The 57,671-nt window shown below is 59.3% G+C and carries 47 protein-coding genes and 1 pseudogene (2 of these 48 cut by a window edge); 23 read left to right on the forward strand and 25 right to left on the reverse strand.

The window, feature by feature from the left end; translation table 11 throughout:
- Positions 1-508 carry the 3' portion of a DMT family transporter gene (locus tag PMI18_RS16315; protein ID WP_007900059.1) on the forward strand. 440 nt of this gene lie to the left of the window's left edge, so 508 of the gene's 948 nt are visible here — the last part of the coding sequence; its start codon lies off the left edge, out of view; the stop codon is at positions 506-508.
- A 246-nt stretch (positions 509-754) separates the two neighbouring features.
- Entirely contained in the window at positions 755-1,831 is a 1,077-nt protein-coding gene (gene hppD, locus PMI18_RS16310; RefSeq protein ID WP_007900065.1) for a 4-hydroxyphenylpyruvate dioxygenase, read from the forward strand.
- A 169-nt stretch (positions 1,832-2,000) separates the two neighbouring features.
- Here hppD and rarD read toward each other — a convergent pair whose 3' ends face one another.
- The 3 genes from rarD to PMI18_RS16295 form a co-directional block, all read right to left on the reverse strand.
- Complete coding sequence (gene rarD, locus PMI18_RS16305; protein ID WP_007900067.1) at positions 2,001-2,888, reverse strand: EamA family transporter RarD; 888 nt, start codon at positions 2,886-2,888, stop codon at positions 2,001-2,003.
- Between the two features lie 347 nt (positions 2,889-3,235).
- Complete coding sequence (locus tag PMI18_RS16300; protein WP_007900071.1) at positions 3,236-4,249, reverse strand: aldo/keto reductase; 1,014 nt, start codon at positions 4,247-4,249, stop codon at positions 3,236-3,238.
- 232 nt (positions 4,250-4,481) lie between these two features.
- Positions 4,482-5,798, reverse strand: a complete 1,317-nt coding sequence (locus PMI18_RS16295; protein ID WP_007900074.1) for an MFS transporter — start codon at positions 5,796-5,798, stop codon at positions 4,482-4,484.
- Between the two features lie 169 nt (positions 5,799-5,967).
- On the opposite strand from PMI18_RS16295, the gene PMI18_RS16290 reads away from it, so the two are divergent.
- The 4 genes from PMI18_RS16290 to PMI18_RS16275 all read left to right on the forward strand — a co-directional run bounded on the left by PMI18_RS16290 (position 5,968) and on the right by PMI18_RS16275 (position 11,593).
- A complete protein-coding gene (locus PMI18_RS16290) occupies positions 5,968-7,098 on the forward strand; it encodes a sugar diacid recognition domain-containing protein (protein ID WP_007900077.1) in 1,131 nt (376 codons plus the stop codon).
- Positions 7,099-7,237: 139 nt separating this feature from the next.
- Complete coding sequence (locus tag PMI18_RS16285) at positions 7,238-8,380, forward strand: glycerate kinase (protein WP_007900081.1); 1,143 nt, start codon at positions 7,238-7,240, stop codon at positions 8,378-8,380.
- A gap of 359 nt (positions 8,381-8,739) precedes the next feature.
- Positions 8,740-10,365, forward strand: coding sequence for a methyl-accepting chemotaxis protein (locus PMI18_RS16280; RefSeq protein WP_007900084.1), 1,626 nt, complete (start codon positions 8,740-8,742; stop codon positions 10,363-10,365).
- Positions 10,366-10,405: 40 nt separating this feature from the next.
- On the forward strand, positions 10,406-11,593 hold the full coding sequence (locus PMI18_RS16275; protein WP_007900086.1) for a pyridoxal phosphate-dependent aminotransferase: 1,188 nt from the start codon (positions 10,406-10,408) through the stop codon (positions 11,591-11,593).
- 124 nt (positions 11,594-11,717) lie between these two features.
- On the opposite strand, the gene PMI18_RS16270 is transcribed toward PMI18_RS16275, so the two are convergent.
- The 5 genes from PMI18_RS16270 to PMI18_RS16250 form a co-directional block, all read right to left on the reverse strand.
- Positions 11,718-12,695 carry a bifunctional glyoxylate/hydroxypyruvate reductase B gene (locus tag PMI18_RS16270; protein WP_007900088.1) on the reverse strand — a complete coding sequence of 326 codons (978 nt, stop codon included), beginning with the start codon at positions 12,693-12,695 and terminating at the stop codon, positions 11,718-11,720.
- A 21-nt stretch (positions 12,696-12,716) separates the two neighbouring features.
- Positions 12,717-14,003, reverse strand: a complete 1,287-nt coding sequence (locus PMI18_RS16265; RefSeq protein ID WP_007900090.1) for an MFS transporter — start codon at positions 14,001-14,003, stop codon at positions 12,717-12,719.
- A gap of 101 nt (positions 14,004-14,104) precedes the next feature.
- Positions 14,105-15,091, reverse strand: coding sequence for a sugar kinase (locus PMI18_RS16260; protein ID WP_007900093.1), 987 nt, complete (start codon positions 15,089-15,091; stop codon positions 14,105-14,107).
- Complete coding sequence (locus PMI18_RS16255; RefSeq protein WP_007900095.1) at positions 15,084-15,866, reverse strand: sugar phosphate isomerase/epimerase family protein; 783 nt, start codon at positions 15,864-15,866, stop codon at positions 15,084-15,086. The genes PMI18_RS16260 and PMI18_RS16255 overlap by 8 nt, the downstream gene beginning before the upstream one ends.
- 166 nt (positions 15,867-16,032) lie before the next feature.
- Complete coding sequence (locus PMI18_RS16250; RefSeq protein WP_007900097.1) at positions 16,033-17,058, reverse strand: LacI family DNA-binding transcriptional regulator; 1,026 nt, start codon at positions 17,056-17,058, stop codon at positions 16,033-16,035.
- A gap of 271 nt (positions 17,059-17,329) precedes the next feature.
- On the opposite strand from PMI18_RS16250, the gene PMI18_RS16245 reads away from it, so the two are divergent.
- From PMI18_RS16245 to PMI18_RS16235, 3 genes are all read left to right on the forward strand, one after another.
- Positions 17,330-18,151 carry a hypothetical protein gene (locus tag PMI18_RS16245; protein ID WP_007900102.1) on the forward strand — a complete coding sequence of 274 codons (822 nt, stop codon included), beginning with the start codon at positions 17,330-17,332 and terminating at the stop codon, positions 18,149-18,151.
- Between the two features lie 212 nt (positions 18,152-18,363).
- On the forward strand, positions 18,364-20,418 hold the full coding sequence (locus PMI18_RS16240; RefSeq protein WP_007900104.1) for a hypothetical protein: 2,055 nt from the start codon (positions 18,364-18,366) through the stop codon (positions 20,416-20,418).
- 254 nt (positions 20,419-20,672) lie between these two features.
- Positions 20,673-23,213, forward strand: a complete 2,541-nt coding sequence (locus PMI18_RS16235; RefSeq protein WP_007900106.1) for an autotransporter outer membrane beta-barrel domain-containing protein — start codon at positions 20,673-20,675, stop codon at positions 23,211-23,213.
- 297 nt (positions 23,214-23,510) lie between these two features.
- Here PMI18_RS16235 and PMI18_RS16230 read toward each other — a convergent pair whose 3' ends face one another.
- From PMI18_RS16230 to PMI18_RS16210, 6 genes and pseudogenes are all read right to left on the reverse strand, one after another.
- Positions 23,511-23,939, reverse strand: a complete 429-nt coding sequence (locus PMI18_RS16230) for a hypothetical protein (protein ID WP_007900109.1) — start codon at positions 23,937-23,939, stop codon at positions 23,511-23,513.
- 242 nt (positions 23,940-24,181) lie between these two features.
- Positions 24,182-24,352, reverse strand: a pseudogene (locus PMI18_RS31535) (AraC family transcriptional regulator); the annotation flags it as partial.
- Between the two features lie 160 nt (positions 24,353-24,512).
- Entirely contained in the window at positions 24,513-25,004 is a 492-nt protein-coding gene (locus tag PMI18_RS16225; protein WP_007900111.1) for a hypothetical protein, read from the reverse strand.
- Positions 25,005-25,142: 138 nt separating this feature from the next.
- On the reverse strand, positions 25,143-25,784 hold the full coding sequence (locus PMI18_RS16220; protein WP_007900112.1) for a DUF1345 domain-containing protein: 642 nt from the start codon (positions 25,782-25,784) through the stop codon (positions 25,143-25,145).
- A gap of 173 nt (positions 25,785-25,957) precedes the next feature.
- Complete coding sequence (locus PMI18_RS16215; protein WP_007900113.1) at positions 25,958-29,056, reverse strand: efflux RND transporter permease subunit; 3,099 nt, start codon at positions 29,054-29,056, stop codon at positions 25,958-25,960.
- A 15-nt stretch (positions 29,057-29,071) separates the two neighbouring features.
- Positions 29,072-30,229 carry an efflux RND transporter periplasmic adaptor subunit gene (locus tag PMI18_RS16210; RefSeq protein ID WP_007900114.1) on the reverse strand — a complete coding sequence of 386 codons (1,158 nt, stop codon included), beginning with the start codon at positions 30,227-30,229 and terminating at the stop codon, positions 29,072-29,074.
- 276 nt (positions 30,230-30,505) lie between these two features.
- Between PMI18_RS16210 and PMI18_RS16205 the strand changes: the two genes are divergently transcribed.
- Positions 30,506-31,207 carry a response regulator transcription factor gene (locus PMI18_RS16205; protein ID WP_007900125.1) on the forward strand — a complete coding sequence of 234 codons (702 nt, stop codon included), beginning with the start codon at positions 30,506-30,508 and terminating at the stop codon, positions 31,205-31,207.
- Positions 31,208-31,211: 4 nt separating this feature from the next.
- Positions 31,212-32,513 carry an ATP-binding protein gene (locus PMI18_RS16200; RefSeq protein ID WP_007900127.1) on the forward strand — a complete coding sequence of 434 codons (1,302 nt, stop codon included), beginning with the start codon at positions 31,212-31,214 and terminating at the stop codon, positions 32,511-32,513.
- 183 nt (positions 32,514-32,696) lie between these two features.
- Here the strand turns inward: PMI18_RS16200 and pncA are convergent, their stop codons facing one another.
- Positions 32,697-33,326, reverse strand: a complete 630-nt coding sequence (gene pncA / locus PMI18_RS16195) for a bifunctional nicotinamidase/pyrazinamidase (protein ID WP_007900129.1) — start codon at positions 33,324-33,326, stop codon at positions 32,697-32,699.
- A 327-nt stretch (positions 33,327-33,653) separates the two neighbouring features.
- Between pncA and PMI18_RS16190 the strand changes: the two genes are divergently transcribed.
- Both PMI18_RS16190 and nudC read left to right on the forward strand, forming a co-directional pair.
- Positions 33,654-34,466, forward strand: a complete 813-nt coding sequence (locus tag PMI18_RS16190; protein ID WP_007900132.1) for a crotonase/enoyl-CoA hydratase family protein — start codon at positions 33,654-33,656, stop codon at positions 34,464-34,466.
- A 6-nt stretch (positions 34,467-34,472) separates the two neighbouring features.
- Positions 34,473-35,303 carry an NAD(+) diphosphatase gene (gene nudC, locus PMI18_RS16185; protein ID WP_007900138.1) on the forward strand — a complete coding sequence of 277 codons (831 nt, stop codon included), beginning with the start codon at positions 34,473-34,475 and terminating at the stop codon, positions 35,301-35,303.
- Here nudC and PMI18_RS16180 read toward each other — a convergent pair.
- Entirely contained in the window at positions 35,271-36,050 is a 780-nt protein-coding gene (locus tag PMI18_RS16180) for a TSUP family transporter (RefSeq protein ID WP_007900140.1), read from the reverse strand. The genes nudC and PMI18_RS16180 overlap by 33 nt on opposite strands.
- 193 nt (positions 36,051-36,243) lie before the next feature.
- Complete coding sequence (locus PMI18_RS16175) at positions 36,244-37,482, reverse strand: acyl-CoA dehydrogenase family protein (RefSeq protein WP_007900142.1); 1,239 nt, start codon at positions 37,480-37,482, stop codon at positions 36,244-36,246.
- 332 nt (positions 37,483-37,814) lie between these two features.
- On the opposite strand from PMI18_RS16175, the gene sfnG reads away from it, so the two are divergent.
- Positions 37,815-38,909: a dimethylsulfone monooxygenase SfnG gene (gene sfnG / locus PMI18_RS16170; protein WP_007900146.1), complete on the forward strand. Its 1,095-nt coding sequence runs from the start codon at positions 37,815-37,817 to the stop codon at positions 38,907-38,909.
- A 120-nt stretch (positions 38,910-39,029) separates the two neighbouring features.
- On the opposite strand, the gene PMI18_RS16165 is transcribed toward sfnG, so the two are convergent.
- Both PMI18_RS16165 and PMI18_RS16160 read right to left on the reverse strand, forming a co-directional pair.
- Complete coding sequence (locus tag PMI18_RS16165) at positions 39,030-39,506, reverse strand: nuclear transport factor 2 family protein (protein WP_007900152.1); 477 nt, start codon at positions 39,504-39,506, stop codon at positions 39,030-39,032.
- Between the two features lie 55 nt (positions 39,507-39,561).
- On the reverse strand, positions 39,562-40,125 hold the full coding sequence (locus PMI18_RS16160; protein WP_033036363.1) for a TetR/AcrR family transcriptional regulator: 564 nt from the start codon (positions 40,123-40,125) through the stop codon (positions 39,562-39,564).
- 234 nt (positions 40,126-40,359) lie between these two features.
- Between PMI18_RS16160 and pssA the strand changes: the two genes are divergently transcribed.
- Positions 40,360-41,703: a CDP-diacylglycerol--serine O-phosphatidyltransferase gene (gene pssA / locus PMI18_RS16155; protein ID WP_007900156.1), complete on the forward strand. Its 1,344-nt coding sequence runs from the start codon at positions 40,360-40,362 to the stop codon at positions 41,701-41,703.
- 135 nt (positions 41,704-41,838) lie between these two features.
- Here pssA and efeO (PMI18_RS16150) read toward each other — a convergent pair whose 3' ends face one another.
- The 4 genes from efeO (PMI18_RS16150) to efeU are packed head-to-tail and all read right to left on the reverse strand — an operon-like array spanning position 41,839 to position 46,047.
- Positions 41,839-42,663 (reverse strand): iron uptake system protein EfeO, encoded by an 825-nt coding sequence (gene efeO, locus PMI18_RS16150; RefSeq protein ID WP_007900157.1) that lies wholly within the window; start codon positions 42,661-42,663, stop codon positions 41,839-41,841.
- A 19-nt stretch (positions 42,664-42,682) separates the two neighbouring features.
- Complete coding sequence (efeB, locus tag PMI18_RS16145; protein WP_007900158.1) at positions 42,683-43,981, reverse strand: iron uptake transporter deferrochelatase/peroxidase subunit; 1,299 nt, start codon at positions 43,979-43,981, stop codon at positions 42,683-42,685.
- A gap of 18 nt (positions 43,982-43,999) precedes the next feature.
- On the reverse strand, positions 44,000-45,199 hold the full coding sequence (efeO, locus tag PMI18_RS16140) for an iron uptake system protein EfeO (RefSeq protein ID WP_007900159.1): 1,200 nt from the start codon (positions 45,197-45,199) through the stop codon (positions 44,000-44,002).
- A gap of 8 nt (positions 45,200-45,207) precedes the next feature.
- Positions 45,208-46,047, reverse strand: a complete 840-nt coding sequence (gene efeU, locus PMI18_RS16135; RefSeq protein ID WP_007900164.1) for an iron uptake transporter permease EfeU — start codon at positions 46,045-46,047, stop codon at positions 45,208-45,210.
- A gap of 266 nt (positions 46,048-46,313) precedes the next feature.
- Between efeU and PMI18_RS16130 the strand changes: the two genes are divergently transcribed.
- The 6 genes from PMI18_RS16130 (at position 46,314) to PMI18_RS16105 (ending at position 53,303) form a co-directional block, all read left to right on the forward strand.
- Positions 46,314-47,330, forward strand: a complete 1,017-nt coding sequence (locus PMI18_RS16130; protein WP_007900168.1) for an AraC family transcriptional regulator — start codon at positions 46,314-46,316, stop codon at positions 47,328-47,330.
- Positions 47,331-47,595: 265 nt separating this feature from the next.
- Positions 47,596-49,260 (forward strand): AMP-binding protein, encoded by a 1,665-nt coding sequence (locus tag PMI18_RS16125; protein WP_007900171.1) that lies wholly within the window; start codon positions 47,596-47,598, stop codon positions 49,258-49,260.
- Positions 49,261-49,276: 16 nt separating this feature from the next.
- A complete protein-coding gene (locus PMI18_RS16120) occupies positions 49,277-50,038 on the forward strand; it encodes an SDR family NAD(P)-dependent oxidoreductase (RefSeq protein WP_007900174.1) in 762 nt (253 codons plus the stop codon).
- Positions 50,039-50,050: 12 nt separating this feature from the next.
- Positions 50,051-51,244 (forward strand): acetyl-CoA C-acyltransferase, encoded by a 1,194-nt coding sequence (locus PMI18_RS16115; RefSeq protein WP_007900177.1) that lies wholly within the window; start codon positions 50,051-50,053, stop codon positions 51,242-51,244.
- 143 nt (positions 51,245-51,387) lie between these two features.
- The gene (locus PMI18_RS16110) at positions 51,388-52,515 is read left to right on the forward strand and encodes an acyl-CoA dehydrogenase (protein ID WP_007900180.1); all 1,128 of its coding nucleotides are present in this window, start codon (positions 51,388-51,390) and stop codon (positions 52,513-52,515) included.
- Positions 52,516-52,529: 14 nt separating this feature from the next.
- Positions 52,530-53,303, forward strand: coding sequence for an enoyl-CoA hydratase (locus PMI18_RS16105; protein WP_007900183.1), 774 nt, complete (start codon positions 52,530-52,532; stop codon positions 53,301-53,303).
- Between the two features lie 71 nt (positions 53,304-53,374).
- On the opposite strand, the gene PMI18_RS16100 is transcribed toward PMI18_RS16105, so the two are convergent.
- Both PMI18_RS16100 and PMI18_RS16095 read right to left on the reverse strand, forming a co-directional pair.
- Positions 53,375-54,526, reverse strand: a complete 1,152-nt coding sequence (locus PMI18_RS16100; RefSeq protein WP_007900187.1) for an acyl-CoA dehydrogenase family protein — start codon at positions 54,524-54,526, stop codon at positions 53,375-53,377.
- Between the two features lie 3 nt (positions 54,527-54,529).
- Positions 54,530-55,636 (reverse strand): enoyl-CoA hydratase/isomerase family protein, encoded by a 1,107-nt coding sequence (locus PMI18_RS16095; protein WP_007900189.1) that lies wholly within the window; start codon positions 55,634-55,636, stop codon positions 54,530-54,532.
- Positions 55,637-56,199: 563 nt separating this feature from the next.
- On the opposite strand from PMI18_RS16095, the gene PMI18_RS16090 reads away from it, so the two are divergent.
- Positions 56,200-56,979: a transporter substrate-binding domain-containing protein gene (locus PMI18_RS16090; RefSeq protein ID WP_007900190.1), complete on the forward strand. Its 780-nt coding sequence runs from the start codon at positions 56,200-56,202 to the stop codon at positions 56,977-56,979.
- A 76-nt stretch (positions 56,980-57,055) separates the two neighbouring features.
- Positions 57,056-57,671, forward strand: the 5' portion of a protein-coding gene (locus tag PMI18_RS16085; RefSeq protein WP_007900191.1) for an ABC transporter permease. Its footprint extends 110 nt past the window's final position; only the first 616 of its 726 coding nucleotides appear in the window; it begins with the start codon at positions 57,056-57,058; its stop codon lies beyond the right edge, outside the window.

Consider the following 57,671-nt stretch of genomic DNA (forward strand, 5'->3'; position numbering starts at 1 on the left):
GGTGATTGTCAGTCGCAATCCGCAGTTACTGGCCGGCAACGCCGATGCTTGGATTGGCGATCTGTTGATCTTCGGTTGCGTACTCGGGTGGGGCATTTATTCGCTGTTCTCCAAAGGCCTGAATCAAACGCTGGGGCCGGTGCAGACAGTCACGTACTCGATTCTGCTGGGCACGCTGATGCTCTGGGTGACTAGCGCCGTGCGTGGTGAGCTGAGTGTCGCGGCGCTGGCCGAACTTGGTACGCAACAATGGTTGAGCCTGATGTACCTGGGCGTGCTGGGTTCGGCATTGGCCTATATTGGTTATTACGACGGTATCCGCAAAATCGGTGCAACGCGTTCGGGTGTGTTTATCGCCTTGAACCCGCTGACTGCCGTTCTGTTTGGCGCATTGTTGCTGGGTGAGCAATTGACACTGGTGATGTGCCTGGGCGGCGGGCTGATCCTGGCGGGGATTTTTCTGTGCAACAAACCGCTTGCGCACGCTACAAAAAGGGGGATTTTATAAGAAGGCGGACAAACTGATTTACGCTGTGTAGAATCGGTTTACGCATATAAGAATAATCGTCTTCTGGCAGCAGAAGCCTCGCCCGCAAGAGCCTTGGGTCGACAATGAAGAGTTTTGGGTTTCAATTGATCTACGGTGACTTCCTCGCCCGCAGCGTGCGGGGCATCTCCTGCGCGCCGCCCGCCGGTCTCAGCATTGCTAGCAACTAACGATCCGTTAATTGATAAGAAATGATGAGGCGCAAAAATGGCAGATTTATACGAAAACCCAATGGGCCTGTTGGGCTTTGAGTTCATCGAGTTCGCATCGCCGACACCTAACACCCTGGAGCCGATCTTCCAGATCATGGGCTTCACCAAGGTTGCGACCCACCGTTCCAAAGACGTGCACCTGTATCGCCAGGGCGCGATCAACCTGATCCTCAACAACGAACCCAACAGCGTGGCGTCGTACTTCGCGGCCGAGCACGGTCCGTCGGTGTGCGGCATGGCGTTCCGGGTCAAGGATTCGCAAAAGGCCTACAAGCGTGCCCTGGAACTCGGCGCCCAGCCGATCCACATCGAAACCGGTCCGATGGAGCTGCACCTGCCGGCGATCAAAGGCATTGGCGGCGCGCCGCTGTACCTGATCGACCGTTTCGGTGAAGGCAGCTCGATCTACGACATCGACTTCGTGTTCATCGAAGGCGTGGACCGCAATCCGGTCGGGGCCGGCCTGAAGATCATCGATCACCTGACCCACAACGTGTATCGCGGTCGCATGGCTTACTGGGCCAACTTCTACGAGAAACTGTTCAACTTCCGTGAAATCCGCTATTTCGACATCAAAGGCGAATACACCGGCCTGACCTCCAAAGCCATGACGGCGCCGGACGGCATGATCCGCATCCCGCTGAACGAAGAGTCGTCCAAGGGCGCCGGGCAGATCGAAGAGTTCCTGATGCAGTTCAACGGTGAGGGCATCCAGCACGTGGCCTTCCTCAGCGATGACCTGATCAAGACCTGGGATCACCTGAAAAGTATCGGCATGCGCTTCATGACGCCGCCGCCGGACACCTACTACGAAATGCTCGAAGGCCGTCTGCCGAACCACGGCGAGCCGGTCAACGAATTGCAAGCGCGGGGCATTTTGCTGGACGGTTCGTCCGAGTCGGGCGACAAGCGTCTGCTGTTGCAGATATTCTCGGAAACCCTGATGGGCCCGGTGTTCTTCGAATTCATCCAGCGTAAAGGCGACGATGGTTTCGGTGAAGGCAACTTCAAGGCGCTGTTCGAATCCATCGAACGTGATCAGGTTCGTCGGGGTGTGCTCTCCACCGATTAACCCGGTTCAGGCGTGAAAAAGCCCGGTCAGCAGCAATGCTCGCCGGGCTTTTTTTGGATCATGCAAAACCATTTTTGGATCATGCAAAAACCATTGTAGGAGCGAGGCTTGCCCGCGAAGGGGACCTTGAAGACGCTAAAAGCTTCGCGGGCAAGCCTCGCTCCTACCATTACATCGGCCGGCGCCGTTGCCGGACAAGGTGCTTGAACCCTTCAAACACCAACACCACCACCGCCAACCAGATCGGAATATAGGTCAGCCATTCACCGGCCTTGATACTTTCCCCCAGCAGCAACGCAACGCCGAGCAGTAGCACCGGCTCGACGTAACTCAACAACCCGAACAGGCTGAACGGCAGCAGCCGACTGGCAATGATGTAGACCACCAGCGCCGAAGCACTGATCACCCCGAGTATCGGGATCAACAGCGACAGCCACGGATGTTGATCAAACACGCCGAAACCTTGTTCGCCGCCCTGCACGAACCAGAACGCCACCGGCAGCATCAACGCCATGTCCAGCCAGAGCCCGCCGAGGTTGTCGGTGGCCAGGCGCTTGCGCACGATGAAATAAATCGGATAACCGACCACCACCAGCAAGGTCGCCCAGGAAAAACCGCCGACCTGATACAACTCGTTGAGCACGCCGAGGCTGGCGAAGAACACGGCTATTTTCTGCAGATAGGAAAGACGCTCGCCATAGGCGATTCGTCCGGTCAGGACCATGGACAGCGGCAACAGGAAATACCCCAGCGACACGTCGAGGCTATAGCCGTTGAGCGGCGCCCACATGAACAACCAGAGCTGCAGGCCCAGCAGCACTGCAGAGCCGATCAGTCCGACAAGCAATTTCGGCTTGCTGACCAGCCGTCGCACAATCTCGACCACGCGTTTCCATTCGCCGGACACCACCATGAACACTGTCATGCACGGCGCGGTCAGCAGCATCCGCCAACCGAAAATCTCTACGCCGCTCAAGGGGGAGAGCAACGAAGTGTAGTAATACATGACGGCAAACAGCACCGAGGCTGTGACCGATAAAGCGATACCTTTAGACAAACTGTCCTCGCGGGTTGAAGGTCAAACGGGGCGCGCAGGATACGTGGTTTTTGTGCTGAATATTGGGCGAGTGATCAATATTTACAACATCCTGGCTGATCCTCAACCAAAGCATAGTCAGCAGATCGACACTCAACCTGTGGGAGCAGGGTCATACACAATATTTGCGGTCGACGCAGAACCCTATGGGAGCGGGCTTGCTCGCGAAAGCGGCCTAACCGGCCAACATCAATGCTGAATGTGAAACCGTCTTCGTGAGCAAGCCCACTCCCACAATGACCGTGATCGCCAACAGATCTTGTGATCAACACAAAACCCTGTGGGAGCTGGCTTGCCTGCGATAAATCTCAAGCCGTATGCGGTTTACGCCCCGGCACAAAATGGCTCACGTCATTGAACCCCGGCGTCGACGCGTGCCCCGGTGTCACCAGCGAATCGATAAAGGCTTCATCTTCCGCTGTGATCTTCACCGCCTGCGCCTTGGTGTACGCGTCCCACTGTTCTTCGGTACGCGGGCCGACGATGGCTGAGGTGATGGCGCGATTGTTTAGCACCCAGGCAATCGCAAACTCGACGATGCCCACGCCACGGCCCTGAGTGTATTCCTGGATCTGCTGGGCAATGCGCAGGGACTCGACCCGCCATTCGGTTTCCAGAATTCGTTTGTCCTGACGGCCCGCACGGCTGTTGGCATCCGGTGTCACGTCGGGGGCGTACTTGCCGCTGAGCACACCACGCGCTAGCGGACTGTAGGGCACCACACCGAGGCCATAGTTTTGTGCAGCAGTGATCTGCTCGGTTTCCGCCTGACGATTGACGATGTTGTACAGCGGCTGGCTGATGACCGGTCTATCGACACCGAGTTTGTCAGCCACACGAATCACTTCAGCGATGCGCCAGCCACGGTAGTTCGACAGGCCCCAATAGCGGATCTTGCCCTGGCGGATCAAATCGCCAATGGCCGACACCGTGACCTCCAACGGCGTGTTGTGGTCTTCGCGGTGCAGGTAATAGATGTCCAGATAATCGGTGCCCAACCGCGTCAGGCTGGCGTCGATGCCGTTGAACAGATGCTTGCGGCTCAGGCCACTGCGGTTCGGCACGCCATCCACCGGGCCGAAACCGACTTTGGTCGCCAGCACCCATTCGTGGCGGTTGCTGGCAATCGCTTCACCGACGATCTCTTCGGAGCGGCCGTTGGTGTAGACGTCCGCGGTGTCGATGAAATTGATGCCCTGGTCCCAAGCCTTGTCGATGATCCGCAGGGAATCTTCGGTGCTGGTCTGTTCGCCGAACATCATGGTGCCCAATGTGAGGGTCGACACCTGTAAACCCGAATGACCCAGCGTGCGATAGCTCATGACGAAATCCTTTTACCGGTCAGAAAGCCCTAATCAAATACCAGAACCGTGACTGGGAGCAATCGGAATTATCAGGCCTGACTACCTGTGGCGAGGGGGCTTGCCCCCGTTGGGGCGCGAAGCGGCCCCGGTATTTCAGATTTAAACCGCATGTGACGGGTTTACGACTGCTTCGCAGCCGAACGGGGGCAAGCCCCCTCGCCACAAAAGTATCTGTGCATGCGCGTGAGCGTTAAACCTTACCCCGCAACGTGCGCGTCATGCGCAGCGCCAGCAAACTCCCACACACAATCACACCCGCCAGCAGATACAGCGCCGCATCGGTCGACCCGGTGCTGTCCTTGACCCAACCCACCAGGTACGGGCTAAGGAAACCCGCCATCTGCCCCATGGAGTTGATCAACGCCAACCCACCGGCGGCCGCCCCCGCGCTAAGCATGGCAGTCGGCACAGGCCAGAACATTGGCAGGCCGGTGAGGGCGCCCATGGTGGCGAGGGTCAGGCCGAGGATGGCGATGGCCGGGTGGGTGGCGAAGTTCACCGCGATCAGCAAGCCCACCGCGCCCATCAGCATCGGCACCACCAAGTGCCAGCGACGTTCTTTGCGCAGGTCCGCCGAGCGACCGACCATCAACATGAACACCGCCGCCAGCAGGTACGGAATCGCACTGAGCCAACCAATCACCAGGTTATCGCTGAAACCGAGGTTCTTGATGATCGACGGCAACCAGAAGTTGATCGCGTAGACGCCGCTCTGAATGCAGAAATAAATCAGGCCGAAGGCCCAGATCGCCGGGTTCTTGAACACCGCCAACAGGGAATCAGTGGCGGTTTTCGGTTTGCTGGCCAGGTCTTGCGCGTGATCGGCCTCAAGCACCGAACGCTCGTAAGGGGTCAGCCACTTGGCGTTGGCGTAACTGTCGCTGAGCAGGAAGTAGGCGAGGGCGCCGAGAATAACGGTCGGAATGCCTTGCAGCAGGAACATCCACTGCCAGCCGGCCAAACCAGCCTGGCCTGCGCCGAAGTGGTTGAGGATCCAGCCGGAAAACGGGCTGCCGAGCAGGCCGGACACCGGGATCGCCGACATGAACAGCGCCATGATGCGGCCACGACGGAACGTCGGGAACCATTGCGAGAGGTAAAGCACCACGCCCGGGAAGAACCCGGCTTCGGCGGCACCGGTAAACAGGCGCAACGTGTAGAACTCGGTCGGGGTGGTGACGAACAACAGGCAGGTCGAGAGCGTGCCCCAAGTGATCATCATCAGCGCGATCCAGCGTCGCGGGCCGAATTTGGTCAGGGCCAGGTTGCTCGGTACGCCGCAGAGTACATAGCCGATGAAGAAGATCCCGGCACCGAGGCCATACACGGTTTCGCTGAATTTCAGTGCGTCGAGCATCTGCAGTTTGGCAAACCCCACGTTCACCCGGTCGAGGTAGTTGAACAGGTAGCAGATGAAAATGAAGGGGATCAAACGCAGGGTAATGCGTTTGTAGACGGCATTTTTGTCGTCAGCGTTGGCCAGGGTAGCTGTGGCGCTCTGTGACATGGCGGGCTCTCTCTTTATTATGATTTTTTGCGGCGCAAGGGTAACGTTGGTCGCCCGGTGAGTCTCGGCCACCCCTTGGGTGATTGTCTTTGTGCTTGAGCACAGGGTTTGCAACCAAGGCCTGTGCGGGTGAACAACCCGTTCCATCACGTTTTCAAGGAATCGCGCTATGTTCGAACTCGATCACGACCTGGCCCAGGACATCGTCGACCGGGCGATGGCCATCCTGCCGTACAACGTCAACGTCATGGACAGTCAGGGGCTGATTCTCGGCAGCGGCGAGCCGGAGCGTATCAACACCCGCCACGAAGGCGCGCAACTGGTGCTGGCCAACGGGCGCGTGGTGGAGATCGACGCGCAAACGGCGATTCACCTCAAAGGCGTACAACCGGGGATCAACCTGCCGCTGTTGCTCGATCAGCGTTTGATTGGGGTGCTGGGCATCACCGGCGAACCCGAGCAATTGCGCACTTACGCCGAACTGGTGCGAATGACCGCCGAGATGCTGGTGGGCCAGCGCAATCAGCAGGCCGAGCAGCAATGGCGGCGCCAGCGTTGCGACGACCTGCTGGCGCTGCTACTCAGCGAGGCGGGGGATTCGCCGCGGTTGCTGGACGAAGCGCAGCAACTGGGACTCAAACCGCAGTTGACGCGGGTGCCGTACCTGTTCGAATTGGGCATGGAACACGGCCCGGGCCAGACCGTCGAAGCGCTCAGCGCCTGGCTGATGTCACGTTATCCGGACAGTTGGTGCGTAAGCTCGGCCAAGTCTTCGTTGCTGTGGTGCCGACCGGCGACGCCTGCGATCGAGAACGATCGGTTGCTGGAAAAGCTCGATGGTCTCGGCTGGAACATTTTGCGCATTGCCGTGGGTGGGCAGGCCGATGGATTGTCGGGGCTGCGCCGTTGCTATCGTCGAGTCGGTGATTTGCTGGCCTATGGACGCGATGTGTTGCCGCATTCGCGCCTGCTGACGCTGAATCGTTATCGGTTGCCGGTGATGCTCTGGCGGCACCGCAACGATGATGCGCTGGATGAACTGCTGCGGCCGCTGCGCAAAGTCATCGCCAAGGATGGCAACGGCCAACTGTTGGCGACCCTGCGCAGTTGGTGCGAACACGACGGCCAGAGCCAGGCCTGCGCCGAGGCGTTGGGTATTCATCGCAACAGTCTGCGTTACCGCATGGAAAGGATTGCCGAACTCAGCGGCGTCGACCCGCTGAAGCTGGATGGAATGCTCGCGCTGTACCTTGGCGTTCAGCTCCTGCCCCAAACCGAACTCCCAACCGCAATCCCGTAGCACCGTAGCAGCTGCCGAGAGGTGTGTGCTGAGGGTTTTGTGAGAATGAACAATAATCCTCTTGACCGCTTGTGCAGCGGACCGGCGTTATTGTTGATGGCGGCTGGCAGCATGGACGCATCGGAACTGGAGAATTCGCATGAAAATCGTCATTGCCCCCGATTCATTCAAGGACAGCCTGAGTGCCCAAGGTGTGGCCGAGGCCATTGCGCTGGGGTTGGCGGACGTCTGGCCGGATGCACACTTGATCAAGTGCCCGATGGCTGATGGCGGGGAAGGCACGGTCGAATCGATTCTGGCCGCCTGCGACGGCGAACTGTGCCGTACCCATGTTCGCGGGCCGCTGGGTGCCACGGTCGAGGCCGCGTGGGGCTGGTTGCCACAGAGCCACACCGCGATCATCGAAATGGCCGAAGCCAGTGGCCTGCAACTGGTTGCGCCGAACCTGCGCGATGCCTGCACCAGCAGCACCTACGGCACCGGTGAGTTGATCCGCGCTGCACTGGATGCCGGTGCACAACGGGTGATCCTGGCGATTGGCGGCAGCGCCACCAACGACGGCGGCGCCGGGGCGATGCAGGCTTTGGGGGTGAAACTGCTGGACGCTCGGGACCAAATCCTGGTGCCGGGTGGTCTGGCCTTGGCGCAATTGGCCCGCCTCGATCTGAGTGAGATCGATCCGCGTCTGGCCAAGGTGCGCTTCGACATCGCCGCCGACGTCAATAACCCGCTGTGCGGCCCTCATGGCGCCTCAGCGATTTTCGGCCCGCAGAAAGGTGCATCGCCCGAACAAGTCGAGCAACTGGACCAGGCCCTGGGGCGCTTTGCCGAACTCTGCGCGCAAGCCCTGGACAAAGACGTGCGCGACGAACCGGGCAGCGGCGCGGCGGGCGGCCTGGGGTTTGCTGCCAAGGCGTTTCTCGGTGCGCAATTTCAGGCCGGGGTGGAAGTGGTCGCTGAACTGGTCGGGCTGGCCGAGGCGGTCAAGGGCGCCGATCTGGTGATCACGGGCGAAGGTCGTTTCGATGCCCAGACCCTGCGCGGCAAAACCCCGTTTGGCGTGGCGCGCATCGCACGCCAGCACGGCGTGCCGGTCATCGTCATCGCCGGCACCTTGGGCGAGGGGTATCAGGCGCTGTACGAGCATGGCATCGATGCCGCCTTTGCGTTGGCAAGCGGCCCGATGACACTGGAGCAGGCCTGCGCCGAGGCGCCGCGTTTGTTGCGCGAGCGCGCCCGTGATATTGCGCGGGTGTGGCGGGTGGCGGCCCGTAAGGCCTGACTCAATCCCCAGTAGAAAAAATCCCTGTGGCGAGGGAGCTTGCTCCCGTTCGGTTGCGCAGCAGCCGTAAATTCTCTGGGGCCGCTACGCAGCCCAGCGGGAGCAAGCTCCCTCGCCACAAAAGCTATTGCGCAAAGCCGATCTCCGCGCAGCATCTGTTTCACCGCTGAAACACTCCTGCCGCCCTCGAAAAATATTTCTCCAACCCCTGCAAAAAACCTCAACCCCGGCCGATACAGCTAACAGGCGCACACAAACCAATTACAACAGTGGCGCCAAACTGAAAGGTGCGCGCCATCGCCCACCCGAACAGTGATCCCCGCAAGGATGCTCGCCGCCTCAATTACCGAGATCATCCTATGTCACTGCGTAATCTGAAAATCGCGCCTCGAGCTTTCCTGGGTTTCGCCTTCATAGCCTTGCTGGTCATTGTGCTGGGTGTGTTTGCCGTGAACCGCATGTCGATCATTCGCCAAGCCTCTGTCGATATGGAAATGACACAGTTACCCAGTATCGGGTTTCTGGGTAACGTGACAGAAAACGTCCTGCGGCTGCGGATTCTCTCCTTCCGCGTACTGGTCAACCGTGATCCGGCGGCGTTGCAGGAAGCCCAGACCCGCATCGGCGTGCTCGTCGACAAGGTGCGCAGCGCCCAAGCCAGTTATGCCGCTTTGCCGGCCAGCCCTGAAGAAGCCGCGCTGTACAAAACTTTCGCGACAACCCTCGACAACTACATGCAGGCCCAGAGCCAAATGCTGGAGCTGTCGCGACAGAACAAACTGGATGAGATGCGTGCCCTGATCAACACGCGGATCAAGGAGGGCACCGATCAGATGGGCGAGCAGCTGAACAAACTGGTAGCGCTCAACGCCGCCGATGCCAAAGCCGCGTCGGCCAAGGCGGGCGAGCACTACAGCGAAGCCTTTATCGGCATCGTGACGGTGGCGGTGATGGCTTCGTTGCTGACCGTGCTGCTGGCCTGGCTGTTGACCCGCAGCATCCTCACACCGCTGAACCGTGCGGTGCTCGCGGCCGAAACCATTGCCGGCGGCAACCTGAGCAAGGTCATCGAAGTCGACGGCAACGACGAACCGGCGCGTTTGCTTGGCGCCTTGTCCGCCATGCAGACCAACCTGCGCAAAACCATCGAACAGATCGCCGGCTCCGCGACGCAACTGGGCGCCGCCGCTGAAGAGCTCAGCACTGTGACGCAAGAAGCGTCCCGTGGCCTGCAACAGCAAAACAACGAAATCGAACAGGCCGCCACCGCCGTCAACGAAATGACCGCCGCCGTGGAAGAAGTGGCGCGCAATGCGGTATCGACCTCCGAAGCGTCGAACCAGTCGACTCAGGCCGCTCGTGAAGGTCGTGATCGAGTGGTGGAAACCGTCGACGCGATCCAGACCATGACCCATGACGTGCAGAACACGGCGTTGATGATCGAGGGCCTGGCCGCTCAGGGCCGTGACATCGGCAAAGTGCTGGACGTGATTCGTGCCATTGCCGAGCAGACCAACCTGCTGGCCCTCAACGCCGCGATTGAAGCGGCCCGTGCCGGTGAGGCCGGACGTGGCTTTGCGGTGGTGGCGGACGAGGTCCGGGCGTTGGCCCATCGCACTGCGCAGTCGACCCAGGAAATCGAGAAAATGGTCGCCGGTATCCAGAACGGCACCGGCGAAGCGGTCTCGTCGATGCAGCAAAGCAATCAGCGCACCCAAAGCACCCTGGAAATGGCCCGTGCGGCGGGTGTCGCCCTGGAGCAGATCACTTCATCGATTCACCTGATCAACGAGCGCAACCTGGTGATCGCCAGCGCCTCGGAAGAACAGGCTCAGGTGTCCCGTGAAGTCGACCGCAATCTGGTGAACATTCGCGACTTGGCCACCCAGTCTGCCGCCGGTGCTAACCAGACCAGCGCCGCCACCCATGAATTGTCGCGATTGGCGGTTGATTTGAACGCGATGGTGGCGCGTTTCGTGATTTGAGATAGGGTTGAAACTGGAACTCGCGCGTTAGGAGAAGTACATGCGCTATTCAGCCTTGACCCAACGAATCGATGGTGACGGAGCGGCAGCCTGGAAGATTCATGATCGAGCGCTGGAATTGCGCGAGCAGGGCGTCGACGTGCTGCTGCTGTCGGTCGGCGACCCGGACTTCGACACGCCGCTGCCGATCGTCCACGCCGCTATCGATAGCCTGTTGGCCGGCGACACCCATTACTCGGATGTACGCGGCACCCGCACACTGCGCAGCAGCATCGCCAGTCGGCATCAGCGGCGCAGCGGTCAGGAGGTGGATGCCGACCATGTGATCGTGCTGCCCGGTGCGCAGTGCGCGGTGTATTCGGTTGCCCAATGCCTGCTCGACCCTGGCGACGAAGTGATCGTTGCCGAACCGATGTACGTGACCTATGAAGGTGTGTTCGGCGCCTGCGGGGCCAGCGTGGTGCCGGTGGCGGTGCGTCCGGAAAATGGCTTTCGGGTTGAACCGGCGGATGTCGCGGCGCTGATCACCCCGAAAACCCGCGTCATCCTGCTCAACAGCCCGAACAACCCCTCCGGTGCCAGTCTGTCGTTGAAGAGCTGGCAGGCGCTGTCGGCGCTGTGCGTGCGGCATGACCTCTGGCTGATCAGCGACGAGGTCTACAGCGACCTGTTGTATGAGGGCGAGCACATCAGCCCGGCCAGTCTGCCGGGTATGGCCGAGCGCACGGCGACCCTCAACAGTTTGTCCAAATCCCATGCCATGAGTGGCTGGCGGGTGGGCTGGATGATCGGCCCCAAAGCATTGGCTGAACACTTGATGCATCTGTCGCTGTGCATGCTGTTCGGGATTCCGGATTTCGTCCAGAAAGCCGCGCAAGTGGCGCTTGATAAAGATTTGCCGGAAGTGGCGCTGATGCGTGAGGAATATCGCCAGCGTCGCGATCTGGTGTGCGCGAGGCTGAGCGGTTGCCCGGGTATCCAGCCGATCAAACCCGATGGCGGGATGTTCGTGATGGTCGATGTGCGCCAGACCGGGCTCGGCGCGCAAGATTTTGCCGAGCGACTGCTTGAAGTGTATGGCGTGTCGGTGCTGGCCGGCGAAGCCTTCGGGCCTAGCGCGGCGGGGCATATTCGCATTGGCCTGGTGGTGGATCAGGCGAGGCTGGCGGATGCCTGTCAGCGGATTGCGTCGTGTGCGGCGGAGTTGCTGCAGGTGCGGCGGGCCTGATTGAGTCCGATCGTTCCCACGCTCCGCGTGGGAATGCTGCCATGGACGCTCTGCGTCCGGTTCGGATGTGACGCGGAGCGTCACGGGATGCATTCCCACGCGGAGCGTGGGAACGATCAATCCCTTAACCCTTCCAGGCCCGCCCATTCACCAAATTAGCCGGTCGTTCCCCAGCCAAAGCCGCCAACATATTCTCCACCGCACACCGGGCCATCGCCTCCCGCGTCTCATGCGTCGCCGACCCAATATGAGGCGTCGCCACCACGTTATTCAACTGCAACAACGGCGAGTCATGTCCCAATGGCTCACGCTCGAACACATCCAGCCCCGCCGCGCGAATCCGCTTCTGCTGCAACGCCTCGATCAGCGCTGGCTCATTCACCACCTTACCCCGGGAAATGTTGATGAAAATCGTGTCGGGACGCATCAGGGCGAACTGTTCGGCGCCGATCAACCCTTCGGTTTCAGCGGTCAGCGGCAACGTCAGGCAAACGAAATCGGCCTGCTGCAGCAATTCGCTCAGGCTGCAATATTGCGCGTTGAATCGCTGCTCCACCGCCGGTTTCGGTGAATGGCTGTGATACAGAACCGGCATGCCAAAACCGAAATGCCCGCGCTGCGCCAACGCTTCGCCGATTCGCCCCATGCCAATGATACCCAGCGTCTTGCCGTGCACATCGCTGCCGAAATGCGCCGGGCCGATGTTGCGGTTCCACTGGCCGGCACGCACCATGTTCGCCAGTTCCACCACCCGCCGCGCGGTGGCCAGGATTAGCGCGAAACCGGTGTCGGCGGTGGTTTCGGTCAACACGTCCGGTGTGTTGCTGAGCAGAATCCGCCGTTCGGTCAGGTAGTCGATGTCATAGTTGTCGACGCCGACGGACACGCTGGCAATGGCTTCCAGGTTCGGGGCCAGATCCAGTAACCCGGCGTCCAGTTTGAGACTGGCGCCGAGCAACCCTTGGGCACGGGGCAGGGCCCGGCGCAGTTGCGCCAGGCCCTCGGCGTCGAGGCTGTCGATCAGCGTCACCTCGGTGTGCTCATGCAAGCGAGCCATCAGCAGCGGCGAGAGTTTCTTGTACAGCACAACCTGCTTTTTCATCGTCGTCATCTCTACATCAAATCAAGAATGAGCCGCCACCGCCCGGCTCACAGCGACCCGGTCACTGGCGCCGGGCTTGAGGAAAATCGTCAGCACCACCGACAGCAGCAACGCGCCGCTCATCAGCAAATACGAGGCACCGGGCGATCCGGTGGAGCTGTTCAGGTAACCGACCAGATAAGAGCCGCCAAACGAACCGAGCGCGCCCATGCTGTTGATCAACGCCATGGCGCCGCCGGCAACGTTGGCTGGGAGGATTTCCGGGACGATGGCGAAAAACGGCCCGTACGGCGCGTACATGCAGGCGCCGGCAATCACCAATAGCGTGTAGGACCACCAGAAGTGTTCCGCGCCCAAGGCATAGGAGCCATAGAACGCAATCGAGGCGATCAGCAGCGGCGGCCAGACGAAGCGTTTGCGCTTTTGCAGTTTGTCCGAGCCCCAGGACACCAGCAGCATCGCGATCACTGCGGCCAGGTAGGGCAACGCCGACAGCCAACCGGCTTCGATCATGTCCATTTTCGCCCCAGCCTTGAGGATCGACGGCAGCCACAGCACGAAACCGTAGACGCCGATGCTCCAGCAGAAAAACTGCAAGGCGAGGATGATCACTTTTGGCGAGCGGAAGGCTTCGGCGTAGTTTTTCACCGCTTTGATGCCGACCTGTTCGGCGGCCAGGGCGCTTTCCAGGTCGTGCTTTTCCTGGTCGCTCAGCCACTTGGCCTGAGCCGGACGATCATCGGCCAGACGCCACCAGATAAACGCCCACAGCACCGCCGGCAGGCCTTCGATGATGAACATCCAGCGCCAGCTGAAATGCTCGATCAGGTAGCCCGACACTACCGACATCCAGAGCATGGTCACCGGGTTGCCGAGGATCAGGAAAGTGTTGGCGCGCGAGCGTTCGGCGCGGGTGAACCAATGGCACAGGTACACCAGCATCGCCGGCATCACCGCGGCTTCGACCACCCCGAGCATGAAGCGAATCACGATCAGCCAGTAGGCGTTGGAGACGATCCCGGTCAAGGTTGCCAGGCCACCCCAGAGGATAAGGCTGACGAAAATCAGCTTCTTGACGCTGTGCTTCTGGGCGTAGATCGCGCCCGGAATCTGGAAGAAGAAATAGCCGAGGAAGAACAGCGCGCCGAGCAGGGACGACAGCCCGGGGGTAATCATCAGGTCCGCCGCCATTCCGGAGGCGGCGGCGAACCCATAGTTGGCGCGGTCCAGATACGCCAGGCTGTAGGTGATGAACACGATCGGCATGATGTACCACCAGCGGCGGGTGGCCAGTGTTGCGGTTTTCATAGTGATGCTCCTGAGCTTGTTGTTTTTGTCGCAGCAGGTAACGGTTTTGAATCAGTTTTTTGCGGTGACTGTTATGGCCTCTTCGCGGGCAAGCCTCGCTCCTACGGGATTGCGCAAGACCTGTAGGAGCGAGGCTTGCCCGCGAAGGCGGCCTCAAATTCAGCATCCATTTCGGCTCGGTCGGGCAACCCCTCCATATCCCCACGGCTCTGCACCGCGCGGCTACCAATCCAGTTGGCACGCTGCACCGCTTGGGCAACGCTGTGGTTTTCCAGCAGGGCGCTGATCAGGCCGACGGCAAACCCGTCACCGGCACCGACCGTATCGACCACCGTTTCCACCGGCACGCCTGCAACGAAACCTTCATCCAGATGGGTTCGGTAATACGCACCGGCCGGCCCGAGCTTGATCGCTACGGCTTCAGCGCCCTGGTCGAGATAAAACGCCGCGATGTCGGCGGGGTCTTCGAAACTGGTCAGCAAACGCCCTTCGCTCAAACCCGGCAGCACCCAATGGGCGAGGGCGGCCAGACGGTTGATCTCGCGGATCATCTGTTGCTCGCTGGTCCACAGACTCGGGCGCAGGTTGGGGTCAAACGACACGCTGCGCCCGGCATTACGCATGCGGGTCATCAGCTCGAAAGACATTTCCCGGACCGCTTCCGACAGCGCCGGGGGAATGCCCGTGGCGTGCAAGTGCCGAGCCTCGAGCAGTTGCGGGGCAATGGATTGCACGGACAAATGACTGGCGGCCGAGCCACGGCGGAAATACTCGACAGCCGGATCGCTGCCATCGTCAGTGCGGGACTTGAGTTGAAACCCGGTGGGGTGCGCCGGGTCGATGTCGACATGGCTGCAATCCAGGCCTTGTTTTTCCAGCGTATCGATCACGAACCGACCCAAAGAGTCAGCACCCACCCGGCTCAGCCAGGCGACGTTAAAACCCAACCGCGACAAGCCAATGGCGACATTACTGTCGGCCCCGGCAATGCGCTTGTGGAAGTGGTCGACGTCAGCCAGTTCACCGTTCTGCTCAGCGACGAACATCGCCATGGTTTCGCCGAACGACAGAATATCGATCTCAGACATGAGCAGGCTCCTGGCGGGGTTGACCGAGGCGGGCGAGGACGGCGACATGCTCGGAGGTCAACTCCACCAGGTCATCGCCTTGCAGTGGATACTCCGCCGCGCGCATCACGCCCTGGGGCATGTGCCGCAGCAGTTGCCCCCATAGATGCAGGTCGCTGGCGGCCGGTGGCACCGCCACCAACTTGCCGTCGGCCCGGCGCGCCACCGCTTTGCAGTGCACGTAACCGACGTGTCGGCCGAGCAACCGCGCGGCACTGGCGGCGGACTGGTCCTGCCATTGCCAGTTGCCGATATCGAAGGTCATTTTGATCGGCAGGTTGTGCTGCTCCACTTCGGCGAAGAAACGCTGGAAGGGTTCGATTCGGCCGCCGTGCAAGGTCTGGTCGTTTTCCACCAGCAGCTGCACCGGGCTCTGTTGCAACTGCAGCGCCAGTGTTTGCAGATCGTTGTTGTCGGTGAAATAGCCCAGGGAGACTTTCAACCATTTGGCGCCGAATGCCTCGGCGCGCTTCAGGGTCGGGAGCAGTTCAGGATTGGGGGCCGACTGCCCGGCCAACCATAATTCCATCGGTGAGGAATAGATGCTTTCGAGCCCCAGGGCTTGGCTGGCGTCGGCCAGTTGCGTGGGGTTTTCAAGGGTCAGCAACTCTTCGCGCCATTCGATGCGCGTGGCACCGGCGGCGGCCAACACGCCGATAAACGAGCCCTGACCGCGTTCACGAACAAGGTCGGCGCCGTAGCTGGAAAGGCTGATGGAAACGGGTGGTTTATTCATTGTTCTACACCTCTGAAACCGGTTTCATTTTTGGTCAAAAAAATATTGATGTGAGTTGTGGGGTGGTCTTTGGGGCCTCTTCGCGGGCAAGCCTCGCTCCTACGGGTTTTGTGAACGCCACAGACCCCTGTAGGAGCGAGGCTTGCCCGCGATGGGGCTCGAACATTCACCGAAGATTCCCCAGGGTTGACCCCCGAACAATCAACCGCGCCGGAAAATCCAACGTCCGCACCGGCCCATCATCCCCACGCAGTCGCTTGAGCAAACATTCAAACGCACTCGCACCAATCTGCGCCGTCGGCTGGGCCAGCGCGGTAATCCCGCTCCCTACCAACGGATACCAATCCAGATCATCCAGGGCAATCAGCCCGACATCCCCGAACAGATTGCACTTCAACTCACGCAACGCATGAGTGCTGGCCAGCGCGGCAATACCGTTGGCGCAAAACAGCGCCTTCGGGCCAGGGCCGGGAGTTTGCAGAAAGGTTTTCAAACGAGCGGTCAGATCGCCGCCAGTTTCAACCACCGCCCCCGAGAGCGCCGGACGCTGCTCGATCTGCGCCTTGAAACTGCTGACCCGCTCGATCCGCGAACTGGTGCCGTCATACGGCTCGGTCACCAACAGCACATCGCGATAACCGCGTTCTTCAAGGTGGGCAACCGCCATCTCGACAGCGGCCGGATTGTCCAATCCCACCAGATCGCTATCGAGCTGCTCGACCTTGCGATCCACCAGCACCATGGGCATTTCCTGATGCAACTCGCGCAGCTCATCGCGGTGATGGCCGAGGGTGTTCACGATCAAACCTTCGATGTTGTATGAGCGCAGCAACGCCAGGTGCTGGCGCTCCTGCTCATCATCGCGATCGGTGTTGCACACCACCAGGCTGTAACCGTGCTGACGGCAGGCGGTTTCCACCCCGTGCATCACGGCAATCGAATAAGGGTTACGGATATCGGCCACCAGCATGCCGATCAGACGCGTGCGCCCACGTTTCAGCCCGCGGGCCATCTGGTTCGGGCGATAGCCCAATTCGCTGATCGCCTGCTCGATGCGCAAGGCAATGGCATCGGAGAGCAGGGCGCGGTCGTCGCCAATGAAGCGCGAGACGCTGGCCTTGGAGACGCCCGCGTGTTCGGCGACGTCGAGCATGGTCACGCGGCTGCGTTGGGCGGCGGAGAAGTCGTTCATGTTGGGCGACCTTGTTATTGGAATTATCAGGAGTCCAGTAATGTAAGCCTGAAACCGGTTTCATGAAGCACCAAATGCAAGGCCTGCGTCAAGTCGTCGCAGGATGATGCCAACCTGAACTGCCGTCGCAATCCGACGAACGGCATTTATACCTGTCAGATCTGACAGTAGCCAATAAGAACACCCTCGGCGCCTAATCGATATCAAAGGACTGTGTGTTTTCAAGAGCGTGGGCATTAGCAACTTGTGCCATTCACTGAGGAATTTCCAGATGTCTATGGGCACTCAATCGACTGAAGAAAAATTTTCGCCCACGGCAAGCGAAGCATTGGCGGTTGAGATCACCGTGGATGGCGTTCCAGATCCTGACGGCCTCATCCCTCTGCCGATTCTGACTAGCGGCACCATTGCCCGAATACGACGCTGGGCTGAAACGTCGTTTGATGACCATCTCGAAGTGTTTTGGCTTCAGGATGGCAGGGAGGAACTCCTGTTTGAGGACCGGTACCCGACGGGAATCGTTCCGCTGGAGATTGAAGTACCGATCCCGGCATCACGGATGGCCATGAATGGCATTGCATTGCTTTATTACATTGTGACTGCGTTCGGGATGCCCGATCCATCGCCGCGCAAACAATTGATTATCGATCACACCCAAGGACCTGAAGAGATACTTGTGAAGGCCATTTTTACCAATTTGACGGGAAATGGGTACTACAATTGCTCAACTTTTCCACCCTTGACATCGGGCATTGTAATAATTATTCCAGCGCAGCCATTATCTCGTCCAGATGATCAATTTTCCCTTCGCTTACAAGGTTATCGAACACTTAACGGGTCCCCTGGGGAAGATGGAAAAGACATAGTGTCAGAGGCAGTGGATACATTTGCCAGAGACTTGAATGCTAAGGAAATTGCAGAAGGGTTTACTGAACTTGTGCCTTTTTTTCCGTGCATAGCGCCATTGCTCTATGACGACTCAATTACGGCGATCTATACCATTGCCAGGGGAGGGCGAATAATTGGAAGGTCTCAAACCGCTCTGGCAAGGATAGATAGAGGTATTCCTGGCGACTCACCTTGTTACTCGTAAACAGTTTGTAGATGTTTCATTAGTGTGTCTGTTGCCAAGATTTAATGAGTATATAGCAAAGCACCATGAGCAATAAGCAAAGGGAAGATTTTCATATTTGCTGATTCAGTCTGTGTTTTAACATTGCTTTCGCAGGAGAGCGGGCAAGTAGCTGTCGGGCTGATGGAGCAGGTCAAGCCATTTGGCTTAATGCGTAAAAGGAGAGCGTTAAAATGACTGCTAAAGAAAATACGGAAAATGATGATGAACGCAAAACGACTCGAACTGGGCTTTTTGCCGATCCGCCGGAAATTGTCGGCCAGATTGCCGGCGACGGCAGAATCCTGTTGGCAGAGTTGAATAAGCCCGCTATCAAAGTGACGTTAACTGAACTCAAAGACGGATTGTTTGGCGGCGGCATAGCAATGGTCATGGGGAATAAAGCTGGGCAACCTGAAAAAGAACTCGGAAAGATCAATATACCAGACGACTTTACAGACTTCTTTCCCGTTGATATCAATGTGCTAAATAGTCTGATTCCAGATGACCCGGATATTCCGGGTCCAACGGAATATTACTGTCGCTTCCATATCATCGATGGGCTTGGCATTGAAGACTCCTCGCCCCCTATTACATTCTTTGTCGACAAGAATGCACCCTATTATGTAAAGAAACCCTTCAGCAGAACGCCGCCGCCTTTCGCGATTTTTTTCAATCTGAATGTGGCTGGAGGGGAGGTGATTAATGAAGCCTGGGCCACTGCCAACCCTGGGGGGCTAGTGGTTCGCGTTGCAATAAACTACCCCAACCGTCAGGCCAATGATGAAATTACTTTTTGTATCGCTAATAGATCGGGCACGACCACAACCATGCCCGTCTTTTACCGCGGTCAGGTTACAGCTTCGGCGGATCCGCTTTTTGGAGAGTTCACTATTCCCCTCGTTGAGCTGAGGAAGCTTCCAAACGGAGGCTTGTTCCATCGCTATATGTGGCATGACGCGCCGAAAAACCCATCGCAGGACTCTGTTATCGCTGGCGCCCCCACGTTGCCGATCGCATTTCTGCCTCCCCCGGTGCTTAAGCCGCTCAGAGTTCCGGCGGCCGGCCCGGGTCATACGGAGGCCATCAGTCTTGGTACCTTTTTGCCTATTGGCACAGAGATCTTTGTCGAGATCGACTATCCAGATAACGGGGATCCGAAAGACCTTATAACCGTGACAGTCAAGGGAGACAAAGAGGTAGTGCTAGGTAGTGAAGAATTAGGCACTCTTCCCGGTCCGTTCAAAATGAAACTTACCTACGACATTCTGGATGAAGTGACGCAAGGTGCTACGGGGGAGAAGACCGTAGAAATCGCTTACACGTTGAAACGTGGCGCAGATGCTGCAATCCCATATCCAGCAACGACAATATTTGTCAATTTTGTATTTCCGGGGATACCTCCTGATCTGTTGCCCGAACTGGACAACGATAATCTGCTCCCGGTCGAAGTTCGCGGACGCGCGGGTGGTGGCGACCCGAACCATCTGACAACGCTGGACATTAATCAGCCAATACGCTTCACCGCTACAAGGTGGGCAGGTGCGCCGAATCTAATAATGGATGCACTAATCACTTTCTACTGGGACGACAAGCCAGTAGGAACGAAGGAAATGAAAAATGCTGATGCAGCAGTCTTTATAGATGTTGAATACTCATTGATCTCGCCTACGGTGGGAAGCACCGAGTCTTATTACACCATTGAATACCCTGGTAATCCCAACATCATGCGGCAGTTGCCCAGGACCGACGTACTGGTCGAGACATTCGAGATCGCTCTGGATCCGCATAAAGGTCCATTTATTGTGCTGGGTGCCAAGCGGTATATCACCTGCAAAACAATGGTGCCTCGAACTGAAGACGCAGGGGTTACGACTGTACCTCCGCTCAAAGTGTCGGCGCCTGGCGGCCATCGCGATCTTCCGCCAGGAAGACAGGTCACCATGAGAATGCTGGGCTGGAAAGAGGAAACGGCCGCAACCCCGATCACCGGCGCGACTTTCACCGACGCTAAAAACATGCCAGTAGGAGGAGCCGATCTTGACTTCGATTTGCCTTACAGCCTTTTCAAGCTGATTCAGCAGGAGACACCAGAAGGTTCTCCAGTCACCTTCTATTTTGCGCAGATTTGGTACGAGATAGTGCTGGGTGGAACAACGTTCACATCACCTGAAGAGATGCATCCTGTAAGGGTGCGTAATAGCAGTCTTGAGTACTGTGACGACTTGGGGGCGGGCAGTGACGGTTAATTAGCGGTTGGGCACCCAATCAATATGACTGACAAGGTTTATGTTGGTTGGGTGTGATTTTGCCTACGGATTTTTGCGATGAAGGCCACCAGAGATGAGTGTTCTGGAGACTTGTCCGTCGATATATGAAGATTAGTCCTACAGAGAAGTAACGGTTTCGCCTGTAGTCTTCGGCGCGCTTTCCATATTTATTGTCCGACGCTGGATTCGAGCTATTTCTTCTTTGGCGCTGGATATTACTAAGGGCTACTCGCATGCGTACCACGCCATCTTTCAAATTCGACATCTTGGGTAATAAATGGGGGATTCCTTCCTTCACGCTGCTGATGTTGTCTGTCTCTGCCACTCACGCCGGTGTTCTGAATCCAGGGCAAAGCCAGACGATTGATAGCACCACTCCGTTTGAATCCTGGACGTTGAACCCAGGCTCCGAGCTGATTGCCAATGATGCACTCACTGGTGATATCGGAGCGGTAGGGGCGACGCTCGTGGTCAATGGGGGAAGCAATCAACAGATTGGTCTTGAACGACTGTCGGTCATGAACATGGTCGGGGGGACTGTTGAAAATACGTCGGGTTCCGGCGCGGCGATCCGCCTTGCCAGTAGCAGTGCGCAGATCACCAACAGCACAGTGACGAGCAATGCTACAGGCCTGTTATTGACACGTAACATTCAGGATCAATCCGGCTCCAGCGTGAAGTTGGTTAACAGCACCGTGACGGCTTCCAGTGTGGGTGCGCAGGTCAACGGTCTTGGTGTGCTCGATTTGATTGACAGTACCATCAACGCTACTGGTGCGACGTCGGACGGTGTCAGACTCCTGAATGGATCACTCTCGGCGATAAATAGCTCTATCAGCGGAGGAGACGCTGGTTTGCGCATCGGGAGCGAACCCGCTCGCGGGGAAGTTTCAACGGTAGTCCTGGATAACTCACGGATTGAAGGTCGAACTGGCCCTGCGATCTCTACCAGCTTGTTGAATTTGCAAGGCGCAAAGGCCAGCATTTATGTACTGAACGGTTCCACGTTGGTGGCAGGTAACGGCAACATATTTGAGATTAACAATGGGGCAACGGTCGGGCTCACCGTTGATCGCAGTTCACTTGTGGGTAATGTGGTGGTCGACTCCGGCAGCACAGCCAGCACCCGTTTTCAAAATGGCGCCTCACTGACCGGTAATTTGCAAAACGTCGTTCAGGTCACACTCGATACTCAAAGCATTATGACCGGTGATGTACTAGCACAAGCCGGCAGTGGTGCTGCGGTAATGATCGACAATGGCGCTGTACTCAAAGGTAATGTGAACAAGGTCCTCAGTCTTTCGCTGGATCATGGTGGCAGCATGACTGGTGATGTCATGACTGATATCGCTGGCACGGTCGTGCTGGACAATGGATCCACGCTAACTGGCCGAATTGATAATTCAACGGCTGTTCAAATCAGCAATGCTGGCCAGTGGGTGACCACAGGTAACAGCTCGGTGCAAAACCTGGCGCTTGAAGCCGGCGTTGTTCGCCTGGGGGATAAAGATGCTTTCCACCAACTTGATGTGGAGAATCTGTCGGGCAAGGGCATCTTCATCATGCACGCCGACGTGGATATCGACCGTACCGATTTCCTGAATGTCACGAAGAGTGCCAGTGGTGAGCACACCCTTCAGGTGACGGCGAGTGGCACCAATCCGGCGAGTCCCGATGTGGTGAAGATCGGTAACATCGCTGGCGGCGATGCGAGCTTTGCCTTGAGTGGTCTGGTCGATGCAGGCTCACGCACTTATGGCTTGTTGAGGGAGGGTGAGGGATTGTTCCTTCAACCCAATCAGACTGTCAGTACGTCCACCAATGCGGTGCTGGCTATTGCAGGCAGCGCGCCGAGCATCTTGTATGGGGAAATGACCACACTCAACAGTCGCCTGGGTGATCGCCGTCTTGGTAGTGGTGGTGAAGATACATCGACCATGGCACGAAGCGATGCCTCGGTGAAAAACCTGAGCAACAGCGTATGGATGCGTACCTACGGCAACCAGTACAACGTTGCCAACGCCTACGGTGGCGGTTACACCCAGAACCAACAAGGTTTCGCGCTGGGTGCCGATACTCAAGCGCAACTCGGTGGTCAGCAATGGCTAATCGGGGCGTTCGTGGGATCGGGGCGTACCGACATAGACCTCAAAAACGGTTCCACGGCAACGGTGGACAGCCTCAATGCGGGTATCTATGGCACGTTGCTCGACATAGCCAGTGGCATGTATGTGGACGTGGTGGGCAAGGTCAACCAGTTTGACAACAAGGCCAAGGTCACGATGAGTGACGGCACCCGCAGCAAAGGTAACTATAAAAATCTGGGAGTCAGTGCAACGGTGGAAGTGGGCAAACACATTCGTTTTGATAACGGTAACTTTATTGAACCGTTTGCTCAGGTGGGTCTTGCGGCAGTCGAGGGCAAACAATACCGGATGGATAATGACCTGGAGGTTGATGCGGATGCGGCGCGCTCACTGTTGGGTAAAGTGGGGATGACCGTGGGCCGTGAGATCGCTCTGGATAACGGCAGCAAGCTACAACCAAGAGTGCGAATGGCAATAGGACACGAATTTGTAAAAAGTAATGATGTGCAGGTTAATGATGATGACTTTAACAGTGACCCTTCCAGTACCAGCCTTGAATATACAGTGGGAATGAACTGGATCCCGGCGCAGAAAAACTGGCAGGTCTATGGCGAATTGGGGGGTAGTAAAGGTAATACTATCGATCAGAACTGGAGCGGTAGTGTGGGCTTAAGCTATAACTTTTAATCGCGGCTTTCAGCTGCCGAAACTAAAACACCCCGACTAATCTCAGGGTGGTTTTTTGTGGTGCGCCCAGCATGGGCGCAATCTTGTTGGTGAAAGTCCCGCCGTGAGCAGACCGAAGCGAACGAAGTGAAGCGCAACTGCATGAGGGTGACCGAGTGTGGGGAGCAAGCGTGAATCGAAGCCGTGATGGGACTGGTGCGGCTCTAATAACCTCAATCTCTCGAACCGCCCGGTGCGGACCCGCATGCCAGGGGAGCGGCCTATGAAGGCCGCCCCTATGCCGATTGTTGTGGTGAGTCATGGAAGCAACATGTCGAAGCTGCCATCAACCTCTAGTTTTGTATCGTGATTGTCATCCTCGACTGTGACGTCGAACGTAGCGGCCACGGAGGTGGGCTCGCTAGATTCGAAGAGCGTGATAGAACCTGAAATCCCTACATAGACGACGTTGTTTTCGCTACGGGCATCGATGTACTCGAAATGCACCTGAAAGTTAGTATCGGCCAATGAGTAAGTTTTGTATTCCAAAGCTTTCGGAAGAACTATCCGAATTTCCCTATAACTTAAATCCACTTCGCGCTGAGTGGCTGAAAAAACAAGATGTTTATCAAATGGTGGTGGGAAGTCAGCGTCCTTTACTTCCCTTTGATTAGCTTCGAAGAAGGCTTCATTAATGGTGCCGATAAAATACGGTGCCACGGGCTTTAGTTGGGCATTTGTTCTCATAATATAATCCTCTATGCAAGTGTGAGGTATCCAAAGGCCTGATCGGGACCCTGCTTATGGATAAGCTATCAGAGCTGATTACATTGTGGCTGTAAACTGTCATACCTGATAGTTTACAGCCACCTTGAAGTGTGATCCTTTTACGCTATTTTGATGGGGTGTTAACAAACAGCTTGCCGACCCGATTTCATATGGCAGAGAGTTCGGTGATCAGTGCCCCAGCCCATGTCGACCCTAATAACAGCCAGTTGAGCGAGACCGATGCCCTGTTGAGCGTGAGCATGCAGATAATCGCGGGCTTTTTGCGCTACCCGCGGCAGATGTGAGTCTACGCCATACCGGGCGCGCCAGTGCAGATGACAGGTCAGGCGTTTGAGCAGATCGTCGAGCGCAGTTTGGCGGATGATCTTTAGGACCGCTACAGGTTAACTTCGCAGAAGGGGGGGATGTCTAGAAGGCCTGTGCCAGGCGTAGAGGACATTGTCGCAAAGGAGCGAGTGCACGTTATTAGGCCTCGACGACCTGTGAGGCCTGATAACAAGGTCTTGCCCCTAGTTGATAGGGGCTTCGGGTTCAACGGATGACAACATCAAATCCCGAGACATCAAATTCGCCCTTCAGATCAAACCGTACGGCCGGTTGTCCTGCACGTTGAATCGTGCAGTCGATCATCTTGCCTTGGAGAGAGCCTGACTGAATGTCGAATTCGAGTTTCACTTTACCTGCGATGGCGTTGTAACTTTCCGCAATGCCGCCGCCTTCACTGGTTCGGATTAATCGTGTGTATGACAGCCGAACTTTGGCGGTGTCACCACCCAGGTCATATTCGCCTCCAGACAAGTGTTCATCGAACGTCAGGGCCATCAGCGTTCTGACCTTATTCTCTTCTGCAGTACTTCCATTCAGAATCCATCGGTTTGGGTAGATCTCTTCACCTGGAGCGTCGAGCCACAGTCTCACTGTTATGGCTTTAAAGTGGGTGAATTCACTGTTGGTTAGCGTTGCGGAAAACGTGCCGGTGGTTTCTTTCGGTTGATTGTTCGGAGGCAGGGTAAGCTTTTTCATGATCGATCCTTCGGTGACATCGAGAGGGCCGGCAATAGCGTGTCGGCGACATGTCGGATCATTTATCACGGGGAATGCAAAATCTACTGTCATAAATGACAGGTATAAAGGCCCGATTTGTTATCGCGAGTCAGAAAATCAGCCGAAAAGCCCCGCCGCAATATTGATCGAAAACCCCAGAATCGCCGTATTGAACACAAACCCGATCAACGACTGCGCCAGTACGATCTTGCGCAGATCCCGCGTCGCCACGCCGACGTCGGCCGTTTGTACCGCCACACCGATGGTGAATGAGAAATACAAAAAGTCCCAGTAATTAGGCGTTGTCAGCCCCTCGGCAAATCGCAGCGCCGGTTCCTTGCCGTTCCAGGTGTAATACAACCTTGCGTAGTGCACGCTGAAAATCACCCCGATCAGCAGCCATGAACCGATTACCGTCAATGCCGTGAAACCGTAGCGCAGCAGTTTGCGGGTGGTTTCCAGGTCCCGGCTGCCGGCGAGTTCGAAGGTGATGGTGGCGAGGCTGGCCAGCGCCGCTATGCTCACCAGCAGCAACACCAGACCGGCGTTTTCGTCCTCGACCTCGGCAATGCGTTTAACGTCCGGGGCCTTGGCCCGCATGGTGAGCCAGAGCATCAGCACCAGATAGGTCCAGACCCCGGCGTTCCAGCCGATGAGGATTTTGCTGATGATTGAGTCTGCGGGGGCCAGAATGCCGACCGCGACGCCGAGTGTGGCAGCGGCGGACAGGCGTGGGTGGGTGCGGGCGAGTAGGGGCATGAGAACTCGATTGGCCTGAGTGTCTAAACACCTTAGCCCAGGTTGTGACCACAACGATAATCCCTTGTAGGAGCGAGGCTTGCCCGCGAAGGCGGTGTGTCAGTCGACATTAATGTTGAATGTGACGGCCTCTTCGCGGGCAAGCCTCGCTCCTACAGGAGATGTGCTGTGGGTTAGATGTTTTTGTGGCGCTTGCTCACCAGTTTCATCACCACCACAAAAAACACCGGTACAAACACCACTGCCAGGGTCGCGGTGATCATTCCGCCGATCACCCCGGTGCCGATGGCTTGCTGGCTCGCCGAACTGGCCCCGGTGGCGATTGCCAGCGGTACCACGCCAAGGATGAACGCCAGCGACGTCATGACAATCGGTCGCAGGCGCAGGCGCGCGGCTTGCAGGGTGGCGTCGATCAGGTCGTGGCCTTCGTCGTACAGGCTTTTGGCGAATTCGATGATCAGGATCGCGTTCTTCGCCGACAGGCCAATGATGGTGATCAGCCCGACCTTGAAGAACACGTCGTTGGGCATCCCGCGCAACGTCACCGCCAAGACCGCGCCGAGTACACCCAGCGGCACCACCAGCAGCACCGACGTCGGAATCGACCAACTCTCATACAGCGCCGCCAGACACAGGAACACGATCAGCAGCGACAGCCCGAGCAGAATCGGTGCCTGGCTGCCGGACAAGCGCTCCTGCAACGACAGCCCGGTCCATTCCTGACCCAACCCCGCCGGGCCCTGCGCCACCAGCCGTTCGATTTCCGCCATGGCTTCGCCGGTGCTGTAGCCGGGCGCCGGTTCGCCGGAAATGCTGATGGCCGGGTAGCCGTTGTAACGGGTTAATTGCGCCGGGCCCTGGGTCCAGTTGGCCCGAACGAAAGCCGACAACGGCACCATGTTCTCGGCGTTGTTGCGTACGTGAATTTTCAGCAGGTCGTCGACCTGACTGCGCTGATCGCCTTCAGCCTGGACCACCACCCGTTGCATCCGCCCCTGATTGGGGAAGTCGTTGATGTAGGCCGAACCTACGGCGGTGGACAGCACGTTGCCGATGTCGGCAAACGAAATGCCCAAGGCGTTGGCTTGCTTGCGGTCGACTTCCAGTTGCACCTGCGGCGCTTCGGCGAGGGCGCTTTCGCGCACGTTCATCAGGATCGGGCTTTTTTCGGCGGCGGCCAGCAATTGGCTGCGCGCCAGCATCAGCGTGGCATGGCCGAGGCCGCCACGGTCTTGCAGGCGGAACTCGAAACCGCTGGAAGTGCCGAGGCCATCGACCGGCGGCGGCAGGACCGCAAAGGCCATGGCATCCTTGATCTGACTGAGCGCGATGTTGGCGCGGTCGGCAATCGAACTCGCCGAGTCGTCGCTGCCCCGATCCGACCAATCCTTGAGCGTGGTGAACGCCAGCGCGGCGTTCTGCCCGCTGCCGGAGAAGCTGAAACCGAGAATCACCGTGCTGTCGCCGACACCCGGTTCGGTGGCGTTGTGCGCTTCGATCTGCTCGACCACCTGCACCGTGCGGTTCTTGCTCGCGCCCGGCGGCAGTTGAATGTCGGTGATGGTGTAACCCTGGTCTTCCACCGGCAGGAACGAGGAGGGCAGGCGACTGAAGCACAACCCCAGACCGATCAGCAGCACGCCGTAGATCAACAGGTAACGCCCGGTGCGTTTCAACGCATACGCGACCCAGTCCTGATAGCGCTCGGTCAGTTGCTCGAAGCGCCGGTTGAACCAGCCGAAGAAGCCGCCCTTGGTGTGATGTTCGCCCTGGGCAATCGGCTTGAGCAGCGTCGCGCACAGCGCCGGGGTCAAGGTCAGGGCGAGGAACGCCGAGAACAGGATCGACGTGGCCATCGACAGCGAGAACTGCCGGTAAATCACCCCGACCGAGCCCTGCATGAACGCCATCGGAATGAACACCGCCACCAGCACCAGGGTGATGCCGATGATCGCCCCAGTGATCTGCTTCATCGCCTTGCGCGTCGCGTCCTTGGGCGACAGGCCTTCGGTGGCCATGATCCGCTCGACGTTCTCCACCACCACAATCGCGTCGTCCACCAGAATGCCGATGGCCAGCACCATGCCGAACATGGTCAGCACGTTGATCGAGAAGCCCAGCGCGAGCATGGTCGCGAAAGTGCCCATCAGTGCCACCGGCACCACCAGCGTTGGAATCAGCGTGTAGCGGATGTTTTGCAGGAACAGGAACATCACCGCAAACACCAGTACCATCGCCTCGACGAGGGTGTAGACCACTTTGGTGATCGAGACTTTGACGAAGGGCGAGGTGTCGTACGGAATCTTGTATTCGACGCCGGCCGGGAAGTAGCGCGCCAGTTCATCCATCTTCGCCCGCACCAGCGTCGCGGTGCTCAGGGCATTGGCGCCTGGCGACAGTTGCACGCTGACGGCGGTCGACGGTTTGCCGTTCAGCCGCGTGGAGAATTGATATTCCTGACTGCCGATCTCGACCCGCGCCACATCGCCGATGCGCACGGTGGAACCGTCAGGACTGGCCTTGAGCACGATGTCGGCGAACTCTTGCGGCGTCGACAGCTGGCCTTTGACCAGAATGGTCGCGGTGATTTCCTGCGTGGTGCGGGTTGGCAAGTCGCCGATGCTGCCCGCGGAAACCTGAGCATTTTGCGCAACGATGGCGGCATTGACATCGGCCGGGGTCAAGTTGAAGCCAATCAGTTTCTGCGGATCGATCCAGATCCGCATCGCCCGTTCGGCACCATACAACTGGGCCTTGCCGACGCCGTCCAGTCGCTTGATCTCGTTCATCACGTTGCGCGCGAGGTAATCGCTGAGCGCCACATCGTCGAGCTTGCCGTCGCTGGAGGTGAGGGTGATCAGCAACAGAAAACCGGCGGAGACCTTCTCCACTTGCAAACCCTGCTGGGTGACGGCTTGCGGTAAACGTGACTCCACCACTTTGAGGCGGTTTTGCACGTCGACTTGCGCCATTTCCGGGTCTGTGCCCGGCTGGAACGTCGCGGTGATGGTGGCGCTGCCGAGGCTGCTCTGGGATTCGAAATACAACAGATGATCAGCGCCGTTGAGCTCTTCCTCGATCAGGCTGACCACGCTTTCGTCCACGGTCTGTGCCGAAGCGCCCGGGTAGGTGGCGTAGATTTCGACTTTCGGCGGCGCAACGTTCGGGTACTGCGCCACCGGCAACTGCACAATGGCCAACGCACCGGCCAGCAGGATGAACAAGGCGATCACCCAGGCGAATACCGGGCGGTCGATAAAGAACTGCGGCATAAAAAAGCGTCCTGCTTACTGACCAGAAACCTGGGCAAGTGGAAGAGGGGTGTTGTCGATCTGGACTTTTTCACCGGGGCGCGCGTGTTGCAGGCCCTCAGTGACGATGCGGTCGCCGGGCTTGAGGCCGCTGGTGACGATCCAGCGATCGTTCTGCACCGCGCCCAGTTCGACCGGTTGCTGGCCGACTCGCTGGTCGGCGTCAAGCAGCAGCACTTGGGCAATGCCGGCGCTGTCACGCTGGATGGCCCGTTGCGGCACGCTGATGCCTTGCTGATTGAACGCTTGCTCCAGACGCACGCGAACGAAGCTGCCCGGCAGCAAGTCGAGGTCCGGGTTGGGGAATTCGCTGCGCAGAATGATCTGACCGGTGCCCGGGTCGACGGTGATGTCGGTGAACAACAACTTGCCCGGTAGCGGGTAGAGGCTGCCGTCGTCCTGAATCAATGTGGCTTTGGCCTGACCTTGGCCCACTTCCTTTAACTGGCCGGAACGGAACGCGCGGCGCAGGTCGTTGAGTTCACGGGTCGATTGCGTCAGGTCAGCGTGGATCGGGTTCAACTGCTGAATCAATGCCAAAGGGGTGGTTTCGTTCTGCCCGACCAGCGCGCCTTCGGTCACCAGTGCGCGGCCGATGCGTCCGGAAATCGGCGCCGTGACAGTGGCATAACCCAGGTTCAGTTTCGCTCGCTCCACGGCGGCTTTGTTGGCAGCGACATCGGCGGCGGTCTGCCGGGCATTGGCCCGGGCGTTGTCATAATCCTGGCCGCTGATGGCGTTGCCTTCGATCAACTGGGCGTAACGCTGCTCTTGCAGTCTGGCCTGGAACGCATTGGCCTCGGCCTTGCGCAATGCGGCTTCGGCGCTGTCCAGGTCGGCTTTGAACGGCGCCGGGTCGATACGGAAGAGAACGTCGCCTTTTTTTACGTCGCTGCCTTCACGAAAGGCCTGCTGCAACACCACGCCGGCCACACGGGCGCGCACTTCGGCGATCCGTGGCGCGACAATCCGCCCGCTCAGTTCGCTGCTGATCGATAGGGGGCGGGCTTGTATGGTTTCGATCCGCACGGTGGCCAGCGGTGCCTGTTCTTCGGCGGTCGAGGACTGGTCACAAGCGCTCAGCGTCAACGCCAGTGCAATCAGGCTGAGCGTGGCAAGCAGGTTCTTTGACATGTGAATACCCCAATAATGACCTCCCGCATCCTACGGGGAGCCGATCAAGGTAGCGGTGAAGCTTTGTAGGCGCTGTGTGAAATTGTGTAAGGGTTTTGCTCATGGGCGTGTGAGGGCGTATATCCTTGGCGACCGCTTCGCGCTCGATCGCGGGCAAGCCTCGCTCCTACAGGATTTGTGCCGGACGCCAATCCGCGACCAACCGGAGCCCTGCAGGAGCGAGGCTTGCCCGCGAAGAGGCCCTTATGGTCACCCCTGCACTTTCTGGAAACACCCATGCCCAACATCCTCCTGGTCGAAGACGACTCCGCACTCTCCGAACTGATTGCCAGCTACCTGGAACGCAACGGCTATTGCGTCAGCGTGATCAGCCGTGGCGATCATGTGCGCGAACGGGCGCGGCTCAATCCTCCGGACCTGGTGATTCTCGATCTGATGCTGCCGGGGCTCGACGGTTTGCAGGTCTGCCGCTTGCTGCGAGCCGATTCGGCGACTTTGCCGATCCTGATGCTCACCGCCCGCGACGACAGCCACGATCAAGTGTTGGGCCTGGAAATGGGGGCCGACGACTACGTCACCAAACCTTGCGAACCACGCGTCTTGCTGGCCCGGGTGCGCACCTTGTTGCGCCGCAGCAGCCTCAGCGAACCGATGACCGCCAACGATCGCATTCTCATGGGCAACCTGTGCATCGACCTGTCCGAGCGCACCGTGACCTGGCGCGAGCAACTGGTCGAGCTGTCCAGTGGTGAATACAACCTGCTGGTGGTGCTGGCCCGGCATGCCGGCGAAGTACTGAGCCGCGACCAGATTCTGCAACGCTTGCGCGGTATCGAATTCAACGGCACCGACCGTTCGGTGGACGTGGCCATCTCCAAGCTGCGGCGCAAGTTCGACGACCACGCCGGCGAGGCGCGCAAGATCAAGACTGTGTGGGGCAAGGGTTACTTGTTCAGCCGCTCCGAGTGGGAATGCTGAGTCGATGTTCAGAATCCTGTTTCGCCTCTATCTGGTGACTATCGTCTCGTTCAGCGCAGCGATCTACCTGGTGCCGGACCTGGTGATCCAGGTTTTCCATGAGCGCTTCGTGACCTATAACCTTGATTATTCCCGAGGTTTGCAAACGCTGATTGCCAAGCAGTTTCGCGCCGTGCCTTCAGAGCAGTGGCCAGCGCTGGCAACTGAGATGGACAAGGAATTTCAGCCGCTGCACATCGTGCTGACCCGCAACGACGACGCCGAATTCACCCTCGATGAACGTGAACGCTTGCGGCGCGGTGAGAACGTGGTGCGCATCGGTGATTGGGGCTGGCGTACCCTGGCGGTGGCACCGCTGAACGAGCAGATGGTGGTGAAAATGGTCGTGCCGCCGGACCCGACGGACGTCAGTTGGCTGTACTGGAGCATCAACGTGCTGATCGGCGCGACCATGCTCGCCTGTCTGTTGCTGTGGTTGCGCCCGCACTGGCGCGACCTGGAACGCCTCAAAGGTACCGCCGAACGCTTCGGCAAGGGCCACCTGAGCGAGCGCACACAGATTTCCCCCAGCTCCAACATCGGCAGCCTGGCCAACGTGTTCGACACCATGGCCGGCGATATCGAAAACCTGCTCAATCAGCAGCGCGATCTGCTCAATGCTGTGTCCCACGAACTGCGCACGCCGCTGACGCGGCTGGATTTCGGCCTGGCCCTGGCGCTGTCCGACGACTTGCCGGCCACCAGCCGCGAACGTCTGCAAGGCTTGGTCGCGCACATTCGCGAACTGGATGAACTGGTGCTGGAATTGCTGTCTTACAGCCGCTTGCAAAACCCGGGGCGGCTGCCGGAACAGGTCGATGTGTCGCTGGATGAGTTCATCGACAGCATTTTGGGCAGCGTCGATGAAGAGCTTGAGTCACCGCAAATCGTCATCGATGTACTGCTCAACGGCCAGCTCGAACGCTTCTCGCTGGACCCGCGACTGACCGCCCGGGCGATTCAGAACCTGCTGCGCAATGCGATGCGCTATTGCGAAAAACGGATTCAGATCGGTGTGCAGGTGTGCCCCAAGGGCTGTGAGATCTGGGTGGATGACGATGGCATCGGCATTCCGGAAGAAGAGCGGGAGCGGATTTTCGAGCCGTTTTACCGCCTGGACCGCAGCCGGGATCGCGCCACTGGCGGGTTTGGTCTGGGCTTGGCAATCAGTCGCCGGGCGCTGGAAGCCCAGGGCGGCACACTCACCGCGCAGGCTTCGCCGTTGGGGGGAGCGCGGTTTCGACTTTGGTTGCCGACCCCTACTTGAATCTTTCACCGTACCTGTGGCGAGGGAGCTTGCTCCCGCTGGGGCGCGAAGCGCCCCCAATACCTACAAATACATTTCTCCAAAGAGACTTCATTCGAAGATTTTGCGACTGCTTCGCAGCCGAGCGGGAGCAAGCTCCCTCGCCACAAGGAGTCATTTGCCATGGGGGTTGTGCATGATCGTTCAACCAAGTATTTCGGTTGATGGAATCAACCCGACCCCAGCCACCTGCATCCGGTCAATCGCTGCCGCCAGCGATCCATCCAGATCAATCGCCCGACATGCATCCATCACCACAAACGCATTGAACCCCGCCGCCCGCGCGTCCAGCGCAGAAAACATCACGCAGAAATCCAGCGCCAACCCGACCATGTAAACCGTGTCGATGCCGCGTTCTTTAAGGTATCCGGCCAAGCCTGTGGTCGTGGTTCGATCCGCTTCCAGAAACGCCGAATAGCTGTCGATGCCCGGATTGCAGCCCTTACGGATGATCAGTTGGGCGTGGGGCAGGTCCAGTTCCGCGTGGAACTCGGCGCCGGGTGTGGCCCGTACGCAATGCTCAGGCCAGAGCGTTTGCTCGCCATAAGGCAACTGAATCACGTCGTAAGGTTTGCGCCCCGGGTGGCTGGAAGCGAATGAGGCATGGCCGGGCGGATGCCAGTCCTGGGCGATGATGACCTGTTTGAATTGGCGACCCAGACGATTAATCAGGGGCACAATCAGGTCACCCTCCGGCACCGGCAGTTGACCGCCGGGAATGAAGTCGTTCTGTACGTCGATAACCAGCAAGGCTGCACGTGAAGAGATTGGCATGGGTGGGGTTCCTCCTTGGAAAGTCAGGTGCAAGCATAGTGATAACTTTGCTGGTGCGCTAAGGCGGGTTCATGAAATGGCTGCGTTTGTGGCGGTGAAGGTCAGTTGGATCGGTGGTGTGGCCTTCGCGGGCAAGTCTCGCTCCTACAGGGGAATGGTGTTGGATGCATAACACCCGTAGGAGCGAGGCTTGCCCGCGAAGAGGCCCGTCCAGACACCACAAAACCCGGAGCAGTCCCGCATTTGGCCGAACCGCTGCCTTACTGCCGGCACGGATGCCTTGTTATAGTTCGGGCCTCATATTCTGCCCGGTAAAGGATCACTGCCATGTCTCAATACACCGCCTTCAGCGTCGAATTGGCCGATAACATCGCCCATGTGCAGATCAACCGCCCGGAAAAGATCAATTCGATGAACGCCGCGTTCTGGAGCGAGATCATCGATATTTTCCAGTGGATCGACGATACCGATGAAGTCCGGGTGGTGGTGCTCAGTGGTGCCGGCAAGCATTTTTCTTCGGGCATCGACCTGATGATGCTGGCCGGTGTGGCCAATGAACTGGGCAAGGATGTCGGCCGCAATGCGCGCCTGCTACGGCGCAAGATCCTCGCCCTGCAAGCCTCGTTCAATGCCGTCGACAATTGCCGCAAACCGGTGCTGGCGGCGATTCAGGGTTATTGCCTGGGCGGCGCCATCGACCTGATCTCGGCCTGCGACATGCGTTACGCCGCCGAGGACGCGCAATTTTCCATCAAGGAAATCGACATCGGCATGGCAGCCGATGTGGGCACTTTGCAACGCTTGCCACGGATAATCGGTGACGGCATGCTGCGTGAACTGGCTTACACTGGTCGCACCTTTGGCGCCTTTGATGCGCGCAACATCGGCCTGGTCAATCGCGTCTACAGCGATGCCGCCAGCCTGCTGGAAGGCGTGATGGGCATTGCCCGCGAGATCGCCGGCAAGTCGCCGATTGCTATCACCGGCACCAAAGAGATGATCAGCTACATGCGTGACCATCGCATCGACGACGGCCTCGAATACGTCGCCACCTGGAACGCCGCCATGCTGCAATCCACCGATCTGCGCGTGGCCATGGCCGCCCATATGAGCAAACAGAAACCCGAATTTCTGGATTGATTAACCATGACTTCACGCTGGACCACCGCAGTACTGGACACCGATCAACCCGGCGGCTGGGCCGTGGCGCGCAGCCCCGAAGGCTTTTTGTTCGATGACAATGGCGCACTGTTTCCACGCGAATGGCTCAAACGTCAGGACCTGTCGATTCTCGCCGAGCATGGCATCGGTCACCTGGATGGCGAACCGGTCTATTTGCTGGAGCTGCGCAGTCACAGCGAAGTACCGGGCTGCAACTGGAAAGGCCTGCGAGCGTTCATGCTCGAGGACGATCACACCGTCTACAAGGTGCTCGGCTATGCCGCGCAAATCGGTACTTGGGCCCGTGAACATCGCTTTTGCGGCAATTGCGGGCAGGTGATGAGCCAGGTGCCGCGTGAGCGGGCGATGTACTGTGAACCGTGTGATATACGCCACTATCCGCGCATTTCACCTAGCATGATCGTGCTGGTGACCCGTGGCGACGAAGTTCTGCTAGCTCGTTCACCTCGTTTTGTCACCGGGGTCTACAGCACCTTGGCGGGCTTTGCCGAGCCGGGTGAGTCGGCCGAGGACTGCCTGATTCGCGAGGTCCGCGAAGAGGTGCAGATCGAGGTCAAGAACATCCAGTACATGGGCAGTCAATGCTGGCCGTTCCCGCATTCGATGATGCTCGGTTTTCACGCCGAGTACGCCGGCGGCGAGATTGTCTGCCAGGAAGACGAGATCGAGGACGCCCAGTGGTTCAACGTGCACGAGCTGCCGCCGTTGCCGGCGTCACGCTCGATTGCCCGTTATCTGATCGACGTCTATGTGGCGCGGCGCTTAGGCCACGCTGAACCAGTGCTGCCAGGCTAACCGGACGGTCAAGCCGAGCACCACGGTGATGAACACCGGGCGAATGAATTTCGCACCGCCGCTGATGGCGGTGCGCGCGCCGAAGAAGGCGCCGACCATCACCGACAGGCCCATGCTCAGGCCGATGATCCAGTCCACCTGCCCGGAAAAGATGAACACCGACAGCGCTGCGATGTTGCTGACGAAGTTCATGCTGCGCGCCACACCGCTGGCCTTGACCAGGTCGATGGGGTAGAGCAGCAGACTGCTGACGGTCCAGAACGCTCCCGTTCCCGGACCGGCCACGCCGTCGTAGAAGCCGAGGCTGAAGCCTTGAGTCGATTGCCACTTTTTCTTGATCGGTGCGTCGCTGTCCAGCGGCGCCTTCGGTGTGCCGCCGAACAACAGGTACAGGCCACAAGCGAAAACGATCACCGGCAGCATCTTGTTCAGCCATTCCGCCGGCAAATAATGAGCGACCACGGCGCCGGTGAGCGCGCCCACCAACGTGCCGACGATGGCGTGCGTCCATTGCCGAGGATGGAACAGCTTGCGCCGGTAGAAAGTGAAACTGGCAGTGGCGGAGCCGAAGGTCGAACTGAGCTTGTTGGTGCCCAGCACCAGATGCGGTGGCAGGCCGGCAGTCAGCAGCGCCGGAGTGGTCAACAGACCGCCACCGCCGGCGATGGCGTCGATGAAACCGGCAATGAAAGCGACGAGGGCCAGAACGGCCAGGGTGGTGAGGTCAACGCTGAGTTCGAAAGGCATGGAATGGGCTTATTCGGCAGGGCGCAGAAGAGGGCTGCGAGGAAGGCCGGTATCTTACCTATAAAGTTACCCTGTTACAGCCGATCGTTCCCACGCGCTGCGTGGGAACGCCGCCATGGACGCTCCGCGTCCGCTTCGGATGTGACGCGGAGCGTCACGGGATGCATTCCCACGCGGAGCGTGGGAACGATCATTACCGGGTGGCAGGCCCATTACCGATCTGCCACACGAACGGCGGTTCAGTCCCGTTGATCGCCCAGTCGCCGACAATCCGCGCCTTGTAGATCACCGGATTGTGCGATGACACGGTCCGCGCATTGCGCCAATGCCGGTCCAGCGATTTGCCTTCGCGCACATCCGAAGCGCCCAAGGCATTGAACAACGACGTGGTCGCACGCTGGATCAATTCCGAGACCACCACCTGAGCCTTCGCCGACTCAATCTCCGCTGCCACATTCGCCGCGCGCTCCAGCGCTTCATCCCCCGAGAACCGCGCCAGATAAGCCCGTTGCGCCGGTTGCGCAGCCTTCAAGGCACTGGCTTCGGCGGCATACACCCACGCTGCCACTTCACCGACAACCTGCTGCACTTGCGAGTCCTCGCTGACCCGTTGTGCATTGCCGTGGCTGTAGATGCGTTTACGCTCGCGCACCTGATGCGCCACATCGCGCAACGCGGCGCGGCCAATCCCGGCCAGGGTCGCCAGCAGCACCAACTGATAAAACGCCGTCTGGTATTTGAATCGGGTGGCGAAGTCGATGATGTTCTCGGCGTCCACTTCCGCCTCGACAAACCGCGAAGTGCCGCTGCCCGTGGTGCGCTGGCCGAAACCGTCCCAGTCATCGCTCTGCACAATTGCCGGTTGGCGTGTGCGGACGGCAGCGATCACATCGCCGCCGGTATCGCTGCGTTGGGCATAGACATCGATCCAGTCAGAAAAAATGCTGCCGGTGCTGTAGAACTTCTCGCCGTTGAGCCGCCACCGATCGCCGTCGGGCGAGACCTTGGTGATCACATCACCGATCGCTACGCTGCCGATTTCGGTCCAGGCGCAGCCGACGATATCTCCCTCCACGAAGCGTTTGAACCAGACATCCCGAGCCGGCCCCGGTGCCGCGTTCAAACGATCCTCGGCAAAGGCGAAATGCCCGCGCAAGGCCTGGGGTACGTTGGAATCGGCTTCGGCCAGTTCGATCAAGAGCTCGAACAGCTGCGGCAGAGACGCGCCGCCACCGCCGTATTCAACCGGCACCCGCACCGCGCCGAAGCCGGCGTCCTTGAGCCATTGAATCGGTTCGTAAGGCAGGCTGCGGGTTTGCTCGCGCTCAACGGCACTGGCGGCGATGCGCTGGAAGATCGGCCGAAAACGCAAGGCCAACGCTTCATAGTCAGTGCCGGTGGACAGCGGGTTGATTACGTGATGTTCGGTCATGGGACAGCTCCTTGGAACGGCAGTGAGTGCCATAGGGGATTGCACGGACCATGCCGAAGCTCGCAGACCCTGGTTTACTGGATGTTGTGGATTTCGGTGTGGCCTGAATTGTTGCTGTGCCAACAGTGCATCAGCAAATTGCTCCAGCACATCACATACCTGTGGCGAGGGAGCTTGCTCCCGCTGGGCTGCGCAGCGGCCCCAAAATATTTGTGAGCGCTGCGCACTCAAGCGGGAGCAAGCTCCCTCGCCACAGTGTCACCTCAAGATTCAGCGCTGGCACGGTTGCTGCTCTGGCCTCAGGACTTCCCTGAAAACCCGAGGACATGCCAATGAGTCAGCAAGCCGTCAAATTTGCCTACTGGGTGCCGAACGTCAGCGGTGGGCTGGTGGTCAGCAAGATCGAGCAGCGCACCCACTGGGGCATCGACTACAACCGCAAGCTGGCGCAACTGGCCGAAGAGGCGGGGTTCGAATATGCCCTGACCCAGATTCGTTTCACCGCCGGTTATGGTGCCGAATTCCAGCATGAATCCGTTGCCTTCAGCCATGCGCTGTTGGCCGCAACGACCCAGTTGAAAGTCATCGCGGCGATCCTGCCGGGGCCATGGCAGCCCGCGCTGGCGGCCAAGCAACTGGCAACCATTGATCAACTCACCAACGGCCGAGTGGCGGTGAACATTGTCAGCGGTTGGTTCAAGGGTGAGTTTCAGGCCATCGGTGAACATTGGTTGGAACACGACGAACGTTATCGCCGCTCCGAAGAATTTATCCGCGCATTGAAAAGCATCTGGAGCCAGGACAACTTCACCTTTCGCGGCGACTTCTACCGCTTCGACAACTACAGCCTCAAACCCAAGCCGCTGGGTCAGCCGGAAGTCTTCCAGGGCGGCAGCTCCCGTGCGGCCCGGGACATGGCGGCGCGGGTTTCGGACTGGTACTTCACCAACGGCAATACCCCCGAAGGCATCAAGGCCCAGGTCGACGACATCCGCACCAAAGCGGCCGCGAACAATCATTCGGTGAAGGTCGGGGTGAATGCCTTCGTCATTGCACGAGACACCGAAGAAGAAGCACGGGCGGTGCTGGCGCAGATCATCGATCAGGCCGATCCCGAAGCCGTGAATGCCTTTGGTGATGCGGCAAAGCAGGCGGGCAGGGCGTCGCCGGAGGGTGAGGGCAACTGGGCCAAATCGACCTTTGAGGATCTGGTGCAGTACAACGATGGCTTCAAGACCAACCTGATTGGCACTCCACAACAGATCGCCGAGCGGATCGTCGCGTTGAAAGCGGTGGGCGTGGATTTGGTGCTGGCGGGGTTTCTGCACTTTCAGGAGGAAGTGGAGTACTTCGGCAAACGGGTGTTGCCGTTGGTGCGGGAGCTGGAAGCGAAGGCGGCTGTAACGCCGCAAGCCGCGGTCGCCTGAACACCAAAAAAACTGTGGGAGCCGGGCTTGCCCGCGATGACGGTTTCACATTCAACAAATAAGTTGCCTGTGACATCGCCATCGCGGGCAAGCCCGCTCCCACATGGGATCTCGGTGAAGTTATAGGCCCAGATCGGACAAGCCCGGGTGATCATCCGGCCGGCGGCCTAGCGGCCAGTGGAACTTGCGGTCGCTTTCCTTGATCGGCATGTCGTTGATGCAGGCGTAACGGTTGAACATCAAGCCGTTCTCGTCGAACTCCCAGTTCTCGTTGCCGTAGGAGCGGAACCAGTTGCCCGAGTCGTCGTGCCATTCGTAGGCGTAACGCACCGCGATGCGGTTGTCGCCATGGACCCAGAGTTCCTTGATCAGTCGGTAGTCCAGTTCCTTGGCCCATTTACGGGTCAGAAAACTTCTTGCTTCTTCTCGGTTGTGGGCGAACTCGGCGCGGTTACGCCACTGGGTGTCCAGGGTGTAGGCCAGGGACACCCGTTCCGGGTCGCGGGAGTTCCAGCCGTCTTCGGCCAGGCGAACTTTTTCGATGGCCGATTCACGGGTAAACGGCGGCAATGGCGGACGAACTTCGGCAGTAGACATATTAAGTCTCCCTATCAAATTAACGTTCAAGCAAGTTGTCGGCTTATTAAAAGTGTTACAGGTCCAATAACTTTCGCGCCATGCATTGCGCATTATCGGCGGCACTGTGATCACCCATCACAAGCGCTACGGTAATGGCACCGTCGATCAGGATCAGCAGCTGTTTGGCCAGCGTCTCCGGGTCTGTTGCGCCATGTTCGGTGCAGAGCTCGCACACGTAGTCGAGCAGCTTCTGTTTGTGGTCTTTGGCGACCAGGCGAACCGGGTCTTGCGCGTCACCGGTTTCGCCGCTGGTGTTAATGAATGCGCAGCCGCGAAAGCCTTCGGAGGCGAACCAGGCCTTGAGCACGGTAAACAGGTTGAGCAGCCGGTCGGCCGGGCTCTCGGCCTTGCCGACTTCGCTTCGGTACCAGTGCATCCAGCGCACATCGCGGCGTTGCAAGGCCGCGACGGTGAGCTCCTCCTTGTTGGCGAAGTAGCGGTAAATACTTTTTCTGGAGACGCCGGCGGTTTTCACCAGAAGATCCATGCCCGTGGCAGCGATGCCACTTTTGTAGATCAACTTTTCGGTGACATCCAGAATGATGTCGCGTGTGTCATTGCTAGTGATTTCGTTCATGCGGCTAACAGTAGAATGATCGTTCTCCTTGGTCAAGAGATTATTTGTTGTGGTTGTGAGATTGCCTTCGCGGGCAATTGCCTTCGCGGGCAAGCCTCGCTCCTACAGGGGAATGCAATCAACCGTAGGAGCGAGGCTTGCCCGCGAAGAGGTCTTTACAGACACTAACAAGACCCAAACCGATCCATGGTGTAAGCTCTCGGGTTCTTCGGATTCGACCCTTTTGCGAGCCCTATGCCGTCGCTTTTCAAACGCTCTCTGCTGCCTAAACTGCGCAGTTTTCCGCTGACCGCCGATGCCGTCACCATCCTCTCTGGCGCCGCCGAGTTCCGTCGTTGCCTGCTGGAAAAAATCGCCCAGGCCACCCAGCGCATCTATATCGTCGCGCTGTACCTGCAACAAGATGAGGCCGGCCAGGAAATCCTCGATGCCCTGCACGCGGCCAAACTGGCGCGCCCGGAACTGGATGTGGTGGTAGTCGTGGACTGGCTGCGTGCCCAGCGCGGTTTGATCGGTGCCGGCAAGCAACCGGGCAACTCGGCCTGGTATCAGGAAACCACCCGCAGCCACGAAAGCGTTGTACCGGTGTACGGCGTGCCAGTGCAGACCCGCGAGCTGTTCGGCGTGCTGCATTTGAAGGGCTTCGTGATCGACGATTGCGTGCTCTACAGCGGCGCGAGCCTGAACAACGTTTACCTGCACAAATTCGACAAGTACCGCTTCGACCGTTATCACCTGCTGCAGAACCACGCGCTGGCCGATTCGATGCAGCACCTGATTCAGCACGGTCTGATCGCCTCCAAAGCGGTGCATCGCCTCGACCTGCCGAACCTGCCGACCACTCGCAGCCTGCGCAACGACATTGGTGACCTGCGCAGCCGTCTCAAGCACGCGACGTACGACACCACAGCGGGCAGCACGGCGAAGGGCGGTTTATCGGTCAGTCCCTTGCTCGGCGTGGGCAAGAACAATCCGTTGAGTCGGGTGATCTGTGAGCTGATCGCCAGCGCCCAGCATCAGCTGACCATCTGCACGCCGTACTTCAACCTGCCGCTGGCGGTGACCCGGGAAATCAACCGTGCCCTGGCCCGTGGCGTGAAGATCGACATCATTGTCGGCGACAAAACCGCCAACGACTTCTACATTCCGCCGAGCGAGCCGTTCAAGGTGATCGCGGCACTACCATACCTTTACGAGATCAGCCTGCGGCGCTTCGCCAAGCGTCATCAGCGCAGCATCGACAGTGGCAAGCTGAACCTGCATTTGTGGAAGGATGGCGACAACACCTATCACCTGAAGGGCATGTGGATCGATCAGCGCTATACCTTGCTGACCGGCAACAACCTCAATCCACGGGCGTTCCGTCTCGACCTGGAAAACGCGTTGCTGATCGATGATCCGAAAGGTGAATTGCTGGAGCCGCGTGGCAATGAACTGGCGGAGATTTTCCGGCACACCAGCCGCATCGAGCGGTATCAGGATCTGGAAACACTGCCGGATTATCCGACGGGAGTGGCCAAGTTTCTCAAGCGAGTTAGCCGGGTAAGGATCGAGCGGTTGTTGTATCGGATTTTGTGAGGATTAACACGGCGGGGCGGGTGTGGCGCCAGTAAGGACGCCTTCGCGGGCAAGCCTCGCTCCTACAGAGGAATGCAATCAACCGTAGGAGCGAGGCTTGCCCGCGAAGAGGCCCGCTCAAACGCTACAAAAAACTCAATTCAACCCCAACTTCCCCCGCAACATCGACAAATCCTCAGCCAACGTATTCACCGGCCCGACCAGCGCCTTGCGGTCACTGTCCTTCACCTTGTCATACGTCTCAAAGCCACCACCCGCAGTTCTGTACTTGGCCAACGTCTTGTTCACCGTGGCGAAGTTCTTGTCGACCTTGGCCATGAACGCCGCGTCCTGCTTTTCGATCTGCGGACGGAACAAGTCGACGATTTTCTTCGCGCCGTCGATGTTGCCTTGGAAATCATATAGGTCGGTGTGGCTGTAACGGTCTTCCTCTCCGGAAATCTTGGTGGCGGCCACTTCTTCAAGCAATGCTGCAGCACCGCCGACGACTTTTTCCGGAGGGAAGGTCAGGCCGGCGACGCGGGTTTGCAGGTCTTTCACGTCTTTATTCAAGCCGTCGGCCAACTCGTCCAGGCCCTGGGTGCTGTTCTCCGAGAACAGCGAATATTCGAGGCGGTGGAAACCTGTGAAGTCTTCAGCCTTCACACCTTTTTCGTGGTCGTCGACCCGGGAGTCGATGGACGCATCGAGGTCACTGAACAACTCGGCAATCGGCTCGATGGATTCGTAATAAACCCGGGTCGGCGCATAGAGTTTTTTCGCGCTGGCCAGGTCGCCTTTTTTCACCGCGTCGGTGAATTGCTGGGTGTGGCTGGCCAGTTCATCCAGTTGTTCGGTGACGTAGATCTTGTAGTCCGAGATTGGCCCCACCAACTCCAGCGGCGCCGTTGCCGCGAAAGCCGAAAGCGGGGTGCTGAGCAAACCAAGGGTCAGCAGTAACGTGAGGGGCGACTTTTTCATGGGGCGGTTCCGTAAGGGCCTATGCAGTGGTTTTTTGCTGTGTCGCATTCAGAAGCGAACGACCGATGAAATCCTTATCGTCGGTCACGCCGGGCAAGGTGAAGAAGTACCCGCCGCCGACTGGCTTGAGGTATTCCTCCAACGGCTCGCCGTTGAGTCGTGTTTGCACGGTGATGAAGCCTTTTTGCAGGTCTGCCTGGTAGCAGATGAACAGCAAGCCCATGTCCAGCTGACCGTTCTTGTTCACGCCGTTGGAGTAGTTGAACGGCCGGCGCAGGATCAGGTTGGCCTGGGTCGCGGCGGTGCGCGGGTTGGCCAGGCGGATGTGGGCGTCGAGCTTGGTCAGCTTGCCTTGCGGGTCTTTGGCGTAGTCCGGGACCTGGGTTTCGTGTTCGCCATCCATCGGTGCGCCGGTGCTCTTGACCCGGCCGAGGATGCTTTGCTGTTCTTGCAGCGGCGTGCGGTCCCAGCGTTCGACGAAGTTGCGGATGATCCGCACCGCCTGATAGCTGCCATTGACTGCCCAGGCCGGTTCGTCGCTGCCGGGCTGGACCCAGACGATGCTGTCCATGGCTTTGGCGTCGTTGGAATCCGGGTTGGCCGAGCCGTCGCGAAATCCCAGAAAGTTGCGCGCGCTTTGCGCCGGCACACCGGGTTTCGCCGGGGCTTGCGGCGGCACGCTGCCTTCCTGTTTCCAGCGCACCAGCAACAGGTCCGGCAGGTTTTTCACGATGTCGCGCAGGGCGTGGATATTCGTGTCGGTGGTGTTGGAGCAGAACTGCAGGCTCAGGTCGCCGTGGCAGTAGTCGGCTTCCAGTGCATCGTTGGGGAAACCGACCATGCGGCTCAGCCGCTTGGGCTTGGCGCCGGCCAGACCGAAGCGTTCGTCGAACAGCGACTCGCCTACCGAGACGGTGATGGTCAGGTTGTCTGGCGTCACCACCGGGCCAAGAATCCCTGAATCCAGTGGCGGCAGTTTCGGATCGACCTGGGCCACCGGGCCGCCCTGCATCAGGAACGCGATGCGCTCGTTGAGCGTGCGAAACAACCGCTCCAGATCTTCGCGGTCGCTGGCCAGTACGTCGAACGACACCAGCATGCCCGATGCCGGACGTGGGGTGACAATGCCAGTCTGGTGCTTGCCGTGGAACGCGTGGCGGTCCTCGGTTTTGTCGCTGCTCGGCGCTTCGGTGACTTGCGCGGGGCTGGCGGCCATGGCCGGGCAGCTCAGGGCCGAACCGGCTAATGCCACACCGGCGGCGCCCATGCCCATCAAGACGCGACGGCGTTGTGCTGAAAACTGTTCTGAGTCGTTCATGTGAAAGTGGTCTTCTGCTTACAGGCCGGAAAGGCCAAGGGCGGGATCGATTCCATCGAGTGCATCGGCCAGAACCTTGGCCTTGTCGGCGATGTGCTTGCGTTGCTCGGCGCTGACGGTGTCGTAGCTGGCGTAGCCATCCTTGACCTTGAAGCCGTTGAGTTCGGCGTCGAAGGCGGTAATCGCACTGTCGATTGTCGGCAGCAATTGGGCAGCGGATTTGCTCAGCAATGGCCGTAACAGGTCGACGACTTTGCGGGTCGCATCGAGGTTGGCGGCAAAACCGATCAGGTCGGTGTGGCTGTAGCGTTCTTCTTCACCGCTGCTGGCCCGGACATCGGCGAGGCTGTTGAGGTTGCGCACCAGAATGCCCACCCATTGTTCCGGCGGCAGCGACTGGGCCAGCAGTTGCTGTTTGAGCGTGATGACGTCGGTGATCAGGCGCTGGGCAACGGGCGTCAGGCCATCGAGGTTGCGTTGCTGGAACAGTGCGTACTCAAGACGGTGGAAGCCAACGAAACCCGGATCCTGCTCGCGCTTGTCGAAGTAATCGGCGCGGGCGTTGATCGCATCGTCCAGTTCCGCCAGGCGCTGGGCCGCTGGAGCCAAGCGTTGATAGGCCGCGCGCGCCGGCACATACAAGGCTTGCGCCTGGCTCAGGTCGCCGGCGTCGATCGCTTGCTCAAGGGCAGTGACGGCTTTGATCAGCGCCGTGCTCTGGCTGTTCAGGTAGACGCGGAACTCCGAGAGCGGCCCAATGAACGCCACCATCGATGGGCGCGCTTTCGCAGCCGCATCGGAGGCGGCGGTCGGGGTGACATGCAGCGTGCCGCGTGGATTGCTCAGCAGGCCACAAGTGATTGCATAGTCGCCGGGCAGCAGGTTGGCATTGATCACCTGGCTCAGGCCGGGGGCGATGTTCTCGCGTTCTTCGACCACCAGCACCCCGTCGAGGATTTCCCATTCGACGGCACGGTCCGAGCGGTTGACGATGCGAAAACTGGCGCGACCAGCCGGGACCGTCAGCGCATTCGGCTCGCAGCTGTGCGGGTGAATGGTCACGACTACTTCGTCATGGTTGGTCTGGCGCTTGACCGCGGCCATTTTCGAGGCGTAGTAGAACAGGCCGCCGGCAGCGATCATTACGATCACCGAACCGGCCACCGCCCAGCGCAAGGCGCGGGGAGGGGAAGCCTGGGGAGGGGTTCGATTTGGCATGGGTGCCCTTACTGACTGGAAACGGAAGAGGGTGTTTGAGCGGGGGCGGCAGCCGGCAAAAAAAACATCAGCAGCGCCACCAACAGATAAATCAGATACGCCCCGAGGGTGCTGACGGTTGGCGCGTCCTGATAACCGAACATGCCAGCCAGCACCGAGCCCAGCGGGCTGTCCATTGGCAGCGTGGTGCTGAAGTCGAAGAGCACTGTTTGCAGGTGATTCCACATGCCGGCTTCATGCAGCGCCTGAACCGAATTGGCGAGAATCCCGGCGGCCACCATCAGGATGAACAGCCCGGTCCAGCGGAAAAACGCGCCGAGGTTCAGGCGCATGCTGCCGGTGTAAATCAGGAAGCCGACGATGATCGCCAGGACCAAACCGAGCAGGGCGCCGATCGGCGCGGCCGGGCCTTCGCTTTGCTGGAACACCGCGAGCAGGAAGAACACCGTTTCCAGACCTTCCCGGGCTACAGCAAAGAACACCATGGCGATCAGCGCGGTGACTTGGTGTTTGGAACCGGTCAACGCGTGATCGAGGGAAACGTGCAGCGAATGCTTTATCGAACGCGCCACTTTGCGCATCCAGAACACCATGGAACTGAGGATGCCGACCGCCACCAGACCGACCACACCTTCAAACAGTTCTTGCTGCTTTTGCGGGAACTCGGCGCTGACCAGCTCCAGGCCTCCGCCCACCAAAAGGGCCAAAGCGACGGCGAGGAATACGCCGATCCACACGGCGGGCATCCATTGACCGCGACCGGTCTGTTTGAGGTAACTGGCGATGATGCCAACGATCAGCGCGGCTTCAATGCCTTCGCGCAGCATGATCAGAAAAGGAACGAGCATTCAGCACCGGAGGGGAATTAGATAGGGTGCTAAGTTGTAACATGATGAAACTTATTCTCATATGGCACTGATTGCCATTTAGCTGAACCTAAGCTGAACAACCCTCGATAACCTGTAGGAGCGAGGCTTGCCCGCGAATCAGACAACTCGGTCTTTCAATGACACCGCGTCATCGTTCTTCGCGGGCAAGCCTCGCTCCTACGGAATCGGTTCGCTGTGCGCTAATATGCCCACCACTTAAACAAGAACAAGGCTCACCTCGGTCAATGTCGGAAAAGGACACCATCTCCATTCAACTGGTGCGTGAAGCGCTGTTGCAAAGTTGCGCCCCGGGCGCTGCCACCGAAGAGGTGTTGAACAAGGTCGGCATCGATCCGGCACTGCTGCAAAGCACCGACGCCCGTGTTCCGGCCACCGCCTATGCGCGGTTGTGGCGCTTGCTGGCCCGGCGCGGCGACGATGAGTTTTTTGGCATGGACCCGCGCAAGCTCAAGTCCGGCAGCCTGGAGTTTCTGTGTCGTTGCTCGATGGTCCAGCCAAGCCTGGCCGCCGGGCTGACTTCGGGGCTGAGCTTTCTGTCGTTGATGCTCGAACGCATGCCCGCGCAATTGGTTCGCCAGCAAAGCCTGGCGGAAATCGTCCTGCTGGAGGACGAGGAAGACCCGCGCCGCGCCTTCACCTATTTCACTTACTGGATGATCGTGCACGGCGTTGCCTGCTGGCTGGCAGGGCGGCGGATTCCGATCCTGGCCATCGAGTTGCGTTGCCCGGCGCCGGATTTTTGCGATGACTACCGGGTGATGTTCTCCGAGAACCTGCGGTTCGACCGGCTGCGCACGCGGATGATTTTCTCCGCCGATTGCCTGGATTTGCCGATCAAGCGCAGTTCAGAAGAACTCAAACGCTTCCTGGCCCATGCGCCGGCGAACATTCTGGTCAAGTACCGCGATCCCGAAAGCCTGGCCAGTCGGATCAAGCACGATCTGCGGCAACTGCCTGCCGAGCATTGGCCGGAAACCGAGGCGCTTGCGCAGCAACTGTGCATGTCCGCCTCGACCTTGCGCCGACGTTTGGCTGAAGAGGGCCAGACGTATCAAGGGCTCAAGGACAGCGTGCGCAAGGAACTGGCGATCGTCTGGTTGGCCGAGCCCGCCATCAGCTTCGCCGAAATCGCCACCCGTTTGGGGTTTGCCGATGCCAGCTCGTTCTACAAGGCGTTTCGCAAGTGGTCGGGGTCTAATCCGGGGCATTATCGGAGTTTGATTCTTAACGAGGCTGACTGATCTGGACCTTGTGTTGATGGGGCTGGCGCCTTCGCGGGCAAGCCTCGCTCTTACGGGGGCGGTGGTGAACTTGGCGATCCGGGACCTGTAGGAGCGAGGCTTGCCCGCGAAGGCGTCCGTCCAGGCGACGCAACCCTTGAACCTTGGCCAAACCAGTCACACAACTTGATAGCTTTGACCATTGTCCCGCTCCCCGCGCAGAGCGAGTATTTCCCTGTTGTTTACGGTTCCCCCAACCTAATAAAAACACACAGGGATTCTGGCAATGCGCGATTACTTGTCTGCCACCTCACAGTTCAATTATCAGCACACCGTCGATGCCGCGCTCACAGGGTCGTTGAGCGCGCTTAACGCCTGCGTCGAATGTTGCGACCGGCATGCCTTGCCGGGACGTATTGCGCTGTTCTGGGAAGGTCGCGATGGCAGCAGCGCGACCTACACCTTCAGCGACTTGCAGGACAAAGCCGCGCGCTTCGCTAACTTCCTGCTGGCCCAGGGCGTGAAGAAGGGCGATAAAGTCGCCGGCCTCCTGCCCCGCAACATCGAATTGCTGATCACCGTGTTCGCCACCTGGCGCATCGGCGCGGTCTATCAGCCGCTGTTTACTGCCTTCGGCCCGAAAGCCATCGAACACCGTCTAAGCAGTTCCGGCGCCAAAGTGGTGGTGACCGACGCGGTCAACCGCCCGAAACTCGCTGAAGTGGCCGACTGCCCGACCATCGTTACCGTTGGCGGCGCCAAGGGCCAGGGCATCGTCCGTGGCGATTTCAGTTTCTGGGCCGAACTGGCCAATTATTCCTCCGAGTGCGAACCGGTATTGCTGACCGGCGAAGACCCGTTCCTGCTGATGTTCACCTCGGGCACCACCGGCCCGTCGAAAGCGCTGTCGGTGCCGCTCAAGGCGATCGTCGCGTTCCAGAGCTACACCCGTGACGCGGTGGATTTGCGCCCCGAAGACGCGTTCTGGAACGTCGCCGATCCGGGCTGGGCCTACGGCATCTATTTCGGCGTCACCGGGCCGATGGCGATGGGGCATCCGATCACCTTTTACGATGGCCCGTTCACCCTCGAAAGCACCTGCCGGGTGATCAACAAATACGGGATCACCAACCTCACCGGTTCACCCACCGCGTATCGCTTGCTGATTGCCGGTGGCGATGAGTTTGCCCGCTCGATCAAGGGCAAGCTGCGCATTGTCAGCAGCGCCGGCGAACCGCTGAACCCGGAAGTGATCCGCTGGTTCGCCGATAACCTCGGCGTGGTGATTCATGACCATTACGGCCAGACCGAACTGGGCATGGTGTTGTGCAATCACCACGGCCTCGATCATCCGGTGCACGTCGGCGCTGCCGGTTTTGCCTCGCCGGGCCACCGCATCGTGGTGCTCGACGACGAATACAAAGAACTGGGCGTCGGCCAACCAGGCATCCTGGCCATCGACCGGACTCAGTCGCCGATGTGCTGGTTCGGCGGTTACGAAGGCGCACCGACCAAGGCCTTCGTCGGCAACTATTACCTGAGCGGCGACACCGTCGAGTGGAACCCGGACGGCAGCATTAGCTTCGTCGGCCGCAGCGACGACGTGATCACCACCTCCGGCTATCGCGTTGGTCCGTTCGACGTGGAAAGCGCGCTGATCGAACACCCGGCGGTGGTCGAAGCGGCGGTGATCGGCAAGCCCGATCCGGAGCGCACCGAGCTGGTGAAAGCCTTCGTCGTGCTCAGTCCGCAATACCGCGCCGAACCTGCACTCGCCGAAGAGTTGCGCCAACACGTGCGCAAGCGTCTGGCGGCGCACGCGTACCCCCGTGAAATTGAATTTGTCAGCGAGTTGCCGAAAACCCCAAGCGGCAAATTGCAGCGCTTTATCTTGCGCAACCAGGAAATCGCCAAGGCTCAAGAGGCCACCGCGAAGAACGTTTCAGCTTGAATCCAAGGAAACAATGATGCAGATCGAAAACAAGGTTTTTCTCGTCACCGGCGGTGCGTCCGGCCTCGGTGCCGCCACCGCTGAAATGTTGGTGGCTGCCGGCGCCAAGGTGATGCTGGTCGACATGAACGCCGAAGCCGTCGCGGCCCAGGCTGCACGTTTGGGCGCGCAAAGCGTGGTGGCCGACATCAGCAATGAAGCGGCTGCGCAAGCGGCGGTGCAGGCGACGGTCAAAGCGTTTGGTGGCCTCAATGGTCTGATCAATTGCGCTGGCATCGTGCGTGGCGAGAAGATCCTCGGCAAGAACGGTCCTCATGCACTGGACAGCTTCAGCCAGGTGATCAACGTCAACCTGATCGGCAGTTTCAACATGCTGCGCCTGGCGGCGGCAGCCATCGCCGAAACCGAAGCCAATGAAGATGGCGAGCGTGGCGTGATCATCAACACCGCGTCGGCCGCAGCCTTCGACGGCCAGATCGGTCAGGCCGCGTATTCGGCGTCGAAAGGCGCGATCGTCAGCCTGACCTTGCCCGCGGCCCGTGAACTGGCGCGCTTCGGTATCCGCGTGATGACCATCGCACCGGGCATTTTCGAAACGCCGATGATGGCCGGCATGACCCCTGAAGTGCGCGAGTCCTTGGCCGCTGGCGTGCCATTCCCACCGCGCCTGGGCAAGGCGAGCGAGTACGCCGCGCTGGTCAGGCATATCATAGAAAACAGCATGCTCAACGGCGAGGTGATCCGTCTCGACGGTGCCCTGCGCATGGCCGCCAAATAAGGAGGATTAGACATGACACTTTCCAACGATCCGATTGTTATTGTCAGTGCCGTCCGCACCCCGATGGGCGGTTTCCAGGGCGAACTGAAAAGCCTCACCGCACCGCAGCTGGGCGCCGCAGCGATTCGTGCTGCCGTCGAACGCGCCGGTGTCGCCCCTGAATCCGTAGAAGAAGTGCTGTTCGGCTGCGTGCTCTCCGCCGGTCTCGGCCAGGCGCCGGCGCGGCAAGCGGCACTGGGTGCCGGGCTGGATAAATCGACTCGCTGCACGACTCTGAACAAAATGTGCGGATCGGGCATGGAGGCCACGATCCTGGCCCACGACATGCTGATCGCCGGCAGTGCCGATGTGGTCGTCGCCGGTGGCATGGAAAGCATGTCCAACGCGCCATACCTGCTGGACCGCGCCCGCAGCGGTTACCGCATGGGCCACGGCCGAGTGCTCGATCACATGTTCCTCGACGGCCTGGAAGATGCCTACGACAAGGGCCGCCTGATGGGTACCTTCGCCGAGGATTGCGCTGAAACCAACGGTTTTACCCGCGAAGCGCAAGACGCGTTTGCCATTGCTTCGACCACCCGCGCTCAACAGGCGATCAAGGACGGCAGCTTCAACGCCGAGATCGTACCGCTCACCGTGACCGTCGGCAAAGAGCAGGTGCTGATCAGCCATGACGAACAGCCGCCGAAAGCCAAACTGGACAAGATCGCCTCGCTGAAACCGGCGTTCCGTGACGGTGGCACCGTGACGGCGGCGAACTCCAGTTCTATCTCCGACGGCGCGGCGGCATTGGTGTTGATGCGCCGTTCCGAAGCAGAGAAACAAGGCCTGAAACCGCTGGCGGTGATTCATGGTCACGCCGCGTTTGCCGACACGCCGGGGCTGTTCCCGGTGGCACCGGTGGGCGCGATCAAGAAACTGATGAAAAAAACCGGCTGGTCGCTGGACGAAGTCGAGTTGTTCGAAGTCAACGAAGCGTTCGCGGTGGTCAGTCTGGTGACCATGACCAAACTGGAAATTCCCCACGAGAAGATCAACGTCCACGGCGGTGCCTGCGCGTTGGGTCACCCGATCGGTGCGTCCGGCGCGCGGATCCTCGTGACCTTGCTCTCGGCCTTGCGCCAGAAAGGCCTGAAACGCGGTGTTGCAGCAATCTGCATCGGCGGCGGCGAAGCTACGGCCATGGCTGTTGAGTGCCTGTATTAAGGGCTGACGCCAATCCTTGTGGGAGCGGGCTTGCCCGCGATAGCGATCTGTCAGACGACATCGTTGGCGTCTGGAAAACCGCCATCGCGGGCAAGCCCGCTCCCACAGGTCTTGCGTTTCAACTTGAATTTTAAGGACTTGGCATGATTCCCAATGACGAACAACTTCAGATCAGCGACGCGGCCCGGCAGTTTGCCCAGGAACGGCTGAAACCGTTCGCCGCCGAATGGGACCGCGAACATCGCTTCCCCAAGGAAGCCATTGGCGAGATGGCCGACCTGGGCTTCTTCGGCATGCTGGTGCCGGAGCAGTGGGGCGGTTGCGACACCGGTTACCTGGCCTACGCCATGGCCCTGGAAGAAATCGCTGCCGGCGATGGCGCCTGCTCGACCATCATGAGCGTGCACAACTCGGTGGGTTGCGTGCCGATCCTCAAGTTCGGCAACGACGATCAGAAAGAACGCTTCCTCAAGCCACTCGCCAGCGGCGCGATGCTCGGTGCGTTTGCCCTGACCGAACCGCAAGCCGGCTCCGATGCGAGCAGCCTGAAAACCCGTGCCCGGCTGGACGGCGATCACTACGTGCTCAACGGCTGCAAGCAATTCATCACCTCAGGGCAAAACGCCGGGGTGGTGATTGTGTTTGCGGTGACTGACCCGAGCGCCGGCAAACGTGGGATTACGGCGCTGATCGTGCCCACCGATTCGCCGGGCTATAAAGTCGCGCGAGTCGAAGACAAACTCGGCCAGCACGCCTCCGATACCTGCCAGATCCTCTTCGAGGATGTGAAAGTCCCGGTCGCCAATCGACTGGGCGAGGAGGGCGAAGGCTACAAGATCGCCCTGGCCAACCTCGAAGGCGGCCGTGTCGGCATCGCCTCGCAATCGGTGGGCATGGCCCGCGCCGCATTCGAAGCGGCCCGCGACTATGCTCGTGAACGCGAGAGCTTCGGCAAGCCGATCATCGAACACCAGGCGGTAGCCTTCCGGCTGGCAGACATGGCAACCCAGATTGCCGTGGCCCGGCAAATGGTGCATTACGCGGCGGCGTTGCGCGACAGCGGTAAGCCGGCGCTGGTCGAGGCGTCCATGGCCAAGCTGTTCGCTTCGGAAATGGCCGAGAAGGTCTGCTCCTCGGCGTTGCAAACCCTTGGCGGTTACGGTTACCTGAACGACTTCCCGCTGGAGCGGATCTACCGCGACGTGCGGGTGTGCCAGATTTACGAAGGCACCAGCGACATTCAGCGCATGGTCATTTCGCGCAATCTTTGAGAAGGAATCCACCTATGAACTACGAAACGATTTTGCTGGAAACCCACGGCCACGTTGGTCTGATCACCCTCAACCGTCCGCAAGCCTTGAACGCGTTGAATGCGCAAATTGTCAGCGAACTGAACCACGCCCTCGATGGCCTGGAAGCCGATTCGAACATCGGTTGCATCGTGCTGACCGGCTCGAAAAAAGCCTTCGCCGCCGGTGCTGACATCAAGGAAATGGCCGAGCTGACGTATCCGCAGATCTACCTCGACGACTTGTTCAGCGACAGCGATCGCGTGGCCAACCGCCGCAAGCCGATCATCGCCGCGGTCAACGGTTTCGCCCTGGGCGGTGGTTGTGAACTGGCGTTGATGTGCGACTTCATTCTGGCGGGCGACAACGCAAAGTTTGGTCAGCCGGAAATCAACCTCGGCGTGCTGCCGGGCATGGGCGGCACTCAGCGCCTGACCCGCGCAGTGGGCAAGGCCAAGGCCATGGAAATGTGCCTGAGCGGGCGTTTGATCGATGCGGTGGAAGCGGAGCGTTGCGGCATCGTTGCGCGCATCGTGCCGGCGGAAGAGCTCGTGGACGAAGCGCTGAAAGTTGCGGCGCTGATTGCCAAGAAGTCGCTGCCGATTGCGATGATGATCAAGGAAAGCGTCAACCGTGCCTTTGAAGTCAGCCTGTCGGAAGGCGTGCGTTTTGAGCGTCGGGTGTTCCATGCGGCGTTTGCGACGCAGGATCAGAAGGAAGGGATGGCGGCGTTTATTGCCAAGCGTGAGGCGCAGTTCCTGGGTAAGTGATGTAGCGTTCTCACGGACGCCTTGATCGTTCCCACGCTCTGCGTGGGAACGATCATGTCTGCGGCGACTCTCTAGATCAGGTAGTGCTTGAGCTCCCGGGCAATCACCATCCGCTGTATCTCGCTCGAGCCTTCATAAATCTGCGTGATCCGCGCATCCCGGTAGTAGCGCTCCACCGGGTAATCTTCCAGATACCCATACCCGCCATGAATCTGTATCGCCGACGAGCAGACCTTCTCTGCCATCTCGGATGCAAACAGCTTGGCCTGTGAAGCCTCCGACAGACACGGCTTGCCGGCACTGCGCAACCGCGCGGCGTGCAGGATCAGCAAACGTGCAGCATTCAAGCGGGTGTGCATGTCGGCCAGCATATTGGCGATGCTTTGGTGCTCGATGATCGGCTTGTCGAACTGCACCCGATCCCGCGCATAAGCCAGCGCCGCTTCGAACGCTGCCCGGGCGATGCCCAAGGCTTGCGCGGCGATGCCGATGCGCCCGCCTTCGAGGTTGGAGAGGGCTATGGCCAGGCCTTTGCCGCGTTCGCCCAGCAGATTGGCCTCGGGAACGGTGCAATTGTTCAAGGTGACGGCACAGGTATCGGAAGCGCGGATGCCCATCTTGTGTTCACTGCGGTCGACGATGAACCCCGTGGTTTCGGTCGGCACCAGGAACGCTGAGATGCCGCGCTTGCCCAGCTCCGGATCGGTCACGGCGAAGACAATCGCCAGTTTCGCCCGTTTGCCGTTGCTGACGAATTGCTTGGCGCCGTTGATCACCCACTGGCCATCACGCAGTTCGGCGCGGGTGCGCAGGTTATGCGCTTCGGAGCCGGCCTGGGGTTCGGTGAGACAGAAGCAGCCGATGGCCTGGCCGCTGGCGAGGTCTGGCAACCATTGCTGTTTCTGTTCTTCGGTGCCGTAGTTAAGCACCGGCCCGCAACCCACGGAGTTGTGGATGCTCATCAGCGCACCGGTGGCGCCGTCACCGGCGGAAATCTCTTCTACCGCCAAGGCGTAGGCCACGTAGTCGACATAAGTGCCGCCCCATTCCTCGGGCACCACCATGCCCAGCAGACCCAGTTCACCCATCTTCGCCACCAGACCGTCATCGATCCAGCCGGCCTTTTCCCAGGCCTGTGCGTGGGGCGCGATTTCGCCACGGGCAAAATCCCGGGCCATGTCGCGGATCATCACTTGCTCTTCGCTCAATTCGATATCGTGCATGGCTCAGCTCCCGCTCTGGTCGAACCCGGTGAAAAAACTCGCCACGTGCCCGGCGTCCAGCGCCTGCAGAGTCGGCGGGTTCCAGCGCGGGTTCTTGTCTTTGTCGATCAGCAAGGCGCGCACGCCTTCGATCAGGTCGCCGCGTTCGAACCACTGGCGATCCAGGTGCAGTTCGAGGGCGAAGCACTGTTCCAGGCTCAGGTGCCGACCGCGCCGCAGCATTTCCAGGGTCACGCCCATGGCCAGCGGTGAACGGCTTTCCAGCAGGTCGGCGGTGGCCGTGGCCCACTCATGACTGTCGGCGACGGTCACTTCACGCAATTGTTCCACCATACTCGGCACATCGGGCAGGGCGAAGAAGTGATCGATGGCCGGCCGCAATGCCGCTAATGGTGCCGCCGGCAGTTGTTGCACGGCGAGTTTCGCCAGCAGACCTTGAAGGTCCTTCAACGGCGTTTCGTGCCATTGGAGCTGATCGAGTTGCTCGTCCAGAGTGCCCAGCTTGTTGCTTTCCAGGTACCAGTCGGCCAGGCCGCAATAGAGCGCATCGGCCGCGCGGATTTGCACGCCGCTGACACCGAGGTAAATACCCAGTTCACCGGGAACGCGCGGCAGAAAATGGCTGCCGCCGACATCCGGGAAATAACCGATAGCCACTTCCGGCATCGCCAGACGGCTGCGCTCGGTGACCACCCGCAAATCGGCGCCTTGCACCAGCCCCATGCCACCGCCCAGCACAAAGCCATCCATCAAGGCCAGGACCGGTTTGCGATAGTGATGGATGGCGAGGTCGAGGGCGTATTCCTCGACGAAGAAGTCTTCGTGCAGGGTGTCGCCGCTTTTGAAACTGTCGTACAGCGAGCGAATATCGCCGCCGGCACAGAACGCTTTCTCACCAGCGCCGCGCAACACCACTGCGTTTACCTGCGGATCTGCGGCCCATGCGTCGAGTTGCTGTTGCAGGCTGCGAACCATGTCCAGGGTAATGGCGTTGAGGCCGGCGGGGCGATTGAGGGTCAGGTGACCGATGTGATTGCGAACCTCGGCCAACACTTCGTTTTGCGTGGCATCCATGGGCTGTGTTGTCGGGGATGAAACCTGAGCAGTCATCACTAACTCCCTGCTTTTATTGTTCTTTCTAGAGAAGCTCGCGCGCGAGCGATGCTGGATCGTATCAGTGCAAATTTGTGATGTACAACCGGGATATGTGCAGGGTTAGTTTGCGTTTTTGCCTTAAAGCAAGATCAAAGGATCGCAGCCTTCGGCAGCTCCTAGGGGATTGGTGTTCATACCGAAAATCGCGGTGGACGCGGTCAATGTAGTAGCTGCCGAAGGCTGCGATCTCTTGATATTTCCTTTGATCTTTACCCCCATCCGGCAATCAACGACAGAATCGGCTGTGAAAGGCCTCCGTTCAGCGTACTTGAGCTGTCTGAACAGGGACTTACGACACCCGTGCCGTCCAGGCAATTGGCATTCTGACGGTCCATTTCAAGCACTTGCGATCAAGGGCCTGAAACGGACTGCACCCCGACGACTGATTAGACCCAGTCGAAAACAACAACAAATACGGCTGCGGTGAATACCGCATCGACTCTCTGCCCCTGTCAAAAAGTGTGGTGCGGCGCAGGCGCCAAGCCGCGATAAATCCAAATAATCCGGGACTCTAGAAGATGAACATCAAATGGCTGACCTTACCGGCATTGGCTTTGCTGTGCTGCTCCACCGGAGCCAGCGCCAAGGAATGGAAAGAGTTGCGATTCGGCGTCAACCCCAGTTACCCACCTTTTGAATCCACCACCGCCGATGGCGGCGTGCAGGGGTTTGGCGTGGACCTGGGCAATGCGATTTGTGCCGAGCTGAAGTTGAAGTGCGTGTGGATCAGCAATGACTTCGATGGGCTGATCCCGGCCCTGAAGGCGGGCAAGTTCGACGCCATCGAATCCTCGATGACCGTCACCGACGCGCGCAAAAAACAGATCGACTTCACCGATCGCCTGTATGCCGGACCGACCGCCATCGTCACCCGCAAGGATTCCGGCCTGTTGCCCACCGCCGAATCGCTACGAGGCAAAACCATCGGTTACATGCAGGGCACGATTCAGGAAACCTATGCCAAGGCCAAACTGGGGCCGGGCGGGGTGAAACTGCGCGCTTACCAGAACCAGGATCAGGTTTACGCCGACCTGGTTTTCGGGCGTCTTGATGCGTCGATCCAGGACAAGCTGCAAGCGCAGATGAGCTTTCTGACGTCTCCCCAAGGGGCGGACTTCCAGAACAGCGAAGGCATCAGCGACCCGTTGGTGCCATCGGAAATCGCCATCGGCATCCGCAAGGACAACGAAGAGCTCAAAGGCATGCTCAATGCCGCCATCAAGGCCCTGCATGAAAAGGGCATCTACGCACAGATCCAGCAGAAGCACTTCGGCGATCTGGACCTCTACAACAACTGATCCTCGCGCCCCGAGCGCTGCGCCCTGGTAACAGGCGCAGCGCTTGCAAGCGGGCGCCTCAAGACAGGTGACTGGCGTGAATTCCTTCCTGAATCTGATCGGGGTCGATCTTTCGTCCCTGCAAGGCTATGGCCCTTTGTTGCTGCATGGCACCTGGGTCACCCTAAAATTGTCGGCGCTGTCGCTGCTGGTAAGCATGGCGCTGGGGCTGCTCGGCGCGGCGGCCAAGCTGTCGCCGCTGAAACTGTTGAACCTGCCCGCCACCTTCTACACCACGCTGATTCGCGGAGTGCCAGACCTGGTGCTGATGCTGTTGATTTTCTACAGCCTGCAAGGCTGGCTGAGCAGCCTGACCGAAGCCATGGGCTGGCCTTACATGGAGATCGACCCCTTTGTGGCCGGCGTCGTCACCCTCGGCTTCATCTACGGCGCGTATTTCACCGAGACCTTTCGCGGGGCGATCCTGAGCGTGCCGCGCGGCCAACAGGAAGCCGCCGCCAGCTTTGGGCTGAACCGCTGGCAGCGTTTTCGTTTCGTGGTGTTCCCGCAAATGATGCGCTTCGCCTTGCCGAGCCTGGGCAACAACTGGCTGGTGCTGCTCAAGGCCACGGCGCTGGTGTCGATCATCGGTTTGTCGGACCTAGTCAAGGTGGCGCAGGAGGCCGGTAAAAGCACGTTCAACATGCTCGACT

Origin of the sequence: Pseudomonas sp. GM102 (assembly GCF_000282555.1) — a bacterium.
Classification (GTDB): domain Bacteria; phylum Pseudomonadota; class Gammaproteobacteria; order Pseudomonadales; family Pseudomonadaceae; genus Aquipseudomonas.

Bases quoted from the DNA above. Each gene is read 5' to 3' on its own strand.
- PMI18_RS16275 (WP_007900086.1), top strand. From the start codon at position 10,406: ATGCGCTATTCAGCCTTGACCCAACGAATCGATGGTGACGGAGCGGCA.
- sfnG (WP_007900146.1), top strand. From the start codon at position 37,815: ATGAGTCAGCAAGCCGTCAAATTTGCCTACTGGGTGCCGAACGTCAGC.
- efeB (WP_007900158.1), bottom strand. From the start codon at position 43,981: ATGAACGACTCAGAACAGTTTTCAGCACAACGCCGTCGCGTCTTGATG.
- PMI18_RS16250 (WP_007900097.1), bottom strand. From the start codon at position 17,058: ATGAACGACTTCTCCGCCGCCCAACGCAGCCGCGTGACCATGCTCGAC.
- PMI18_RS16110 (WP_007900180.1), top strand. From the start codon at position 51,388: ATGATTCCCAATGACGAACAACTTCAGATCAGCGACGCGGCCCGGCAG.
- efeO (WP_007900157.1), bottom strand. From the start codon at position 42,663: ATGAAAAAGTCGCCCCTCACGTTACTGCTGACCCTTGGTTTGCTCAGC.
- PMI18_RS16160 (WP_033036363.1), bottom strand. From the start codon at position 40,125: ATGAACGAAATCACTAGCAATGACACACGCGACATCATTCTGGATGTC.
- PMI18_RS16200 (WP_007900127.1), top strand. From the start codon at position 31,212: ATGTTCAGAATCCTGTTTCGCCTCTATCTGGTGACTATCGTCTCGTTC.
- PMI18_RS16125 (WP_007900171.1), top strand. From the start codon at position 47,596: ATGCGCGATTACTTGTCTGCCACCTCACAGTTCAATTATCAGCACACC.
- PMI18_RS16270 (WP_007900088.1), bottom strand. From the start codon at position 12,695: ATGAAAAAGCAGGTTGTGCTGTACAAGAAACTCTCGCCGCTGCTGATG.
- PMI18_RS16265 (WP_007900090.1), bottom strand. From the start codon at position 14,003: ATGAAAACCGCAACACTGGCCACCCGCCGCTGGTGGTACATCATGCCG.
- PMI18_RS16100 (WP_007900187.1), bottom strand. From the start codon at position 54,526: ATGCACGATATCGAATTGAGCGAAGAGCAAGTGATGATCCGCGACATG.
- PMI18_RS16260 (WP_007900093.1), bottom strand. From the start codon at position 15,091: ATGTCTGAGATCGATATTCTGTCGTTCGGCGAAACCATGGCGATGTTC.
- PMI18_RS16220 (WP_007900112.1), bottom strand. From the start codon at position 25,784: ATGCCCCTACTCGCCCGCACCCACCCACGCCTGTCCGCCGCTGCCACA.
- hppD (WP_007900065.1), top strand. From the start codon at position 755: ATGGCAGATTTATACGAAAACCCAATGGGCCTGTTGGGCTTTGAGTTC.
- pssA (WP_007900156.1), top strand. From the start codon at position 40,360: ATGCCGTCGCTTTTCAAACGCTCTCTGCTGCCTAAACTGCGCAGTTTT.
- PMI18_RS16230 (WP_007900109.1), bottom strand. From the start codon at position 23,939: ATGAGAACAAATGCCCAACTAAAGCCCGTGGCACCGTATTTTATCGGC.
- PMI18_RS16295 (WP_007900074.1), bottom strand. From the start codon at position 5,798: ATGTCACAGAGCGCCACAGCTACCCTGGCCAACGCTGACGACAAAAAT.
- PMI18_RS16105 (WP_007900183.1), top strand. From the start codon at position 52,530: ATGAACTACGAAACGATTTTGCTGGAAACCCACGGCCACGTTGGTCTG.
- PMI18_RS16115 (WP_007900177.1), top strand. From the start codon at position 50,051: ATGACACTTTCCAACGATCCGATTGTTATTGTCAGTGCCGTCCGCACC.
- efeO (WP_007900159.1), bottom strand. From the start codon at position 45,199: ATGCCAAATCGAACCCCTCCCCAGGCTTCCCCTCCCCGCGCCTTGCGC.
- PMI18_RS16300 (WP_007900071.1), bottom strand. From the start codon at position 4,249: ATGAGCTATCGCACGCTGGGTCATTCGGGTTTACAGGTGTCGACCCTC.
- PMI18_RS16090 (WP_007900190.1), top strand. From the start codon at position 56,200: ATGAACATCAAATGGCTGACCTTACCGGCATTGGCTTTGCTGTGCTGC.
- PMI18_RS16290 (WP_007900077.1), top strand. From the start codon at position 5,968: ATGTTCGAACTCGATCACGACCTGGCCCAGGACATCGTCGACCGGGCG.
- PMI18_RS16245 (WP_007900102.1), top strand. From the start codon at position 17,330: ATGTCTATGGGCACTCAATCGACTGAAGAAAAATTTTCGCCCACGGCA.
- PMI18_RS16225 (WP_007900111.1), bottom strand. From the start codon at position 25,004: ATGAAAAAGCTTACCCTGCCTCCGAACAATCAACCGAAAGAAACCACC.
- PMI18_RS16190 (WP_007900132.1), top strand. From the start codon at position 33,654: ATGTCTCAATACACCGCCTTCAGCGTCGAATTGGCCGATAACATCGCC.
- PMI18_RS16215 (WP_007900113.1), bottom strand. From the start codon at position 29,056: ATGCCGCAGTTCTTTATCGACCGCCCGGTATTCGCCTGGGTGATCGCC.
- PMI18_RS16235 (WP_007900106.1), top strand. From the start codon at position 20,673: ATGCGTACCACGCCATCTTTCAAATTCGACATCTTGGGTAATAAATGG.
- PMI18_RS16130 (WP_007900168.1), top strand. From the start codon at position 46,314: ATGTCGGAAAAGGACACCATCTCCATTCAACTGGTGCGTGAAGCGCTG.
- PMI18_RS16255 (WP_007900095.1), bottom strand. From the start codon at position 15,866: ATGAATAAACCACCCGTTTCCATCAGCCTTTCCAGCTACGGCGCCGAC.
- PMI18_RS16240 (WP_007900104.1), top strand. From the start codon at position 18,364: ATGACTGCTAAAGAAAATACGGAAAATGATGATGAACGCAAAACGACT.
- PMI18_RS16210 (WP_007900114.1), bottom strand. From the start codon at position 30,229: ATGTCAAAGAACCTGCTTGCCACGCTCAGCCTGATTGCACTGGCGTTG.
- nudC (WP_007900138.1), top strand. From the start codon at position 34,473: ATGACTTCACGCTGGACCACCGCAGTACTGGACACCGATCAACCCGGC.
- PMI18_RS16285 (WP_007900081.1), top strand. From the start codon at position 7,238: ATGAAAATCGTCATTGCCCCCGATTCATTCAAGGACAGCCTGAGTGCC.
- PMI18_RS16180 (WP_007900140.1), bottom strand. From the start codon at position 36,050: ATGCCTTTCGAACTCAGCGTTGACCTCACCACCCTGGCCGTTCTGGCC.
- efeU (WP_007900164.1), bottom strand. From the start codon at position 46,047: ATGCTCGTTCCTTTTCTGATCATGCTGCGCGAAGGCATTGAAGCCGCG.
- PMI18_RS16095 (WP_007900189.1), bottom strand. From the start codon at position 55,636: ATGACTGCTCAGGTTTCATCCCCGACAACACAGCCCATGGATGCCACG.
- PMI18_RS16165 (WP_007900152.1), bottom strand. From the start codon at position 39,506: ATGTCTACTGCCGAAGTTCGTCCGCCATTGCCGCCGTTTACCCGTGAA.
- PMI18_RS16205 (WP_007900125.1), top strand. From the start codon at position 30,506: ATGCCCAACATCCTCCTGGTCGAAGACGACTCCGCACTCTCCGAACTG.
- PMI18_RS16280 (WP_007900084.1), top strand. From the start codon at position 8,740: ATGTCACTGCGTAATCTGAAAATCGCGCCTCGAGCTTTCCTGGGTTTC.
- PMI18_RS16120 (WP_007900174.1), top strand. From the start codon at position 49,277: ATGCAGATCGAAAACAAGGTTTTTCTCGTCACCGGCGGTGCGTCCGGC.
- PMI18_RS16175 (WP_007900142.1), bottom strand. From the start codon at position 37,482: ATGACCGAACATCACGTAATCAACCCGCTGTCCACCGGCACTGACTAT.
- pncA (WP_007900129.1), bottom strand. From the start codon at position 33,326: ATGCCAATCTCTTCACGTGCAGCCTTGCTGGTTATCGACGTACAGAAC.